The sequence below is a fragment of the Lewinella cohaerens DSM 23179 genome (assembly GCF_000379805.1).
GTDB classification, from domain to species: Bacteria; Bacteroidota; Bacteroidia; order Chitinophagales; family Saprospiraceae; genus Lewinella; species Lewinella cohaerens.
In genome coordinates, this window is the sequence record NZ_KB903550.1 from 57,672 (window position 1) to 99,534 (window position 41,863).

40 protein-coding genes (1 of these 40 running past the window's edge) are annotated in these 41,863 nt (G+C 45.9%); 21 read left to right on the top strand and 19 right to left on the bottom strand.

From position 1 onward, the window contains the following. The 6 genes in view from hisD to hisF are tightly spaced (at most 4 nt apart) and all read left to right on the top strand, a layout consistent with a single transcriptional unit that may run on beyond the window. A protein-coding gene (gene hisD, locus A3EU_RS0116785) for a histidinol dehydrogenase (RefSeq protein WP_020537351.1) crosses the window boundary here: on the top strand, positions 1-1,093 show its 3' portion. 194 nt of this gene lie to the left of the window's left edge; 1,093 of the gene's 1,287 nt are visible here — the last part of the coding sequence; its start codon lies beyond the left edge, outside the window; the stop codon is at positions 1,091-1,093. 4 nt (positions 1,094-1,097) lie between these two features. Next, complete coding sequence (gene hisC / locus A3EU_RS0116790; protein ID WP_020537352.1) at positions 1,098-2,150, top strand: histidinol-phosphate transaminase; 1,053 nt, start codon at positions 1,098-1,100, stop codon at positions 2,148-2,150. Positions 2,151-2,152: 2 nt separating this feature from the next. Continuing rightward, positions 2,153-3,289 (top strand): bifunctional histidinol-phosphatase/imidazoleglycerol-phosphate dehydratase HisB, encoded by a 1,137-nt coding sequence (hisB, locus tag A3EU_RS0116795; RefSeq protein ID WP_020537353.1) that lies wholly within the window; start codon positions 2,153-2,155, stop codon positions 3,287-3,289. A gap of 1 nt (position 3,290) precedes the next feature. Then, positions 3,291-3,881, top strand: a complete 591-nt coding sequence (gene hisH / locus A3EU_RS0116800; protein ID WP_020537354.1) for an imidazole glycerol phosphate synthase subunit HisH — start codon at positions 3,291-3,293, stop codon at positions 3,879-3,881. Positions 3,882-3,884: 3 nt separating this feature from the next. Then, entirely contained in the window at positions 3,885-4,604 is a 720-nt protein-coding gene (gene hisA / locus A3EU_RS0116805) for a 1-(5-phosphoribosyl)-5-[(5-phosphoribosylamino)methylideneamino]imidazole-4-carboxamide isomerase (protein WP_020537355.1), read from the top strand. Next, positions 4,598-5,353, top strand: a complete 756-nt coding sequence (gene hisF / locus A3EU_RS0116810; RefSeq protein WP_020537356.1) for an imidazole glycerol phosphate synthase subunit HisF — start codon at positions 4,598-4,600, stop codon at positions 5,351-5,353. Before hisA ends, hisF begins: the two co-directional genes overlap by 7 nt. Here hisF and A3EU_RS30840 read toward each other — a convergent pair. Further along, positions 5,350-5,796, bottom strand: coding sequence for a hypothetical protein (locus A3EU_RS30840; protein WP_020537357.1), 447 nt, complete (start codon positions 5,794-5,796; stop codon positions 5,350-5,352). The two genes, hisF and A3EU_RS30840, sit on opposite strands and share 4 nt — an antisense overlap. Before the next feature lie 151 nt (positions 5,797-5,947). On the opposite strand from A3EU_RS30840, the gene hisIE reads away from it, so the two are divergent. The 5 genes from hisIE to A3EU_RS0116840 all read left to right on the top strand — a co-directional run bounded on the left by hisIE (position 5,948) and on the right by A3EU_RS0116840 (position 11,619). Then, positions 5,948-6,553 (top strand): bifunctional phosphoribosyl-AMP cyclohydrolase/phosphoribosyl-ATP diphosphatase HisIE, encoded by a 606-nt coding sequence (hisIE, locus tag A3EU_RS0116820; RefSeq protein ID WP_020537358.1) that lies wholly within the window; start codon positions 5,948-5,950, stop codon positions 6,551-6,553. Between the two features lie 67 nt (positions 6,554-6,620). Next, positions 6,621-7,142 carry a methylated-DNA--[protein]-cysteine S-methyltransferase gene (locus A3EU_RS0116825; protein WP_020537359.1) on the top strand — a complete coding sequence of 174 codons (522 nt, stop codon included), beginning with the start codon at positions 6,621-6,623 and terminating at the stop codon, positions 7,140-7,142. Continuing rightward, positions 7,117-8,598, top strand: a complete 1,482-nt coding sequence (locus tag A3EU_RS0116830; protein ID WP_020537360.1) for an oligosaccharide flippase family protein — start codon at positions 7,117-7,119, stop codon at positions 8,596-8,598. The genes A3EU_RS0116825 and A3EU_RS0116830 overlap by 26 nt, the downstream gene beginning before the upstream one ends. A 97-nt stretch (positions 8,599-8,695) precedes the next feature. Continuing rightward, a complete protein-coding gene (locus tag A3EU_RS0116835; RefSeq protein ID WP_169433366.1) occupies positions 8,696-9,838 on the top strand; it encodes a Wzz/FepE/Etk N-terminal domain-containing protein in 1,143 nt (380 codons plus the stop codon). Between the two features lie 317 nt (positions 9,839-10,155). Continuing rightward, a complete protein-coding gene (locus tag A3EU_RS0116840) occupies positions 10,156-11,619 on the top strand; it encodes an O-antigen ligase family protein (protein WP_020537362.1) in 1,464 nt (487 codons plus the stop codon). 256 nt (positions 11,620-11,875) lie between these two features. Here A3EU_RS0116840 and A3EU_RS0116845 read toward each other — a convergent pair whose 3' ends face one another. Continuing rightward, complete coding sequence (locus A3EU_RS0116845; RefSeq protein WP_044086134.1) at positions 11,876-12,595, bottom strand: hypothetical protein; 720 nt, start codon at positions 12,593-12,595, stop codon at positions 11,876-11,878. 265 nt (positions 12,596-12,860) lie between these two features. On the opposite strand from A3EU_RS0116845, the gene A3EU_RS32995 reads away from it, so the two are divergent. Beyond that, positions 12,861-14,501, top strand: coding sequence for an adenylate/guanylate cyclase domain-containing protein (locus A3EU_RS32995; RefSeq protein WP_020537364.1), 1,641 nt, complete (start codon positions 12,861-12,863; stop codon positions 14,499-14,501). A gap of 1 nt (position 14,502) precedes the next feature. Here the strand turns inward: A3EU_RS32995 and A3EU_RS0116855 are convergent, their stop codons facing one another. The 11 genes from A3EU_RS0116855 to A3EU_RS0116910 all read right to left on the bottom strand — a co-directional run bounded on the left by A3EU_RS0116855 (position 14,503) and on the right by A3EU_RS0116910 (position 25,073). Next, entirely contained in the window at positions 14,503-15,276 is a 774-nt protein-coding gene (locus tag A3EU_RS0116855; protein ID WP_020537365.1) for a crotonase/enoyl-CoA hydratase family protein, read from the bottom strand. 11 nt (positions 15,277-15,287) lie between these two features. After that, a complete protein-coding gene (locus A3EU_RS0116860; protein ID WP_020537366.1) occupies positions 15,288-16,001 on the bottom strand; it encodes a DUF434 domain-containing protein in 714 nt (237 codons plus the stop codon). Between the two features lie 17 nt (positions 16,002-16,018). After that, complete coding sequence (gene dapB, locus A3EU_RS0116865; RefSeq protein WP_020537367.1) at positions 16,019-16,744, bottom strand: 4-hydroxy-tetrahydrodipicolinate reductase; 726 nt, start codon at positions 16,742-16,744, stop codon at positions 16,019-16,021. A 2-nt stretch (positions 16,745-16,746) separates the two neighbouring features. Beyond that, positions 16,747-17,634 (bottom strand): 4-hydroxy-tetrahydrodipicolinate synthase, encoded by an 888-nt coding sequence (dapA, locus tag A3EU_RS0116870; protein ID WP_020537368.1) that lies wholly within the window; start codon positions 17,632-17,634, stop codon positions 16,747-16,749. Positions 17,635-17,722: 88 nt separating this feature from the next. Next, the gene (locus tag A3EU_RS0116875; RefSeq protein ID WP_020537369.1) at positions 17,723-18,787 is read right to left on the bottom strand and encodes a proline iminopeptidase-family hydrolase; all 1,065 of its coding nucleotides are present in this window, start codon (positions 18,785-18,787) and stop codon (positions 17,723-17,725) included. A gap of 4 nt (positions 18,788-18,791) precedes the next feature. Then, positions 18,792-19,289, bottom strand: coding sequence for a dihydrofolate reductase (locus tag A3EU_RS0116880; RefSeq protein ID WP_020537370.1), 498 nt, complete (start codon positions 19,287-19,289; stop codon positions 18,792-18,794). Positions 19,290-19,299: 10 nt separating this feature from the next. Next, positions 19,300-21,180 carry a penicillin-binding protein 2 gene (gene mrdA / locus A3EU_RS0116885; RefSeq protein WP_020537371.1) on the bottom strand — a complete coding sequence of 627 codons (1,881 nt, stop codon included), beginning with the start codon at positions 21,178-21,180 and terminating at the stop codon, positions 19,300-19,302. An 18-nt stretch (positions 21,181-21,198) separates the two neighbouring features. After that, the gene (locus A3EU_RS0116890; protein WP_020537372.1) at positions 21,199-21,720 is read right to left on the bottom strand and encodes a hypothetical protein; all 522 of its coding nucleotides are present in this window, start codon (positions 21,718-21,720) and stop codon (positions 21,199-21,201) included. After that, positions 21,721-22,542, bottom strand: a complete 822-nt coding sequence (gene mreC / locus A3EU_RS0116895; protein WP_020537373.1) for a rod shape-determining protein MreC — start codon at positions 22,540-22,542, stop codon at positions 21,721-21,723. 50 nt (positions 22,543-22,592) lie between these two features. Continuing rightward, a complete protein-coding gene (locus A3EU_RS0116900; protein ID WP_020537374.1) occupies positions 22,593-23,627 on the bottom strand; it encodes a rod shape-determining protein in 1,035 nt (344 codons plus the stop codon). 183 nt (positions 23,628-23,810) lie between these two features. Continuing rightward, positions 23,811-25,073, bottom strand: coding sequence for a M16 family metallopeptidase (locus A3EU_RS0116910; RefSeq protein ID WP_020537376.1), 1,263 nt, complete (start codon positions 25,071-25,073; stop codon positions 23,811-23,813). 152 nt (positions 25,074-25,225) lie between these two features. On the opposite strand from A3EU_RS0116910, the gene dnaN reads away from it, so the two are divergent. From dnaN to nadD, 3 genes are read left to right on the top strand one after another with little or no spacing between them, the layout of a single operon-like run. Then, the gene (gene dnaN / locus A3EU_RS0116915) at positions 25,226-26,341 is read left to right on the top strand and encodes a DNA polymerase III subunit beta (RefSeq protein WP_020537377.1); all 1,116 of its coding nucleotides are present in this window, start codon (positions 25,226-25,228) and stop codon (positions 26,339-26,341) included. A gap of 5 nt (positions 26,342-26,346) precedes the next feature. Then, positions 26,347-26,787, top strand: coding sequence for a hypothetical protein (locus A3EU_RS0116920; protein WP_156825799.1), 441 nt, complete (start codon positions 26,347-26,349; stop codon positions 26,785-26,787). A 4-nt stretch (positions 26,788-26,791) separates the two neighbouring features. Next, positions 26,792-27,367, top strand: coding sequence for a nicotinate (nicotinamide) nucleotide adenylyltransferase (gene nadD / locus A3EU_RS0116925; protein WP_020537379.1), 576 nt, complete (start codon positions 26,792-26,794; stop codon positions 27,365-27,367). A gap of 9 nt (positions 27,368-27,376) precedes the next feature. Here nadD and A3EU_RS0116930 read toward each other — a convergent pair whose 3' ends face one another. The 3 genes from A3EU_RS0116930 to A3EU_RS0116940 all read right to left on the bottom strand — a co-directional run bounded on the left by A3EU_RS0116930 (position 27,377) and on the right by A3EU_RS0116940 (position 32,064). Beyond that, on the bottom strand, positions 27,377-30,175 hold the full coding sequence (locus A3EU_RS0116930; protein WP_020537380.1) for a TonB-dependent receptor: 2,799 nt from the start codon (positions 30,173-30,175) through the stop codon (positions 27,377-27,379). Between the two features lie 97 nt (positions 30,176-30,272). Next, on the bottom strand, positions 30,273-31,013 hold the full coding sequence (locus tag A3EU_RS0116935) for a LytR/AlgR family response regulator transcription factor (RefSeq protein ID WP_020537381.1): 741 nt from the start codon (positions 31,011-31,013) through the stop codon (positions 30,273-30,275). Beyond that, positions 30,991-32,064: a sensor histidine kinase gene (locus tag A3EU_RS0116940; RefSeq protein ID WP_020537382.1), complete on the bottom strand. Its 1,074-nt coding sequence runs from the start codon at positions 32,062-32,064 to the stop codon at positions 30,991-30,993. Before A3EU_RS0116940 ends, A3EU_RS0116935 begins: the two co-directional genes overlap by 23 nt. Positions 32,065-32,331: 267 nt before the next feature. On the opposite strand from A3EU_RS0116940, the gene A3EU_RS0116945 reads away from it, so the two are divergent. Beyond that, complete coding sequence (locus tag A3EU_RS0116945) at positions 32,332-33,156, top strand: helix-turn-helix domain-containing protein (RefSeq protein WP_020537383.1); 825 nt, start codon at positions 32,332-32,334, stop codon at positions 33,154-33,156. A gap of 110 nt (positions 33,157-33,266) precedes the next feature. Further along, a complete protein-coding gene (locus A3EU_RS0116950) occupies positions 33,267-34,550 on the top strand; it encodes a S41 family peptidase (protein ID WP_020537384.1) in 1,284 nt (427 codons plus the stop codon). A gap of 15 nt (positions 34,551-34,565) precedes the next feature. Here A3EU_RS0116950 and A3EU_RS0116955 read toward each other — a convergent pair whose 3' ends face one another. Then, on the bottom strand, positions 34,566-35,903 hold the full coding sequence (locus A3EU_RS0116955; RefSeq protein WP_020537385.1) for an NAD(P)/FAD-dependent oxidoreductase: 1,338 nt from the start codon (positions 35,901-35,903) through the stop codon (positions 34,566-34,568). A gap of 231 nt (positions 35,904-36,134) precedes the next feature. Between A3EU_RS0116955 and A3EU_RS0116960 the strand changes: the two genes are divergently transcribed. The 4 genes from A3EU_RS0116960 to A3EU_RS0116975 all read left to right on the top strand — a co-directional run bounded on the left by A3EU_RS0116960 (position 36,135) and on the right by A3EU_RS0116975 (position 40,236). Beyond that, positions 36,135-37,946, top strand: coding sequence for an Omp28-related outer membrane protein (locus tag A3EU_RS0116960; protein WP_020537386.1), 1,812 nt, complete (start codon positions 36,135-36,137; stop codon positions 37,944-37,946). Positions 37,947-38,054: 108 nt separating this feature from the next. Next, the gene (locus A3EU_RS34300) at positions 38,055-38,330 is read left to right on the top strand and encodes a hypothetical protein (RefSeq protein ID WP_020537387.1); all 276 of its coding nucleotides are present in this window, start codon (positions 38,055-38,057) and stop codon (positions 38,328-38,330) included. 22 nt (positions 38,331-38,352) lie between these two features. Next, positions 38,353-38,793, top strand: a complete 441-nt coding sequence (locus A3EU_RS0116970; RefSeq protein ID WP_020537388.1) for a T9SS type A sorting domain-containing protein — start codon at positions 38,353-38,355, stop codon at positions 38,791-38,793. Between the two features lie 204 nt (positions 38,794-38,997). Further along, the gene (locus A3EU_RS0116975; protein WP_020537389.1) at positions 38,998-40,236 is read left to right on the top strand and encodes an ABC transporter permease; all 1,239 of its coding nucleotides are present in this window, start codon (positions 38,998-39,000) and stop codon (positions 40,234-40,236) included. Between the two features lie 35 nt (positions 40,237-40,271). On the opposite strand, the gene A3EU_RS0116980 is transcribed toward A3EU_RS0116975, so the two are convergent. Together A3EU_RS0116980 and A3EU_RS0116985 are read right to left on the bottom strand one after the other, a co-directional pair. Continuing rightward, positions 40,272-40,889, bottom strand: a complete 618-nt coding sequence (locus A3EU_RS0116980) for a hypothetical protein (protein ID WP_020537390.1) — start codon at positions 40,887-40,889, stop codon at positions 40,272-40,274. Beyond that, positions 40,876-41,391 carry an RNA polymerase sigma factor gene (locus A3EU_RS0116985; RefSeq protein ID WP_020537391.1) on the bottom strand — a complete coding sequence of 172 codons (516 nt, stop codon included), beginning with the start codon at positions 41,389-41,391 and terminating at the stop codon, positions 40,876-40,878. The genes A3EU_RS0116980 and A3EU_RS0116985 overlap by 14 nt, the downstream gene beginning before the upstream one ends. Between the last annotated feature and the right edge of the window lie 472 nt (positions 41,392-41,863).

The window sequence follows — 41,863 nt, forward strand, 5'->3', positions numbered from 1 at the left end:
GGAAATAGCACTGGCCGCAGAACAATTACCGGAAGCGTTACGGACTGCGATCCAAACGGCAAAAAGCAATATTTCACAATTTCATGCGGCCCAGCAGGAAACGCCTCTGGTGATAGAAACCATGCCGGGCGTTCGCTGCTGGCGCAAGAGTGTAGGTATTGAACGGGTGGGCTTGTACATTCCTGGCGGTACGGCGCCTTTGTTTTCAACGGTTCTTATGCTTGCGGTACCCGCTCAGTTGGCAGGGTGCAAAGAAATTGTTTTGTGTACGCCGCCGCAAAAGGATGGTACGGTACATCCCGCCATTCTTTACGCTGCCCAATTAGCGGGTGTGGAACGTATCTTTCGGGTAGGCGGCGCCCAAGCCATTGCAGCGATGGCTTATGGCACGGAAAGTATTCCGGCGACTTACAAGATATTCGGCCCTGGAAATGCCTACGTGACTGTTGCCAAGCAATTGGTAAGCAGGTTGGGAGTAGCCATCGATATGCCAGCCGGCCCCTCCGAAGTGATGGTTGTCGCCGATGAAACAGCAGATCCCGATTTCGTGGCGGCAGACCTCTTGAGTCAGGCCGAACACGGTGCCGATAGTCAAGTCGTATTGGCCACTTATTCAGAGCAGATGGCTAAACGTGTGATAAAGGCGACGGAGGAACAACTCGCGAGCTTACCTCGGCGTGAATTTGCTACAGCCAGTTTGGCAAACAGTTCGGTACTGGTGGTCTCTACACCAGCGGAAGCTATAAAGTTGATCAACGCTTATGCCCCGGAACACTTGATCTTATCGGTAGATAACCCAGAGGAATTGGCTGCGGGCGTTATCAACGCTGGCTCTGTATTTATGGGGCACTACACACCGGAGTCGGTTGGCGATTACGCCAGTGGTACAAATCACACTTTACCCACCAATGGCTTTGCGCGGGCATACAGCGGAGTATCCTTGGATGCTTTTGTAAGGAAAATTACTTACCAGCAATTGACCAAAGAGGGTTTACAAAATATTGGCCCTACCGTAGAAACGATGGCAACGGCAGAATCCTTAGTAGCCCACCAACGCGCAGTGAGTATTCGTTTAGCAAAGTTAAATTCTTGACCCCATGCCTCAGATTTTTGATCTTAAACAATGGGTGCGTCCTAATATCGCGGCGCTAAAACCCTACTCTTCGGCGCGTGACGAGTTTAAAGGCACTGCCGATGTTTACCTGGATGCCAATGAGAACCCCTACGAAACAGGCCTCAATCGCTACCCTGATCCAGGTGCAGCAGCAGTAAAGGCAAAGCTGGAAAAACTAAAGGGTATACCAACCAACCAAATTATGCTGGGCAATGGCAGCGACGAAGTCATTGATCTTTTATTTCGCATTTTTTGTGAACCTGGGCAAGATGAAGTCATCATCCTGCCACCGACTTACGGCATGTACCAAGTGAGCGCAGACATTAATAACGTAGGTGTGGTAACGGTACCCCTGAAGAAGCGTTTTGTGCCAGATGTACCCGCTATTTTGGCAGCAGCCAACGAAAAAACAAAGATGCTTTGGCTCTGTACTCCGAACAACCCCAGCGGCAACGACTTCCCCGCCAGCGATATCGAACTATTGTTAAAGGAGTTTCCCGGCATCGTGGTCATTGATGAAGCCTACGTCGATTTTGCCGGGCGAGATGCTTACATCAGTTGGTTGGAACGCTACCCTAACCTGGTTGTCATGCAGACCTTCTCTAAAGCCTGGGGGTTAGCAGGCATTCGCCTCGGAATGGCCTTTGCCTCGCCGGAAATTATAGCCTTACTCAATGCCGTGAAGCCGCCCTATAATGTGAATCGACTTACGCAACAAGCTGCCCTCGCCGCCTTGGAAAAGCAGGAGGAACAGGCACAACAGGTTATCGTTTTACTAGGCCAGCGTACCTTGTTGCAACAATACCTCAGCGGCTTGGAATTTGTCGAACGTATCTACCCTTCCAGCGCCAACTTTATCCTGGCCAAAGTGACCGATCCACAAGGGATCTACAATTACCTGATGAACAAAGGCATTATCGTTCGCGATCGTTCACGGCAGTACCTCTGCGAAGGATGCTTGCGTTTTACGGTAGGTACACCAGAAGAAAATGAAAAATTATTCCGGGCCTTATTGGCATATCCGAAAACAACGTAACCATGCAAAAAATACTCTTTCTTGATCGCGACGGCACCCTCAATTTGGAACCAGAAGATTACCAGGTAGACGCCTTGTCAAAAGTTGTCTTTTATCCAGAGATATTTCAATACCTGGGGCGCATCGCTCGGGAGCTGGATTACGAACTCGTAATGGTTACCAACCAGGATGGTTTGGGTACGGACAGCTTTCCGGAAGACACCTTTTGGCCTGCTCAGAATATGATTGTTGATACGCTGGCAGGAGAGGGCATTACCTTCTCCGAGATCATTATTGACCGCACCTTTGCGAAAGACAACCAACCTACCCGTAAACCTGGTACCGCACTCCTTACAAAGTATCTGGAAGGCGATTATGATTTGGCGAATAGCTATGTTGTAGGAGATCGCCTGACCGATATGCAGCTAGCGAAAAACCTGGGTGCTAAAGGCATTTGGATGAACAATGCGCCAGCCTTAGGAGCCGATGAATTACAGAGCGAGCAACTACAGGAATTGGAAAGCACCATTGCACTCACCTCCACCAGCTGGGCCGACATCTACGCCTTGCTGAAACTTGGTGGCCGTGAAGCCCGGGTACACCGCCAAACCAAGGAGACGGATATTTTGATAGAACTCCGTTTGGATGGTACCGGCCAGGGAAAAATGGATACAGGCCTCGGGTTTTTCGATCACATGCTGGATCAACTGTCCCGTCATTCTGGTTGCGATCTTAATGTGACAGTAAAGGGAGACCTGCACATCGATGAGCACCACACCATCGAAGATACCGCCCTCGCACTTGGGGAAGCTTTCGCACAAGCATTAGGTAACAAGATAGGCATAGAACGTTACGGTTTTTACCTCCCCATGGATGATGTGTTGGCTCAGGTTGCCATAGATTTTGGTGGCCGGCCCTGGATCGTTTGGGATGCAGAATACAAGCGTGAGAAGATTGGCGACATGCCAACGGAAATGTTTTTCCACTTTTTTAAATCCTTCTCGGATGCTGCCCGTTGTAATTTGAACATTAAGGTAGAAGGAGACAACGAGCACCACAAAATCGAAGCGACATTTAAAGCTTTGGCGAAAGCCATAAAAATGGCCAAACGTCGCGATGCGCGTGATGCCCAATTGCCAAGCACCAAAGGAATACTGTAAGATGAAAATTGCAATCATTGACTACAACGCCGGAAATGTACGCTCGGTACTTTATGCCATGGAGCGCATTGGCCATGAGGCACAGTTGACCTCCGACCATGAAGTAATCCGTGCTGCCGATAAGGTGATCTTTCCAGGGGTTGGCGCAGCAGGAACAACGATGGCCTTTCTTCGGGAAAAAGGCCTAGACAAACTGATACCCAGCTTAACACAACCTGTATTGGGCGTATGTTTGGGGATGCAGTTGCTTTGCGATTATTCGGAAGAAGACGGTCATACCCCTTGTTTAGGAATCATACCTCAGGCGGTGAAGCGTTTCCTGCCACAGCAGGGAGAGAAAGTACCTCATATGGGGTGGAATACATTACGTTTGCACGAAAATAGCTGGTTGAACGCCGAACTGGAAGGCCAGCATGCTTATTTCGTACATAGTTATTATGTAGAACTGGGCCCTTACACGGTAGCCGAAACCGACCATGTTCATCCTTTCAGTGCAGTGTTGCAAAAGGATAATTTTTATGCCACCCAGTTTCACCCAGAGAAATCGGGAAGCGTGGGCGAACGGATTTTACTTGATTTTTTAGACAGATAAGATATGTATATTATTCCTGCAATCGACATTATTGATGGCAAATGTGTTCGCCTCACCCAGGGCGACTATAACCAGAAAAAAGTCTATAACGAAGACCCATTGGAGGTCGCAAAAGCCTTTGCTGACGCCGGGGTGACTCGCCTTCATTTGGTAGACCTAGATGGTGCCCGAGCCAAGCATATCGTTAACTATAAGGTATTGGAACGCATCGCTACCAAAACCAATCTGCACATCGATTTTGGTGGTGGCCTCAAGAAAGATGATGACCTGTGGATTGCTTTTGAATGTGGTGCTCAGCAGATTACAGGAGGAACTGTAGCGGTAAAAGCCCCTGATCTGTTTCTATCGTGGCTGGAACGCTTTGGGCCTGAACGTATCATCTTGGGAGCTGATGTTAAGAACGGAAAAATAGCCGTTAGCGGTTGGCAAGAAGAAAGCCAGGAAGAGTTACTTCCTTTTCTTGAGCGTTACCTGGCGGCAGGGGTGCGCTATGCTGTTTGTACCGATGTCTCCAAAGATGGCCTTTTGGCCGGTTCCGCCAAGGAACTTTACGCACAAATCAGGACAGAATTTCCAGATTTGCAACTAATCGCCAGCGGCGGTGTGACGGCTACAGACGAAGTAGAGGAATTGCGAGAAATGGGATGCTTTGGGGCCATTATCGGGAAAGCGATTTACGAGGGGAAGATTTCTTTGAAAGATTTAATGAGAGACCAATGTTAGCAAAACGAATCATACCCTGCCTAGATATTAAAGATGGGCGTACCGTGAAAGGGGTCAACTTTGTCCAATTACGCGATGCTGGTGACCCGGTAGAGCTGGGCGCCCGCTACAGCGAAGAAGGAGCCGATGAATTGGTGTTTCTGGACATCACGGCTACCCATGAAAAGCGTAAAACACTGGCCGCACTGGCGCGAAAAATTGCCCGGCACCTCAAGATACCTTTTACGGTTGGTGGAGGTATTCGGTCGGTTGATGATGTAGGAATGCTACTGGATGCCGGCGCTGATAAAGTCTCTATTAACTCAGCAGCCGTGCGCCGGCCGGAACTCATCAGCGAACTGGCGAGGGACTTTGGTAGCCAATTTGTCGTACTAGCCGTAGATGCAAAGCTAGTAGGCGACGAATGGTATGTACACCTCAATGGTGGCCGGATTGCAACGGAGATGAAACTCTTTGATTGGGTAAAAGAAGCGGAGAATCGTGGCGCTGGAGAAATTATGTTTACCAGTATGGACCATGACGGCACCAAGGCGGGGTTTGCCAATGAAGCTACAGCAAAGATTGCTGAACTGGTACAAATTCCCGTAATTGCTTCGGGAGGAGCAGGAAGCATGGAGCACTTTGCAGAAGTGTTTACTAGCGGCCAGGCCGATGCCGGGCTAGCCGCCAGTATTTTTCACTTTGGGGAAATACCTATTCCGCAGCTAAAAAGTTACCTGCAAGGAAAACGTATTCCGGTAAGGGTCTAGAAAGACGCAAGTCCGCCAATGATACCGATGAGGAACATCAAGGCATAAATTCCTAACATAATTGCCATGAGGATGCCGTAGAATTTGAACATTGATTTGTGGTTCTCAAAAGCATCACGGAGAAATACTTGGTTGTCGTCGCGAAGTGCAACTTGCATTTTCGTAGCGAAATTGTACAAGTAGTAAATCGGAACAAGGCTAATACCAAGTGCAATAACGTATACCAAAATCATAATTCCTCCCATGCCAGCCATGCCGCCGGCAATCATTGCACCACCGCCAAAGAGCATCATGAGAACGCCCAAGCCAATAAAAACAAAGCCAATAATGGCAATAAATTTACCCCAACGGGCAGATTCTGCAAGGAAACCGCGAATAGCGTCTGTAATAATTAATTCTGACCCCGGGTTGCCGGTGTCGTCAAGAATGTTGTCAATATCCATTGTTAAAGTTTAGGTGAAAAAGTGGTTTTTCGTTTGTGTCAGAGACAGCACAAAAAATAAATTTAAAAACCTAAAAGAAGGCTTAATTTGTTTTTTGCGCAATCGTTATTGACACTCTTCTATTGTTTAATACTTTTAAAGGTAACAAGTAATGCGTGAATTTTCGAGTTCAGACATAGATTTCCAGAAAGGAGAGGGTTTAGTGCCTGTTATTGTACAGGATGCTAATACCCAGGTTGTGTTGATGTTAGGTTATATGGACGAGGCCGCTGTTGATAAAACACTTATTGAAAAACGAGTGACCTTTTTTAGCCGCAGCAAAAATCGCTTATGGACAAAGGGCGAAAGCTCCGGCAACTTCCTTGAATTGGTTGATCTACAGCTCGACTGCGATCAAGATACGCTGTTGGCACTCGTTGTACCCAAAGGGCCTACTTGCCATAAAGGAACCGATACCTGCTTTGGCACAGAAAACAAGGGCTCATTTATTCCTTACCTGGAAAAAGTGATTCAAAATCGTCGGGATAACCCCAATGACGAATCCTATACCAGTTCTCTTTTTAAAAAAGGAATCAATAAGGTTGCCCAAAAGGTAGGGGAAGAAGCGGTAGAGTTGGTCATCGAAGCCAAAGACGACGACAAGAACCTTTTCCTCAACGAAGCAGCAGACCTGATGTACCACTATCTGGTACTATTGGCAGCAAAAGGCTACACATGGGAGGAGGTAATGGCCATTTTGCGAGAGCGGCATAAGTAGAGGAGCGTGTGTCCTATTTGATAATCCCCCAATAAGCTCTAAATTAGCGAGATACAAAATGTAGTTAATGGGTAAGGAAAAGAAAGAAATAGCAGTGCCAGGGCAGGTAGAGGCGCACTATCTCTCGCCCTTTGGCTGTTTTCGCTTGGTCGGAAGCCCTAAAGGGCTGCGGTCTGTGAGTTTGGTGAGCACCAAGCCTTGCCCTGCCGGACCAATTCCCCGTGAATTGAAAGAAGCAGTAAAGCAACTGGATCAATATTTCAAGCAGCAGCGAGAGGTGTTTGATTTGCCCCTTGATTTTTCCGGACATACGGACTTTCATCAAGCCGTTTGGCAGCAATTGGTGAAAATTCCCTACGGGCGTACCACCTCTTATTTGTCGATAGCCGAACGAATGGGCGACCCCAAAGCCATTCGGGCCGTAGGCCAAGCCAACCGCAACAACCCCATCGCCATCATCGTGCCTTGCCATCGGGTAATTGCCAAAAACGGACAATTACAGGGCTATTTTTATGGCCTCGACTTCAAGCGGAGACTTTTGGAATTAGAAAATCCCCTTAGCTTTGCTCGCCAAGGAAGCCTCTTTTAATGTCATTATGAATCGAGAATTTGCCGGTAATGCCGTATTGATTGTTGTGCTGAACTTGGTAGTAAAATCTTTCTACCTTTTTGGCATCGACCGTACGGTACAGAATCTTCTGCCGGAAGGGGAATACGGCTTGTACTTTACCTTGTTCAACTTCGCGTTTATCTTTCAGATTATCTCTGATTTTGGGCTTCAAAACTTTAATGCCCGCAACCTCTCACAATCACGACATTTACTGCAAAAATATTTTCCACACCTTTTAACGATCAAACTGTTGCTAGGTGCCGCTTTTACTGTTGTTACCGTTCTTCTGGGCTACTGGTGGGGTTTTCGATCAACAGGCGTATGGGTTTTATTGCTCATCATCTGTGTCAATCAGTTTTTACAAACGCTGGTCCTTTTTCTGCGTTCAAACCTGGCAGGTTTGGGGCTTTACCGTTTAGATAGCTGGGCCTCTGTGTTAGACAAAAGTCTGTTAGTCATCATTGCCGGGGTATTGCTTTGGGGCCCTGGCTTGCGCACTCATTTTACGATCATTTGGTTTGTGCTGGCGCAAACAGGGGCTTACGTAATCACAATCTTTCTATTGCTGTGGTATTTGCGTCCTCGGTTGGGGCAGTTGCGACTCCGTTGGCGTGGGGCACAGGTGCAAAGCCTGCTGCGGCAGAGTGCCCCGTATGCCCTGGTGGTGTTTTTGATGACTGCTTATACCCGATTAGATGCAGTTATGATCGAGAAACTGTTACCCAATGGCGCTGTTGAGGCAGATCGTTATGCATCAGCATTCCGGCTTTTAGACGCGAGTAATATTGCAGGTTATCTTTTGGCAGGCTTACTCTTGCCCATGTTTGCCCGTCAGTTAAAGACCACAACCAGTATTGTACCGCTTACGCGCTTGGCCATCAGTACCATGTGGACGGGCGCGATCAGTTTGTCCATTAGTGTTATTTGGTTTGCCGTTCCGATTATGACGAGCCTGTATACCAATGGTGATAGTTATTCAGGAGCCATTTTACAATGGCTCATGCTTACGTTTATCCCCATGAGTGGTGGCTACGTTTATGGCACCTTACTGACAGCCAATGCCAGTTTGCGCCCTATGAATTGGGTGTTTGTCGCTGGGATATTCATAAACGTCATACTCAACCTGTTGCTCATTCCCCGTTATGGGGCGCTGGGCGCTGCGCAAGCTACCTTTATTACCCAGTCGCTGACCTTTTTGGCCCAATTGGCTTTGGCCAAACATCTTTTGCAGTTACCCTTCGCTCCTGCCTTATTACTGAGGTTGATGCTGCTGTCTGGTTTGCTGGTAGCGCTGGGTTATTACCTAAACACTCACTTGCTATCAGTACCTTTGTTCGTTAAATTCAGTGCCTGTATATGTGCAGGTATACTAGGAGCGTTCGCCTTAAAGCTTCTTGATTTAAAAAGTTGGTGGTCGTGGTTGCGGCCTCAGTAAGCGCTAAGCGTACGTCGCAAAGCTTGAAAGATGAGCTTCCATGCACCAAAGCCCAAGGCTTTTTCTACTTTTGCAAAAAAATCGCAAGTCTTTGCCTATGACTGCTCAAAAAGACAAGGTTCCTAATAACCTGCCGGTAACGCCGAAAACCGATTTGGTGGACGTTATCCGGACGCTTTTTCGTTGGAAAAAAGTGATTGTAACTGCTTGCCTGCTTGCTGGTATTGGTAGTGCTGTTATCGTATTGCTACTGCCGGTCTATTACCAGGCAAATACGGTTTTCTTTGCCACTAGCCCAGACCAAGCTACGCCAGAGTTGTTGTTCGGTGAGGGAGCGGTCGCTCCAGAACTATATGGCAATGAAAGCGATATCGACCGTATGCTGACCATCAGTGAGTCGAACGAACTGATCGACTACTTGGTGGATACGTTTCGCTTGTATGAGCATTACGATATCGACGAGGATAGCCCCAAAGGGCAGTTCTACGTAAGGCGCCATTTTCTGGGGCTTTATGATATCACAAAAACCAAGCGCGACGCGATTCAACTGAGTATAGAGGATCAGGACCCTGAACTGGCCGCTACAATAGCTCGGACAGCTCGCGATAAGATCAATCAGCTGGGGCAATCGCTCATTAAGTCGACCCAGCAACGTGCGATTACTACGTTTTTGAATAATGTTACGCGCAAAGAAGAACAGCTAGGCGTGCTCAGTGATACATTGCAATCACTTCGCAAACGTTACGGTATTTACAATACAGAGGCGCAGTCAGAAAGCCTTACCGCATTAGCATCAACAACGGAAAATAAACTCAATAGTACCCGCGCCAAATTAGTGGCGTTTCAGGAACGTGGCGGCCGATACCGTGATTCTATCAGTGTTTACGAAATAAAAGCAGCAGGTTTAGAAGAGGAATTTTCTAAGTTAAACCTCAAACTCGACCAGTTCAATGACGGTTTGGCACAAGTATTACTGTATACCCGCCAATACCAGGAGGCAAATACCAGCCTCAGTGAAGACAAAGAAAAGCTGAAGCAGTACCAAGCGACCTATAGCTCCGATATTCCCGCCATGATCGTAGTAGAAGATGCTGCGCGGCCACAGGTCAAGTCTCGGCCTTTCCGTACGCTGATCGTCCTTGGAGCGGTGTTTGTTACCTTCCTTTTCACCCTGATCGGTATCCTCCTTTTCGAAGCATACAGCGATGTCGATTGGAAAGCAGTTTACCAAGGAGAGTAAGAGGCAGCACAAGAAAATCGTGTTTTATTTTCTGCGCAATAAAAGGAACAGCACGAAAATAGAAACCGATTTCGCTCCGCGTCTACTACGTGGTTGTTTTTCATAATAGTTGAATAAACGCTTCATTTTAAGTGTTTCAACTATTTGGAAAACTTAAAGAAAATCGTGTTTTATTTTCTGCGCAATACAAGAACAGCACGAAAATGAAAACCGATTTTGTTTTTCACAATAGTTGAATAAACGTTTCATTTCAAGAGTTTTAACTATTTGGAAAACTTAAAGAAAATCGTGTTTTATTTTCTGCGCAATAAAAAGTAATGTATACCAAATTCAGACAACAGATTGCCAATTTACCCACCGGCCATAGCATAGTGCTGGGCTTTGTGGTATTGGTGCTGTTATCTGTATTTGTAGCTGCGGCTAGTGGTTATTACGTGCTGGCGGGCATTCCCGCAGTATTGTTGGTGATCTATCTGGCCATTGTCGACTTCAAGCCACTTTATTGGCTGCTCATTGCTTGCATTCCCATCTCTACCGAAATTCAGCTCCCCAATGGCTTGGGCACCGACCTGCCAACAGAACCACTGATTGTAGGCCTCATGCTGCTCTTTGGCCTATTTATGCTCCGCAACCTCAAGCAGCTCTCTACCGATTTGCTCAGGCATCCGCTTACCTTATTGTTGCTGTTGCACTTGGCTTGGCTAGCTACGACTACAATAACTTCCGACTTGTTTATCGTGTCGCTCAAGTTCCTATTGGCCAAGCTATGGTACGTAGTCACCTTTTTCTTACTCAGTGCCTATTTGCTCAGAAATGATGCAGATTTCCGAAAATTCTTCTGGATTTTCTTCTGGCCATTCATCATGATGGTTTCCATCATTGTTGTTCGTCACGCGCTCTTAGGCTTCTCTTTTCAGGGCATCCACAGTATCATGCACCCTTTTCAGCGCAATCATGTCAACTACGCTGCGGCGCTTACCCTTTTCTTTCCCTTTATGGTCTTGATGCTAATGCGCTATCGCCAATGGAGCTGGCAGTGGGTTGTGCTTGCAGGGTCAAGCTTGCTGGTATTGGCGGCTATTTATCTTTCGTTTACGCGCGCTGCTTACGTTGCACTGGTCATTGCCGGAGGCACCTACTTTATCGTCCGCTGGCGCCTGATGAAGTATGCACTCATTGGCGCAGGTATCGCCGCCTTGGTTGGTGTCGTGTATATCGTTCAAGACAACACCTACCTCGATTTCGCCCCCAATTACGACCGTACCATTTCCCACGAGCGCTTTGACAACCTGATTGAGGCCACCTATAAGATGGAAGACATTTCAACCATGGAGCGGGTCTATCGTTGGGTAGCAGCTGGCCACATGGCACCAGAACGGCCCCTTTTGGGCTGGGGGCCTGGTAATTTTATCAATTTCTACAAACCCTTCGCAGTCACCAGTTTCCAGACCTACGTCAGCGACAACCCCGAGCAATCAGGTATCCATAGCTACTTTTTTATGACCCTGGTAGAGCAGGGCTTGCCCGGCCTACTGATCTTTCTCGCATTATTGGTGGCCTTCTTTCTTCGTGCCGAAAAGCTCTACCACGCATTAGCCGCATATCCCGAACGGCAAAGTATCGCCCTGACGGCTTTATTGTCGATGACCGTCATCACAGCCTTCCTCTTGATCAATGATTTGATAGAAACCGACAAAGTAGGCTCTTTCTTCTTTATCAACCTGGCTTTACTGATAAACCAGGATTTGTTCCTGCAAAGGCAAAAGAAGAACTTTTCTTAAAAAGCAAATTTCTTATTTTAGGAAAATTTTTCGGAGCCTCCCTTCGGGCGCTACGTTACGTAGTTCACTATTCGTTCAGCCCTCACGGGCCTGCCCCTGCGGGGGCAGCTACTGCACATCGCTAGGCCTAATGGGCACTGAAACACTAGTATTCGCCGATCCCTAAGTAAAGAAAATCAAGGGAGTATTTTCTCCAATTTTTTCATAGACATATTATCATGTGGAGCTAGATGAAAAGTACAATCCCCCTTATAGTTCAAAACCCCCTTGGTGCCTTTAGTGGTCCAAATTTCCCCCAAGCCCCCTCCATCTTATACGGCAAAAAACGAGCAAACAACTCCTCTTTATACCAACCTAATTCGCGGGTTTTCTGGATCACTTCTTTATGGAAGGGGTTTTGGTAGGCATAGTCCATCATCGCCTGCGAGCTTTCCCAAATGCTGAACGTTGCCTGCATAAACAGCGGCCACTCGCCCACGCCGATACTTAATTGCTGACCGGGACGCCCCTTGACGTGGGCACTCACACTCGGCACATAGCGCCAAAAACCGATCAAGTGCCGTGTTTTGATCGTCGCTCTGGTGATGACGGCCACTGGCGCTTTGATATCATAGTCGGTAGTGATGGTAAAAGGCTGCTGCCCACCCCATTCGCCATGCACTACGGCGGGTTTTAGATAAAACGTACAGCGCTCTGTAGATTTTTTCAAGGCACGCAGCCACCAGGGGTGTTGGGTAAAGAAAGTTTGTGCGGCCTTTTCGTCTTCCCAAATGGCAAGTACCCCGTAAACACCAAAGTTGGGGCGAATACTGAAACCATTGCCAGCACCACTGCCTAGAAGCTTGAGCAGCTTCAGACCCGGAATATCTTTCAGGTACCAGCCTCCAATACCCATCTGCGAAAAAGCCCACCAGCGCGAGGCTAAACTTTCATAACGCAGCAAACTCATTGTTACAACTTCGGAAGAGACAGACATAAGCGGCCAGATAAATGATTCAAAAGCCTCAACAAGCATAAAAGAAAATGGTTGCTGTATCTTTTTTGCAATTCGCCCGTTATTAGTACAAAGTCATCCCTATCCACAAGAAGTACAGTAAGAGATCATGCCCATCTTCAGTAATGAACGGGTTGATCCTGCTGTGCTATCGAATTTTACGCTTATCTTTGAATTCGGTGTAATACCGGTTTAAGACTAAGTATTTGGGCTGTAATGTGCCCCCTAACAACTTCTGAAGCGGATAATGAAATATTTTTTGTTACTGGTTTTGACCCTCAGCATGAGTACGCTCGCCTGGAGTCAGAACAATGAAATTGATGAAATAAAAGAAGCGCTCGGGGAAGCAGAAAATGCCCACGAACGGATGATCCTGCGCTACGAATTGGCAGAGGCTTACTTGCGCGTCGATGCGGAAGAGGCCGAAGATATCGGCAAGCAAGCCTACAACGCGGCCAATGATCAAAACAACAATGGTATGGCAGCACGGGCAGCGTTCCTGGTAGCCAAAGCTTTTGAGCGTCAGCGTGATGATCGCAATACCGAAGTATGGCTACGTACCACCCTTAACCACGCTAAGCGTGCAGGCGATTCGGACTTGATTATGAGCTCGGTAGAAAAGCGGTCTAGTCTTGCAGTGAAAGACCGTAATTACCGCCGGGCCTACGAAATCAATCAAGAAGCGTTTACTTATTTTAGTCAAAATGGTAATAGCATTAGTGATCTCGAAGCCAAGTTTGAAACCCTCCGACGCCAAATCGATAGAGACAAAAAAAACCTTGCCCAAGAGAAAGACCAGTTGGAGTTCCAGGTGCGTAACCTACGCATGGAAACCGATCAGCTGAGTACGGATAAAACGGTGTTAGAACAGCGTACCAGCCAGCTTAGTGAAGCTAATAAAGCGAAGACAGAAGAGATTCAGAGTAAAGAAGAGGAGTTAGCGAGTGTTTCCGAGCAGAAAGAAAGGGCAGAAAGAGAAGCGAAGCAGCGAACCCGAGAGGTAAATGCACTGAGTGAAGAAGTTGCAAAGGAACAATTGATCGCTGAAAAAGCAGAAAACGCTAAAATTGGTGCAGAACTCAAAGCTAAAACCCAAGAGATTTATCTCTTTGCTGCTGCAGGTATTGCGGGTATTCTCTTACTCTTGGCGCTTTTACTTTACAGCCGATTTGCCGCAAAAAAGCGTACCGCAAAATCATTAGAAGAAAAAAATCAGCAGATCGAGGAAGAACGCGAGCGTTCGGATGAGCTTCTGCTCAATATTCTTCCAGCACCGATTGCAGAGGAATTAAAAACCAAGGGCAAAGCCCAGGCACGGCAATACAAAGAAGCAACGGTCTTCTTTTCTGATTTTATCAACTTTACCGGTATCGCCGAAAAGCTTACTCCGGAAGAGCTTGTACAAGAATTAGATAAGTGCTTCAAAGGTTTTGACTTCATTATTGGCCAGTACGACGATATTGAGAAAATCAAGACCATCGGTGATGCGTACATGTGCGCTAGTGGCTTGAATGACCGTAAAGCGATGCCCAACAGTATGGTGAAAGCCGCACTGGAGATGCAAGAGTTTCTCGATGAACAGAAACAGGAACGTATCCGTATGGGCAAGCCCTATTTCGAAGCGCGGATCGGCATTCATACCGGCCCTGTAGTTGCTGGAGTTGTTGGTGTGAAAAAATTCGCCTACGATATTTGGGGCGATACTGTAAACACTGCCGCCCGAGTAGAAGCCAACAGCGAAGCCGGGAAAGTAAATATTTCAGAAACCACCTATGGTCTAATCAAATACAATTTTGAGTGTACCCACAGAGGTAAGGTGCAAGCCAAAAATAAAGGCTTGCTGGATATGTACTACGTAGAACGTGAATTGGTGGCTGCGGCTGTTTAAGTTACTTTCCTTTAAACTGCGCTTCCCGCCGTTCTAAGAAAGAGTTCAATCCCTCCGCTGCATCTTCTGTTTGCATGAGTTTACGGGCTACAGGGAGCAGGTTTGCCATAGCTTTTTTCTCTCCATCGACAATGGATTCACGTACGCTCGCAATAGTAGCCTGTACCGCTAGTGGTGCTTGGCTGGCGATCGTTTCCGCAATGGAGAGCGCCCGATCAAAAGGATCTTCTGTTGTCATTTCCTGAATCATACCAATTCGCAGGGCTTCCCTGGCCGAAAATAAATCACCGGTGAGGAGGTAACGCATGGCATTACCATAACCACAGCGTTGTACCATCCGTACTGTAGCCCCGCCAAAAGGAATAAAGCCGCGTTTGATTTCTATTTGGCCAAAACGGGTATTCTCAGCGGCAACAGCAATATCTGCGGCAAGCAAAGTTTCGATACCAATCGTGAGGCAGTAGCCTTTGACAGCAAACACCAGTGGTTTTGTGCGCAAGCGCCCTCCTGTTTGAGCAGGATCGACAAGGTGCTCACCAAATAAATCGCCTCCTTTCATAACGGCAGGGCCTACATCTCCCAAATCAAGGCCAGAGGTAAAGTGCTCACCTTCGGCGTAAACAAGCCCGCACCAAATTTCAGGATCATCTTCCATTTGGGTATAAGCTTCGGCTAACTCTCGGAGCATCTGCCGGTTGAAGGCATTCATCTTCTCGGGACGATTGAGTTTGATGAGCAGCAAGTGGCCGCGGATTTCAGTTACGACTAAAGACATAGTTGATTTTTTTAAACCCGAAAAATATTTGCATCCGGTAAATAATGCTCCACAAGATAAGCACCCATATTAAACCAGCGCTCGGCTTGGTCGATGACCCAACCATCGGCACTTACAACGATGTGTGGGCTTACTGCGAGTACTTTATCTGGATCAAAACAGAGTTCTACTTCCCAAGGAAAATTATTTTGAGTACTTATTTCTTCAAGAAAAGCGCGCAAGCGGCCGCTGTTTGAAATGGGCTGATCTAAAAACCATTTTACGTGAGCAACCTCCAATGTTTGGAAAACGTCCCCAATCAGTTTTATTGCTTCTCCCGTTTGTTTGATGTGTTTATAACTACCGTGTACACTTGAAATATCACGAAAGCAGCCGTCAAGAGAATAAAAAATGTAGGCGCCGGAAAAGACATTCTCTAGTAGAATAAGCAAGTTAAAACCATCAACAGCAACGGTTTCTCCTTTCATGGCTGGCAGGCTGCAAGCTTTGGCTTGCCGCTGTTCTACATCCGAGGGGGCTACACTCATTCTCCGTAAGGCTTGCCGCTGCCGTTTATTTAAGCGGTAGCGATTACCCACAATCTCAAGGCTGGAGGTTGTGCCGTAACCACGCTCCAATAAAAAGGAATGATCATCAAGAGCTTCTTTGAAAATTGGTGGCCATTTTGCACCAAAGAGCTTGTCATCATTGGGGTGTTTACCGCGTTGGCGCTGGGTAGGGTTCATAAATTTGATTGCTCTTACTATTTCAGCCCCAATACATCTTGCATATTGTAAAGTCCAGCAGCTTGCTTCAATGCCCAGCGAGCAGCTACGATTGCACCTTGGGCAAATATCCGTCGGTCACTGGCTTGGTGCTTTAACTCCAGGCGTTCGCCAGGGCCCGCAAAAATAACGGCATGTTCTCCAACGACTTCTCCGCCGCGTAGGGAATGGACGCCGATTTCTTCGTCGGGCCGTTCGCCAGTGATGCCGGAGCGGCCATTTCTTACTTTATCTGCCGACCATTCTCGGCCGCGGAGGATGGCTTCCACGAGGTTCTCTGCGGTGCCACTAGGCGCATCTTTTTTCATGCAATGGTGCATCTCCACCACTTCTGGATGGAAATCATTGGTGAGGGTGGCGGCTACTTTTTCCGTAAGGTAAAACAGCAAATTCACGCCCACAGCGTAGTTCCCCGCCCAAACTATAGGAATCTGGGTTTGGTATTCTAAAATGGCAGCTTTTTCTTCTTCGGTGTGCCCGGTAGTACCGATAATGATTGGTTTTCCTGCTTTGGCTGCAGCTGCGACAATCGCTAAAGTAGCTTCATGGGTGCTAAAGTCAAGGACGACGTCACAAGTGTCGATGGTTTCCAACTGTGGCTGTTCACGGGTAGCAGCTATTTGGATAACTGCTTTTTCGTTGGGCGCAATGGCTGAGATCGCTTTTCCCATACGACCCTGTGCTCCGTTTAAAAATACTTTCATGATCAAAAATCTTGCAGAAGTAAATCCAGTTTACCCTGATTCTCTAAAGTAGGATAGGTCAATGGCAATCGAACCTGTGCGGTTTCAATCTTACCTGCTTTTTGCAACGCGTATTTGATACAAACAGGGTTGGGCTCTAGCGAAAGCATTTGGGCAAACAATGGGAAAAACCTTTTGTGGTAGGTTTGTGCTGTCGCAAAATCATTAGCCAAAGCCGCCTCTACCATCTTTACCATACCAACAGGCATGAGGTTAGAGGTGACGCTAACAACTCCTTTAGCACCAACGGACATAAAAGGCAACGTGAGGGCATCATCACCGGAAAGAACGGTAACGCTATCTCCCAGTTCCTGAACCAATTCCGATACTTTGTCACATGAACCACCAGCTTCTTTAATACAGTTGACATGGTCAAAGCGAGCTCTTAAGCGGGCTACGGTAGGGGTGTCAATAGCAATCCCACTCCGGCCTGGAATGGAATACAGCATAATCGGCTTGTCTGTGCTATCGGCAATCCGCGAAAAGTGTTGAAAAAGGCCTTCTTGGCTGGGTTTGTTGTAGTAAGGCCCCACTTGCAGAAAACCATCAACACCCAGTTTGTGGGCGCTTGCTGTCGTATTGAGTGCTGATCGGGTATCATTGGAGCCCGTACCTGCAATTATTTGAACGCGTCCTGCAACTTCATCAACAGCGACCTCTACTACTTTGAGGTGCTCATGAATATTGAGGGTAGGCGATTCTCCGGTTGTACCCACAACGACAATTCCCTTTACCCCCGCAGCGATCTGTTCTCGGATCAATTTCCGAAACCCTTCGTAATCGACCTCTTCGTCTTTGTCAAAAGGAGTAACAATAGCAGTATAAACGCCTTCCCAGAAATGTTGATCCATGATAATTCAGTAACTAAAGATTGTTAATATCGCCCGCAAGGTAAGGGGAATAGCCAGGGGAAGCAATGGAAGTTGTCTAATACCTGGCTTAGAATGTTTCGTTATCTACATCTTTTAAAAACTGGATTACACCGGGAAAGTAGTGCTCTGGATCATCGTATTGCGCGAGATGACTACCGTTGGGGCAGTGCAGGTAGCGGCCGTTTTTCACTTCTCCAGCCATCCATTCCATGTGCTTAGGGTCCATCGTGTCATGGGCGGCTCCGATAACCAAGGTAGGAATAGTGATTTCTTTGAGTCGATCCTTTACGTCCCAATCAGCGAGTAAACCTCGGATACCAAACTCGCTAGGCCCTTGCATCGGTACATATACAGCGGGGTTGATATGGGCAAAAAGACGATTGACAGGGTCTGGCCATTCTGCCACAGGAAAGCGGATGACGTGCTCTGTGTAATGGTGATTAATCAGGATGTCCATATAGCGAGGGTTACCAAAGTCCTCGGCATTTTCAAAGGCTTTTATTTCTTCAAATAGCGCAGGGTCCATTGCTGGCCCTAGCACTTCCATGGCGTAGGCACCATATTCCGGACAGCTGGCCATCATATTGGAGATAATGAGCCCTTTCATATTTTGCTGGTACTTCAGCGCGTATTCCATCCCAAGGATACCTCCCCAGGATTGTCCCATAAGGTAAAAATTGTCGGGGCCTAAGCCTAGGGCTTTTCGTACTTGTTCTACTTCCTCTACGAAGCGTTCCGTACGCCAGAGCGTGCTGTCTTCGGGTTGGTCGCTGTAGTAGGAGCCTAGTTGGTCGTAATAATAATACTCAATGGCTTCGCCAGGGAAATAGCTATCACAAGCTAGCCACTCTTCGTGAGTGCCGCCAGGTCCACCGTGAAGGAGGAGTACTTTAATAGTCGGGTTGTTGCCTGTACGCTTGGTCCAGACATTAAAGGTCCCGCTGGCCGTAGTGATCGGAATCAGTTTAATGCCACCACTAATGACGTCGTCGCGCCCGCTATTGTCAAAGTATGCTGTCAAAGAAGTTGTAGAGGGGGCTTCGGTAGTTTCTGTGTTTGCCGGAGTTGACTCGCAGGCAAGCGTTAATACGACTAAGCCAAGGATAAATAAAGGAAGGAATGATTTTTTCATAAACCTAGTTTTTTCTTCTGGTATAAACTTCAAAGACGAAATCATGTTCATCACGCTCACCAGCCTGGTGGGGTTCACTGCTGATCAGTTCCCATTCCGCTTCGGGCAAATCAGGGAAAACGACTTCTCCTTCGGGGGCAGCGGATACGCGGGTCAGATACACTTTGTCGACATAGTGCATACTTTGCTTGTAAATTTCGCCACCGCCGATGATGAAAACTTCTGTTTCATCATTATCGTAAGCAATGGTAAGTGCTTCTTCTATAGAATGTGCCACCAGAATACCCGTAGCCGTAAACATGAGGTCACGAGTGAGGACAACATTGGTGCGCTTTGGTAATGGGCGCCCCATGCTAGCAAAGGTTTTTCTGCCCATAATGACATGATGGTCGAGGGTCGTCCGTTTAAAATACTTGAGGTCGGAAGATATCCGCCAGGGAATATCATTTCCATCACCAATTACGTTATTCTGTGCAGCTGCTACAATAGCTGATACAATCATAGAAATAAATTTATGGTTGGCGACCAATGAGGTCAGCAGTCTTCATACGATCTTCCAGCCACTGCCGGTTGGGCGTAATTTCACCACGTAGGTATTTTTCAATCATCAGGCTTACAATCGGTGCTGCGTAGCTTCCGCCCCATCCACCGTTTTCAATGTAAACAGCGATGGCAATTTTGGGGTTTTCTTTTGGTGCAAAAGCAAAAAAGATGGAATGGTCTTTACCACCCCGCTGCGAATTTTCTGCAGTACCTGTTTTTCCGCAAATAGGAATGTCTGGAATGTAGGCAATGCGAGCAGTACCTGCTTGTACTACCATTTCCATACCATCAATCACCGGAGGGAAATGCTTGGCATCAATACCCGTTTCCCGCCTTTGTAAACTCAAAGGAGAGGTGATTGGGTTGCCTTCTGAATCTCTTAGCGCCCGAGTAAGGTGGGGGGTAATGAAGTGACCATGATTGGCGATAGCTGCCGCAAGGTTAGCCAGTTGTAGGTTGGTTGTTAGTAATTCACCTTGACCAATACCCAGTGACCGAAGCCAGATAGACTTCCACCCTGTTTCATTGGCGTATACCTTGTCAAAGAAGGCAGAGGAAGGCACATTGCCGCCTTGCTCACCGGGGAAGTCTAGCCCCAGTTGTTGCCCCATGCCAAAGTTTTCCAAATAATTATTGAAATCGGTCAATCCTTCGCGTGGCGTATTTTCTTTAGGGAATCGGTCGATAACTTCTCGAAAGGCCGTCACAAAGTAGGCGTTGCAGGAATGCTGAATAGCGGTTGCAACATCTTTGCAGTAAGGGTGGTTATGGCACCCCGTCAGGCGCATCCCATTGAGGTAGTAGGCACCTTGGCAACCGATTCCGCGATCTGGCACAAGGGTACCATTCTGCATAGCAATCAAGGCAACAATAGGTTTAAACAAGGAACCCGGAGGATACTGTGCCTGGATGCTACGGTTGAAAAAAGGCTGTAAAGAATCGTTTAGTAATTCCGCATAATGCTTGCCACGCCCAGTTCCAATTGCCAACAGTGTAGGGTCATAAGTAGGCGTGCTGATCATGGCGAGAATTTCTCCGGTAGCAGGTTCAATGGCCACAATACTACCGATTTTGTTTTTCATCAACTCTTCTCCATAAGTCTGAAGATTGAGGTCAATCGTGGAAAACAAATCATCGCCGGCCTGGGGGCTAACATCAAGCTCACCATCTTTCACGCTGCCGATGATCCGGCCGTAGATGTCTTTTTCTACCCTGCGAATCCCCTTGGTACCACGCAGGTAATATTCATATTCCTTTTCCAACCCGGTAATCCCCATATAGTCACCCCTATTGTAGATGTCGGTAGAGTCTTCCAGTACACTGGGACTAACTTCTCCGATGTATCCCAGAAGGTGGGCACTACTATGGTGAGGGTATGCCCTAGCATTGCGTTCCTGGATAAAAAAGCCGGGAAATTGATACAGGCTTTCTTGTAAGGTAGCGTATTGTTCCTGTGAAATACGAGTAAGAAAGGGCTCCATTTTAGCTTTGGAGTAGCGAGGGTCACGCCAGTTTTTATCCAAAGCTGCTATAAAATAATCTTTGGTGACCCCCAATAATTGGCAAAGCTTGGTGGTGTCAAAGGTCGTTTTGTAATCTTCGAACTGATTGTAGATAAACATCAGGTCGTAAATAGGTTTATTAACGACCAATAGTTGTCCGTTGCGGTCGAAAATTAAGCCTCTGGAGGGATATTCCAGTTGCTTGCTTGAGCCCGCGGCCTCTGCCCGGTTACGGAAATTCTTATTGAGCACTTGTAAATTGAGCAATTGCCCGATTATCACCAGTATGATGATGATAAAGAAAACCTGTATTATGCTTCCACGGTTTTTGTGATGATCAACGGCCACAGTACCAGGTTTATAAAATTATGCTTCAGGATTGATAGCGTAGATGCTTGCCAGTAAGAAAAACATAGAGGCTAACCAACTAAACAATACCTTCAGTAGGATAGATTTGAAATATACAAAAGTAAATGCTTCTAAGGAAAAGTAGACAAATAAATGAATTAGAATAAGCGTAGCAGCATATTGAAAAAACCAAGTTTGCCCAAGAGACTTCTTAGTAGGGGAATCCTTGATGCTGTACCCTTCTCTAGGGGTAAGAATACCCAGAACAACAGCTCGCATATAAGCGGTGAAAACCAAAGCGCCAGCATGCAAGCCGGGGCTTTCGTAAAGCCAGTCGATGGCCAAACCCAAAACAAATCCAAGGAAAACAGTAAGGCTACGAGGGGTATTCAAAGGAAGTAACAGGATAAAGAGAGGGTACAAGAAGACCTGTAAGTAGACAATACCGTCCCAGCCCCAAATGACCTGCCTTAAAACAAAGACCTGGACGACCCATAGGAGAAAAAAACGAATGATGCTATTGGTGATTGCTTTATTCATTTATTCCTGGTTGTCGAGTTGATTCAAATCGTCTTTCATCAAGTCACGGACGATATAAGCATCCTTCACGCCATAAAGGTTGTTGAATAGTTCAACCTCCAGCTCTAGCGTATTGTCCCCCTCATTAATTTCTTTGCTTAGTACACTGCCGATAGGAACACCTGTAGGAAAAATATTGGAATAACCAGTTGTTTCAATTGTGTCCCCAATGATGACATCAGCATATTCCGGGATAGCGTAGAGCTTTGCTTTTCGGGTATCTCCGCCGTTCCAACGCAAGGTTCCAAAAAAGTCTTTGTTGCGAAGTCCTGCACTGATACGTACACTATGGTGTGTAATACTCATTACCCGGCAATGTCGTTGAGCAACCTGGGTAACAATACCAACCACTCCCTCTCCATTGATAACCCCCAGGTGAGGTTCGACACCATGGATATGGCCTCTGTTTACGACATAAGTGATATTAGCACTAGGCGCAGATTTATTGATGATCTCACCAGCGATATAATTGTACCGCTGCCGGAGGGAATCATCCTGAATGGTATCATTGCTTAATGCTTCTATATAAAAGGCATTGGGTAGCTTGGATAAGAGGTTGGCATTCTCTTCCCGCAATTGATCATTGAGCTGTTGAAGGTGGAAATAATCCTGGGCTTTGCTCGCCCGGTTCATAAATTCACCAGAATACATCTTCCAGGTAGAAGCGGCAACTTCCTGCTGCGGAGTATTGTAGGTAATAATAAGGTAGAGGCATACCACTTCCAGCGCAGCAAACAGAAAGAATGCTCCTTGACGCGTAAAGAGTTGGAGTAAACTACTCATACCTGATTAATTTCAGACCCTGCTAATGGTATTTAGTATTGTGCTGTTTCTTAAACGCTACCCCGAGGAATCAAGATCGGCCGATAGCGATCCGTGTCTGCCAATGCCGCACTGGTGCCACGAACAACGGCTCTTAGTGGGTCTTCGGCAACGTGTACCGGGAGCTTGGTTTTAGAACTAATTCTTTTGTCAAGCCCTCTGAGCAAAGCACCACCACCCGTAAGGTAAAGGCCAGTACGGTAAATGTCACTTGCCAATTCCGGTGGTGTCGCCTCCAGTGCCCGCAATACGGCTTCTTCAATCGCTGTGATTGATTCGTCAATTGCGTGGGCAATCTCCTGATAGGTAACGAGGATTTGCTTGGGAATACCAGTCATCAAATCTCGTCCGTTTACAGCAAAATCGTCCGGTGGTGTCTCCAAAACAGGTAATGCGGAACCTACGTGGATTTTAATTTGCTCAGCCGTACGTTCTCCAATCAGAATGTTGTGCTGCCGCTTCATGTAATTCATGATGTCGGTCGTAAGCTCATCCCCCGCAGTGCGGATAGATTGGTCGGTAACAATACCCGAGAGTGCGATAACTGCAATCTCAGTTGTACCTCCACCTATATCGATGATCATATTTCCAATAGGCTCTTCTACATCGAGCCCGATACCAAGGGCAGCAGCCATTGGTTCGTAAATGAGGTAAGTCTCTTTAGAGTCGACGTGGTCGGCAGAATCGAATACGGCACGTTTTTCCACTTCGGTAATCCCTGAAGGAATACAGATAACCATTTTGAGATGCGTAAAAAACCGGCGTTTACGGCCGATCATCCGTATCATCCCTTCGATCATATTTTCCGCAGCTTTAAAATCGGCAATAACACCATCTTTCAAAGGGCGAATAGTTCTTATTTCTTCGTGTGTTTTCTCGTGCATCTGCATAGCCTTACGGCCAACAGCGATAGTCTCTTCTGAGCGTCGGTTGTAAGCAACGATAGATGGTTCGTCGACAACAACTTCTCCGTCTTGGATGATTAATGTATTGGCCGTTCCCAAGTCAATGGCCAGTTCTTGCTTGAATAAGCTAAATAGCTTCATTAATTGTTTATTCTCCTTAGTTTCAATAAGAGGGATGAATGATGTACTTCACCGCTTTAAAAAGTTGAAATTACATAAAATAGTGTATAGCCTCGGCTATTTTCTACGCTTAATTTACACTTTCTGCAAAGCAAAGCAAAAAATAGGTGTTTTTTCACCTAAAGTAGCCGTTTTATTAGCAAACTAAGGCCCAACAACAACGGTCCATAGGTCTTCATCTTGAAGATAGCGTTGAGCTAGGCGCTGAATTTCTTCAGGGCTAATATCCTGTACCGTTCTTATCAGAGCTGCAAGGTCCGTTTTTCCGAGTTGCTCGGTGAGCAGCGTACGTACGGTTTCTGCCCAATTGAAAGGCCCATCGACCATAGTGAGGAAAGAACCCATAAGGTAATTTCGCAGCATTTGAAGCTCCTCTTCTTCGATCAATTCGTCTCGTAGACGAGCTATTTCGTGCCGAATTTCCTGAAGGGTTTCTTGTACGTATTCAGGGCTTACCTCGGTATCAATCTGGAAAGTTCCGCCCCAGCGAAAACTGTCATAACCAGCGGAAATATTATAAGTATAACCTTTATCTTCCCGAATGTTTTCCATCAAGCGGCTACCAAAATAGCCACCCAAAAGATTAGCCAAAACATAGCAACCATTAGCATCGGGATGAGTACGAGAGAAAAGGCGTCGACCAATACGAATAGCTGCTTGCCCTCCCTGTACATGCGGGATGACTATTTTGCCCGGTGTTTGCTCGGCAATGGTCAATGTATTAATGGGAACAGCTGCGCGATTAGGGATACGCGCCAGCTCACCGTGAATGTAGCTGCTAGTAGCCTCGTCAAACCGACCGCTGACAATCGCAAAGCCATTTCCGGCATGAAAGCATCGATAGTGGTGCTCAACCAGCCACTCCTGTTGTAGGTCAGCGTAAGCCTCTGGAGAAGAGTTATACCCGTAAGGGTGATCTGCTCCGAAAAAGTGCTCGGTAATATTGCGATAAGCAACAACCTCTGCTTTACTCAAATCTTCTTTAAGGCTCTGCTGCTTGCGCTTGAGGTAAGCTTGCAAATCTGTCTGCCGCAAAGCAGGTTCACACAGTATTTCAATAAAAAATGGCAATATCTCCGGTAGCTGCTTGTTCAGGCAGTGCATGGCCAAATTGCCGGTGTCCATTTGAAAGGGAACACTCAGGTGAGCACCATAATAGTCGAACTGCTCTGCAATAGCACTACCTGTATGCCTACGGGTACCTTCCTTGAGCAACGCGGCAGTCGTACGGGCCACCAAAGGGTGCTTCTCGTAGGGGCGGCCACCCCAACAGATGAATTCAATGCGGACCAAATCCTGAGTGCCCCGATTGATATGATAGCACGGCAAGCCATTGGCTAGTAAGTGCTGCTCAAAATCGGGCAACTCAATATGGGAGACCGGAAAGATCGGCGGGGGTGCTGGCATAAAATTTCACTGATGAATTTAGAGCAAAAACTGCCCTGTAGTAAAATGCAAAGCTATAAAAACATACTTATCCACATATTGTTAACATCTTAGTCTGCTTTATCGCTCATTTAATTGTATTTTTGCTATTCGACTCACCATTACATTTATCTATGAAGTTTAGTGTATCCTCTAACGATTTACTCAAGCGCCTGCAAGTAGCAGGTGGAGCTATCAGTTCCAATCCGGTACTCCCTATTCTCGAAGATTTTCTCTTCCGGATAGAGAACAACCAATTGTCGATCACCGCGACGGATTTGGAGACTTCCATCATTACCTCAATTGAAGTAATGGCCGATAAAGATGGTATGGTAGCTGTTCCTGCAAAAATCTTGTTGGAAACCCTCAAAGCACTGCCTCAACAGCCAATTACCTTTACGGTAAATGACGATAATTTTGGTATTGAAATCACCTCGGCTTATGGTAAGTACAAGCTAGCTGGTGAGAATGGCGAGGATTTTCCTAATATTCCGGAAGCCGATACTGTAGACACGGTAACTGTACCTTCTCGTTCTTTATTACAAGGGATCAATAACACCCTTTTTGCCACCAGTTCAGATGAATTGCGCCCTGCGATGACAGGAGTGTATTTCCAGGTAGATTTTAATAAAGTAATTTTGGTAGCCACAGATGCTCACAAATTAGTGAAATATGCTTTCAGCGATGTTGTTAGCGAAGTATCTACCACCTTTATTGTACCTAAAAAAGCCCTCAACTTGCTCAAAGGAGCCCTCCCTGACGGAGAAGAGGTGACTTTATCTTTCAATAAAGCCAATGCGTTCTTTAGCTTCGCAAACACCAGCATGGTGTGCCGCTTGATTGATGCACGATACCCCGATTACAACGCTGTTATTCCGGTGGACAATCCAAATGTGTTGAGTGTGTCGCGAACGGATTTTCAAAACTCCCTGAAACGGATTGCAATTTACGCTAACAAGACCACCAATCAGGTGATCCTCAGTATCAGCGACGGTAGCCTGACGGTTTCTGCTCAAGACCTTGATTTCTCTAACGAAGCGACAGAACAGCTCACTTGTACCTACGACGGCGATCCGATGACAATAGGGTTCAATGCTCGCTTTCTGGTAGAAATGTTGGGAATCCTTGAGTCTGATGAGGTTAAAATTGAAATGAGCTCGGCGACACGCGCCGGAATTCTGCTACCAACAGAGGAAACAGAAGGAGAAGAAATTCTGATGCTCGTCATGCCTGTGATGCTGAGTAACTAATGCTAATGCTCCGTTTATTTATTTATGGTAGTTCCCTGCTTCTATTAGCGGGTGCTTGCGCGAATAATGCTTCTCCGAAGCCGGAAGAGGTCGTTACAGCATACATTAATAAGTTGCATCAAAGTGATTTTGATGGTGCTGCAGCATTTTGCACCCCTGCCGGCGTAGCTTATGTAGAGGCACTGAGAGCCATTATGACCGACCCGGAAGCATTGCCGGACACCTCGTCCGTGGTGATTAACCAAATTCTTTGCCAGCCGCTAAGTGGCGATTCAATAATACGTTGCGAAGTCATGATTGACGATGGCTTTGAAGTTTATCCAGAGCAATATTTACTTCGCCAAAGTGATAAAGGCTGGCTAATAGATCATCAACCACAAGACGGAGAAACAAGCACCTCAGAGGAAGTCATTTCTACGGAAGAAAAGCCCGCTGTTGAAAACTGATCTTATGCGCAAAACTGGTCTCTTCTTTGGTTCTTTCAACCCGGTACACACCGGGCACATGGTGATTGCCAACTTTATGGCGACCCAAACTGATCTCGATGAGGTTTGGATGATTGTCAGCCCGCAAAATCCCCTGAAAAATAAAAAAAGCCTGGCACGGGATCACGACAGACTACACCTTGTGCGACTAGCCATCGGCGAAAACACCAACCTCCGAGCTTCCGATGTGGAGTTCTCCCTGCCACAACCGTCTTATACCGTTGACACCCTCGTTTATCTTCGAGAGAAATACCCTGACCGCGAGTTTGCCCTCATCATGGGCGGCGACAACCTGGGGACTTTGCACAAGTGGAAAAACTATGAAATTCTGCTGCGCGACTACCAAATTTACGTTTACCAACGCCCCCAGTATGACCTGGGCGAGCTGGCCGATCATCCCAGTATTAAAATATGGGAAGCTCCATTGATGCAGATTTCGGCATCTTACATCCGCCGTTGTTTGCGCGAGGGATTGTCGGTACAGTACCTAGTGCCTGATGCTGTTTATGAATACTTGGAGGGGAGTGGACTTTATCGGTAACCGAGTTTCCTAACTCGTTTTAAACTTCCTCAAATCATACTTAAAGCTCAGCATAAAATACTGCTGTAAAGTATTGGTTTGCTGATCTTCAGTATAGGTCTCCGTTATATTCCTCGACAAACTGTTGTTTTGCTTTAGCAGATCAAAAACGGAAAGCGCAATCTCTCCTCGTTGACTTTCAAAAAATTTCTTTCCCACACTCATATTCCAAAGGAGGTAATTTTGGTCAAAATCATCTGAGAGGCCTCGATAGAATTGGTGGTTGAGGTCTGTTCTGAAGACTAGACCACTCCCTGATACCCAACCGAGTTTAATGCGAGTATTTTGGTTGAGGTAATTCGTATTACTCTGCGTCTGTAAGGAATTGGTGACCGTACTGTATTTGCTGCGCGATGAGATGGTAAAATCTACGTGTTCGCTAATGTTGCTGCTAAGGGTAATGCCTATACCATAACCGGTATTGTTCGAGTAGTTTAATGCTTCGTTGACCAGCCCCGGCGTCTTCAGGTAGTCCGCTGAGAAATCAAGATTAAGATTCGACTTTAGGAAAGTTAGCGGAAAGCCATAGGTGATCAAGGAGCGTAAATTCCAGTATCCATCTATGTTTACCGTTTGGGTGAGCTGTGCTCCTGCGGCCACATTGTTTTCATCAAGAATAGGGAAATTACCGCCGCCAGCACCCAAGTAGGTGCTTTGCCCCAAGTAGTTGTTCGTGTAGTTACCTCTAAGTAAGACGAAAAAGACAGATGATTTTTCCGTATTTGTTTTAGAGTACCGAGCATTGATACTATGCTGAAAAGCCTGTACCAGGTCGGCGTTTCCAATGGTTAATTGCAGCGGGTTATTGTTGTTGAGTACCTCTTGCAACTGTTCAGTGGAGGGAAGTTGAGTATTTGCACGATAAGATAAATTGAAGCTTTCTGATTGAGAAATTTTATAACGAAGCCTAAGCAAAGGCAGTATGTTTGTAAACGTATGCTTACTGGTATTGTCAAAAGGGAAGGTTTGTTCCCCTATCAAATTAGCCTGTTGGACGCTTGCTCTGGTCGTTATAGATAAGTCTCTTTTGCGATAATTGTAACCTGTACCCAATTGCTGGGTATAGTAGTCATTGGAAAACAAGTTACTTAGGCTCGAATTGAATACATCGTAATCTTGTGATCCTTCGTCAAAATCGAGGGTTTCTTTGTCGCTTTCTTCTTGTTGATAGCTCGCTCCGTAGTTGAATGTGAGCATACTGTTTTGTCCGATGGGTTCAGTGTACTGGACGTTAGCGGCGATATTCCAACTGTTTAAATCTAGTGTAGACTTTTGCTGTAAGAAGGTGGAATCCGTAGAAAGCGAAGAGAAAACACTTTCGGAGAAGAGAAAATTTTCTCCTTCTTTAGGTGCATAACCCGAATTGAGGTTTACAGAAAATGTGCGGCGTCTCTTTTCAAATTTGTGTCTCCATAAAAGCTTGTTGCTTAGGTTTAAAGCGGCTAGGTCGGCGTTGAAACCAAGATCGGTTTGGCTGAGTAGATTGTCATTTAGCAGCGTTTGTCCTAACAAGTCTTCAGCTCCTTCGTTGCCTTGCCAACTCAATGTTGGTTGCCAGGTCAGTGAGTTGTTAGGATTGATTTCGTAATTCAGGCGACCCGAAAAGCGATGATTGGTGTTGATGCTGTTGGTATAGCTTTCTTCGGTATAAAACTCATCTATTCCTTCGGTGTCAAAAAACTGCTGCCGGACCAATTGCTCTGTGGTGTTATCAGCAGTATTGAAAAAGTAGCTTGCGGAGAGTTCGATTTTTTCTCCCCATTTATCCGAAAAATTTAGGCCAAAGGCATTAGAGTTGGTGATTCCTCCCTGTTGAGAAACGAGAAAGTCATTGGCATTGCCGCCATTATTGCTACCCCGGCCACCTCTTCCGCCGCCGCCTCTTCCTCCTCGACGCCCACCGCCAGAAGAACTAACGACGCCAAGTAGATCTTCCGAAGAGAAATTTTGCTGATTGATGTTATTTGACAAACCAAGAATGGAGATACGCTGGTCACCACTAAAAAAGTTGATATTCCCTCCGGCTTGATACTTGTCTTCGTAGCCGTAGCCAGCATAAATTTTCCCGAAAGTGCCATTACGCATAGTCTGCTTGGTAATGATATTGATGGTTTTGGAGGCTTCTCCGTCATCAAAACCGGTAAACTGAGCTTGCTCACTTTGCTGGTCAAAGATTTGGATCTTATCAATCACCTCAGCCGGAAGATTACGGAGTGCTGCTGTTGGATCACTTCCAAAGAAGGGCTTCCCGTCTACCAACACTTGTTTTACATCTTCTCCCTGTGCCTGTATTTTACCATCTTCAAGGTTGACGGTGGGCATTTTTTCGACCAAGTCTTCAGCGCTCGCATCGGAGAGTGTTTTATATGCATCGGCATTAAATTGGGTGGTGTCTCCCATTTGTAATACGGGGAGAACCTTTTCTGTTACTTGCACCTCTTCGAGTTCCACTCCTTCGCTAAGTTGTAACGCCCCCAAGTCAAACGCTTGGCCATTTACGATAACTTCTCTACGGGTTTCTTGAAAACCTATAAAGGAAACTGACAACTGGTAGGCACCATTTTGCACCGCATCAAAACGAAAAACACCTTTGTCATCGCTTATAGTGGCAATGGTTGTGTTGTCTATTTTATTGGCAAGTACCACATGAGCGCCGGGGAGAACCCCTCCATTTGTAGCATCTACAATTTTGCCTTGTACGGGAAAGGTTTGTGCGAAAGCAGTTATCGTAAGAAGAAGGCAGCAAAAGGCTAGTAGGATAGGCTTCATAAGGAATTGTTTTGAGCGCCAATAGTTCGCATTTTACAAATTACGATACTTGGACAAATGCCAGCTCATTATTTTTCCTGAAGCGATATTTTTGATTTTAAAAAATAATCTCTTTCACCTTCTGCGCATAGCTACGACTCACCCTTACGGTATTACCATTTTGCATACGTACGTCGTAGATATGCCCCTCGCGAAAGACTTCTTTTACATAATTTATGTTGATGATGGTAGAGCGATGGATGCGTAAGAAAAATTGAGGGTCCAGCTTCGTTTCAATTTGCCCAATACCGTGTTGACTAAGGAGGCGTTGCCCGGAGGTGATTAAGCTACTATAATCTCCTTCCGCGCTTATATATTGAATGTCTGCCACATTTACGGCTACGAGTTTGTTGCCTTTTGCAACCAGAATCTTACCTGGATATGCATTCTTCTCTTTTTCATCCATCATCGCCTGAGTGAGCTGCAAAACGGCCTCTTGTGGTTGGTGAAGTCGTTTGTTCAGATGAGATATCGCCGCATCAAAACGCTCGCGGGTGTAAGGCTTCAGGAGGTAGTCTACAGCGTGCAATTCAAAAGCTTTGAGTGCATACTGATCGAAGGCTGTAGCGAAGATGATAAGTGGTAGTTCATCCAGATGGGTAAGGACTTCCAGTCCCGTCAGGCCAGGCATCTGTACGTCTAAGAAAATCAATTCGGGCCGCAGTTCTTTGATCAGGCGCACAGCATCTACCCCATTATTGGCCTCCCCTACGACAACTAACTCAGGGTGACGGGTAAGGTATTCTCGTAATAATTGCCGGGCTGGGGCTTCGTCGTCAATGAGGATTACTTTCTGCATGGTAAATTTCTCTGGGGATGATAATGTTTATGGAGGAGCCTTGGGGATGGATAGGACTAACAACAAGTTCACTACCGTATCTCAGTTGGAGCCTCCTACGGGTATTACTTAAGCCAATACCTTGTCCACTCGTTTTAGCATTAGCGGTAAATCCGACACCGGTATCGCTAATATTGATATGGATTTGCCCTCCTATTTCTTCAATAATTATCGCAATAGAGCCACCGTCCACCAACGGACTGATTCCATGACGAATAGCATTCTCCACTAAGGGTTGGAGGAGCATAGGTATCACTGGGGCATCCTCGGCACGCGGATCAAGTTGAATTTTGATCTGTAGGCGATCTCCGAAGCGGGCCTGCTCTAGTTGAAGGTATTTTTTAACAAAATCAACTTCCACTTTCAATGGAACAACTTCTTGGTTGCTGGCCCAGAGCTGGTATCGAAATAAATCGGCCAGGTCGGCGATCAATTCGCGGGTGTACTCCTGTTCCGGGGGGACCGAAGCACTAATAGTATTAAAGGTGTTATACAAAAAATGAGGATTAAGTTGAGCTTTTAGGGCTGTCAACTCACTTTGTAAGGCCGTTTGTTTGAGCATCGCTTCCCGCTGTTGACTTTCCTGTACTTTTTGATAATAATCATAGGTGTGGAAAATACCGAATTGTAAAACATAGAACAGTGCGGGGATATAGATATCCCACCATTCGCCTGGCCCTCTCAGATAACCGAGTCCGAGTGCGGTGCACAATGCATAATAAAGTTGCTGCCACCCTTTTACAAAAATGGGTAGCAGCAGCAAATGCAACAGTATTTTTGAACTTAACTGCCAATTAACTAAGCGTCGAAACATTAACCACCAAATAGGAAGGGTAAGCAAGCCTTTGAGTGGGTAATCCATAAAGACCTGATATTGATAGTAACCGTTTCCCGAGGTTATTCCACTCGACCAATTGATCGCCAGGAAATAAAAAACGGCAAAGGCAGCATAAAATCCTGCTACCAATAACATTTCTCGAGACCAGATGATATGGCGAAAACTCTTTTGCATACGCTAAGCTCCGGTTTTTTTCTTGTATCTCTATTCTCTAATCGATGAATAGCCAATAGCGCCGATGAATAGACAAAGGTAATGGTCGCTCTTTATCGAATAGGTAGTGCGCTCTCTGATACGGGAATTAAAATCCCTCATTGATTGGTGTCTAGATACCGCAGGTGATAGCGAACAGCCTGGTGCCGAGGAACGATGGCACGGCCCCAAGAAAGCAACTATTTGTAAAATGAAATAGACCTTAATGGTGGGAAAAACGCTATCATTTTGGAAAGTTCTGTTTATCATATTCAATCTCTGGCGCTGCGGCCTTTTGTGCAGTATGTATTGTTTAATTACGCGAAAAAAAGTACGTCAAAACAGCGCGTAACCTCGTTGCCTAATAGCAATTTTTGTTTGGGAATTACCAAGGGCAAGGAGCTCTTCAAGACGGAGGAAGGATTGGCTTTTCGCCCGAAACAGGGCTTAGGCACTTATCTCTCTGGCTTGTATACAGAGCCTCATGTTTTTTGCTGTACCGAGGAATTAGATGAAATTTGTATTGATTTTACCTTAGCAGGATATCATCGGTTTTTTGCTACGCCCCCCGCGATTTATCTTTTTTCGGAAGATTTGTTGTCACCTAATTTCGGGCCTCAGGCGGAGGCTTTTTTTGATCACCTTTTCGGTATTGAAGATCACTATGTGAGAGGTCTGGGTATTGAGCAATTTCTGTTGTTTAGGATGCGGGCTAATGTGAGGGAAGTACCAGCTTATTTGCATGTTTTTACTAGTTGTGCGCCCTTGAGTACGGTGTCGTCATTAGCAGGGAAACTGCAATATTCGGAAAGAAAACTGCAACGACTATGTGCTAAAGAACTGGCGGTGTCTCCTAAGCAATTGCTGCGAATATTACGATTCAGGAATTTGTTGGACGTGTTGGGTAACAGTGTGGGAGGAAACATTAATTGGGAGGTGCTTGCCTATGATAATGGGTATTTTGACTATAGTCATTTGCATAGAGACTTCCAGCAGCTTACGGGGAGGTCGCCGGTAATGTTTTCAAAGGATAGTAGGAAAATAGATGCAACTGTGACGGTTTGTCTGGAGTGAATTAACAGCTGATGTCGGTTTTTTACTTGTTATCAAAATGGTTTTGTCATTATCATTGTCATGGTATTTTATACAAGCCTCGTGTTGGAGGTCTTAAAACCAGATGAACAATGAAAAACACTTATTTCACTTTACTTTGTATGTTCTTGATTCACCTGCTATCCGCACAAGAAGAGGCGCGACTGACGGAGCAGGATAAGCTTTACGGCCTTGCCCAGCTATGGAAAGGCGTGGATAAAAATTTTGCATTCTTTGATCAGGTGCCAGAGCTGGATTGGGATAGTATGTATTACGCGAACATTCCACTGGTACAAGCCACAGGTAATGATTATGAATATGTGCGCTTATTGCAGCGGATATGCCACGAGTTGCAAGATGGGCACACCAGGGTTTATCTTCCACAATACCTAAATCAGAAGCGTAATCGGCCAGCGATTTATACAGATATAATCGAGGGGCGCGTATTTGTAACGGATGTCATCAATGACACCATTGCGGCTTTGGGAGTAGCCCCTAAAATGGAGATACTTAAAATTGATGGCGTGCCGGTAAAGGAATATGCGGAAGCAAATGTAAAGCCGTACGCCTTCTCCTCGACTGCGCAGGATATGGACGTTCGCTTGTATGCTTACCAATTGTTGGAAGGGTGGAGTGATGATCCTGCTACATTGACGCTCAAAACACCCGTCGGGACAATCATTGAGCGCGATTTGCCGCGCAACCTACAGCGCAACCACCCTCAAAGTGGGATCATGTCTTTTGAACGACTGGACAATGGTATGGGAGTGCTTACGATCCGTCGTTTTTGGGGAGATGATTTTCAAACGGTCTTTGATAGTATTTTCCCATTGTTGAAAGATACCAAAGGACTGATTGTGGATGTGAGAAAAAACGATGGCGGTAACTCTGATAATGCGGTTTACGTTATGAGCCATTTGTCTTCAAAGTCGTTCTATACCTCCAATTGGTCTACGCCTGTGTATAATGCGGCTTATGATTCGTGGGGGCGTGACCAGGAATGGTACGGTGAGCCGGGGGAATTGGTAGAACCTGATGGTAGCATTACGCCTTATCAGCAGCCGATTGCGATGTTGATAGGCGCGCGGACTTATTCGGCTGGTGAGGATTTTTGTTCTTATTATCAACAAGCGGACATTGGACCAATGATTGGCTCGTTAACTGCCGGAAGTACGGGGAACCCAACGGGGATTAACCTGGTAAAGGATGTGTGGGCGCAGGTTTGTACAAAACGAGATGTGTTTTACGACGGTACTGAGTTTGTAGGGATAGGCGTTAAGCCAGATATCGCGGTGGCATCTACGGCAGAGGATTACCTGAGTGGGAAGGACACGGTGTTGGCAGCAGCCATTGCTTATTTGTTAGAGAAGCAATGAAAAAACTAGCCTGTCCTATGATTTTAAGAAAGCAAGTGCCCGGGCTAACCCCCGGCGCTTTTTTAGCGTAAGCTGTTTGCCACTTTTCTGATTGTAAATCTTCACCAGTTCTGTTTCGTACTGGTCATAGAATTCTGGATCGAAATTGGCGAGGCCTAGGTTTTGCAGAACTTCTTCGATGTCCGTTTTTTGTGCCAGCCACTTTTCGCAGACTTCATGGCGGTAGCGAACGCCCATGAGGTTGAAGCCGCGAATATGGCCATCGTTGGCGTCGTAATTGATACGCACTGCTTTTTCGCCGTCTTCGTGTTCCCAGTAAAGGGTGTCCATATCGTCGGGCATCTTGGCGGGAACGTCACCGTAGACCTGGTATTCAATGTCTACGAATTTAGCAGAGTTAAACCAGATGCCAGGATCATAAGCAGTTGGTTGCCCGCAGATGTTATAGGCAGCAACTTCTCCCATCATCCGGCCAGTGTACCATATTGCTTCGATGGGGCGCCGACCTGGTCGAGCTTCCCTGAGTTGGGCACAGTCACCGATAGCATATACATTCGGGAGGTTCGTTTCCAGATTTTCATTGATTAAAATTCCTCGGCCTATTTCCAGGTCGGTGTCTTTTAGGAAGGCTACGTTGGGGCTGACCCCAGCTGTAAGGCCTACGTAGCCGCAATCAATCCGTTCTCCAGTATTGGTGATGACCGCAGTGGCCCTGCCCTGCCCGTCATCAATGATTTCTTTTAATTCTGTTTCCAGGCGCAGGTCAATGCCGCTTTTTTTGATGTGGCGATTGATCATGTCTGATTCTTCCGGTGGGAGGACGTTGCTCCAGTAGCTTTTTTCCCGAACCAAAAAAGTGACAGGAATATGGCGAGAGTGAAACATTTCAGCCATCTCAATTCCAATCAAGCCTCCACCAACAATCACGGCTTGCTTTAGTCCCTCGCTATGCGCTTCCATGTTTTCGAGGTCTTGATAGCTATATAGCCCGCCCACGCCTTCGAGGTCCTGACCCGGCCAACCAAATTTGTTGGGCTTGCTACCCAGTGCGAGGACTAATTTGTCGTAAGGCATGTTTTCGCCACTTTTAAAATGTAGCAACTGATTGGTGAAATCAATATTTTCAACGTAGCCTTTCTTGAGGTCTATATTATTTTTTTTCCAAAAATGAGGCTCATAGGGTTGGGTGTCAGAAAACCGCATATGTCCCATGTAGATATACATGAGTGCCGTACGAGAGAAAAAATAGTCAGTTTCTCCGGAAATCAAGGTAATTTCGTGATCACTTTGCTTTCGCAAAAAACGAGCAGCAGTAACCCCGCTAATTCCATTTCCGATAATCGCAATATGCATGAAAGGTGGTTTTGTAGTTCTGACAAGGTAATGTTTTCCATTAAAAACTGTATTGTGATATCGATGATAATCAAGCGGAAGGGTCCGGTTGTGGACAATCTTTCTTATTTTCGTTATTAGTACATCAATTATGTTCTTGCCGCCCTTTATTATTTCGTTTTTCCCTTAATCTTTACAAACTTTGTCGGAAAGGTGTCATACCCTTGCTTCAGAATGAATTAGCTTTGGCCTATGTTTAGTTGGATCGAACGCGCATTGGTGGTTTTCATAGCTGGCCTATTCTTGTCTTCAGGAATTAGTGCCCAAACCATTGTTAGTACTAGTCCACAGAATAAACGTGCTATTGTCGAAGAATTTGGGGGTATTTACTGTGTTTATTGCCCTCATGGTCACCAGGTTTTACAAAACCTTGATGAAGACTTAGGAGATAATCTGGTGCTTGTCAATTATCAAACCGGTCCTTATGCTATCCCCATTGGCGATGACCTCGATTTAGGGAATGACTACAGTTTCTTGTTAGAAGAACAATCCCAGCTCAGTGGTTACCCTGCTGCAACGGTTAATCGCCACGTTTTTCCAGGATTAGAGCAAAGTGTACCTGGTGCTACTGCACTTGGACGAGGAGAATGGCCGGAAGCTATAGGTGAAATTCTTGCTCAAACTGCACCCGTGAATATTGCAGCCACTGCAACCTTGAATATCTCTACCCGGCAACTTGAACTTTACATAGAGTATTACTATACGGCCAATGTTCCACTTAATACGAATCGTTTACATGTAGCGATTTTACAAAACAATGTTCTAGCTCCGCAGCATGGAGGAAATGCGGGAGATTTTTACACACATCAGCACCTTTTTCGAGAGTTTTTGACAGGGCAAGAAGGCCATATTATTACAACTACTTCGGAAGGTACATTCGGTAGCCTAACTTATAATCTTGATCTTCCTATTTATTATCGAGATGTTTGGATGGACCCTGTAAATATTGAATTGGCAGTCTTTATCAGCGAGGACGAACAAGAAGTGCTTAACGCCATAGAAGTCGCTCCGGTTTTGGTCTCAGATTATGCTACAGACGCTAATTTGATTGCAATTATTGCTACAGATGATACCTGCGATCCATTTCTTCCAGCAGAAATTATTTTCCGAAACGACGGGCAAGATATGCTGACGGCGTGTACTATTCATTACGGCATTACGGATGGCGTATCTAATACGGTTGAGTGGACAGGAGAGGTAGCTCCCTTGGAAGAGCTTACATTGGAGTTGCCCCCCATTGAAACATTGTCAGGTTTGCCCAATAATACCTTTTATGTAATCTTGGAAAACCCTAATGACAGTGTTGACCCTACCAGCTTTAATAATACGCGTGAGCATTACTTTTCACTAGCACCACAAGCAGAAGACCCATTTTTCGAACTGGCAATACGTACCGATGAGTTTGGATACGAATTGTACTGGGAGGTGATAAATGAATTTGGGGAGATATTAGTGAACGGAGGGAATCAGGTCGTTGGTGAAACCAATGGCGGGTCTCAAATTGCAACGCCGTCTGACCCCGGAGCTTACAATAGCAATGCTTTTATTATTGAAGAATTTTACCTTCCCTCCTCCGGTTGCTACGAGTTGCGACTACTAGATGACTACGGCGATGGCCTTTGTTGTTTCTATGGCAATGGCTTTTATAGGCTGCGCCAGCCCGATGGCAGCATACTCCTGCAAGGAGGTGAGTTCGGCTCCTTTGAAGAAAAGCATTTTACCGTAGGGGCAATTACAAGCACTAGCTCAGTATTGAAGGAGAAAGAAACAGGCCCTGCCTTATTTCCCAACCCATTACAACAAGGGCAGGCAGTACAGCTCCTATGGCCGGAAATACCACCTGCTCGCTTTGAATGGCAGCTTTTTTCTGCCAATGGAACTGTATTGTTACAAGGGGATCAATCTCAGTTGCCACAGAATAACCAACAACCGGCAGGTTATTATTTGTTACAAATCCGTTACGACGAACAATTACACACCCTACCCTTTATTGTGCAACCTTAGTCTCAATAATTCCTTTTGCCTTTGCTTTTTTGTACTAACTTTGTTGAATATGCCCAAACCACTTAGTACCGGGTATAACTTCAATACTTCACGCTGTATTAAGTCATTATGAAGGCAAGCTTACTTTTTATTTTGGTGCTGGGTTTGGGTTTTTCTTTGACTGGGCAACAAGCCTTGAGCATTGAACCCGCTAATATCCGTAAACAGATCAGTATCACCGCTAATGATGTCAACCATGAAGAGGTATTTAAAGTGGAGATCAAGAACCTTTCTAGTCGCCGTTTGCGGCTGCGGTGGGATAAAATAGTCGCCTACCAACCTTATGCCTGGGAGAGTCAGATTTGTGATAAAGAAGCCAGCTACCCCCCCCTCTGTTACAAGTAACTATGATCCATTCCAAGGTGTCTTGGCACCTGTAGTCTTAGAAGCTGGGGAGTCCTTTGATCTGTTTTTCACCATCTCACCCTACAATACCACTGGCCAAAGTAAAGTGGAAATTGTATTCAGAGACATTGACCGACCTGACAATATCTTGGGCACAGCTTCTTTTCAAGTAAGCCTTACCGACGCTGAAGACACAGCAAAATTGGCAGAGTTGGGTGGCCGGATTAAGGTATACCCTAATCCAGTACACGATCGCTTTTTTCTAACCAATACTCCCGAGCTCGGGCGAATTGATATTTACAACACCTTGGGGCGCAAGGTGCGTTCTTTCGACAATCCCCAACCTGGGGATAGTTTTTTAGCGGGTGACCTTCCTCAGGGGGTCTATTTGCTTCATCTAGTGGATAGAAATGGTAAAGTCGTCCGTACGTTGCGTTTGCTACGCCGGGATTTCCGCCCTTAGCAGGAAGAAGGATATTCATCTAAAGACAAGTACCGTTGATCGAACTATTGCGTGCATTTTGCGCAGGTTTGCTAACTTTGATTAGTTCGTATAGCTGTACCTGGCATTAAATGGGCTAAAAGCAAAAGGGGGACACCCTATCCATTTAGTGCGAGGTATGTGAATTGGAAGTGCCGGGTCGGTACCTCGAAAGCCCACTGTGTCATGAATACCTTAGAAAACATAAGCATTGCATTTGGTTCAGTGCGTGATAATTGGCTTCGCGCCATTCTTACATTAGTCATCATAGCTTTTGGGATAATGGCGTTGGTAGGTATTCTGACCGCTATTGATACTGCTATCTTTTCCCTTAATGATAACCTGTCTTACTTGGGTGCGAATACCTTTGATATAGACCCCGCAGGGCGAGGAGTGAGTGGCCGCCGTGGTGGTCGCCAGCAAAAACAAGGAGATCCATTTAGTTACCACCAAGCGACCGAATTTAAAGAACGTTATGATTTTCCTTCCGATGTGTCTCTTTCCTTGTACTGCACAGGCTTGGCGACGATCAAATATGACAACGAAGAGAGCAACCCCAATGTAACCGTTTTTGGAATTGATGAAAACTACCTTGAAGCACGTGCTTTTAACCTAAAACATGGCCGGAATTTTACCAATAGGGAAGCTCGTAATGGGGGGATGGTTACCATTATTGGTTCTGAAATGATTGATATGCTTTTTGCGGGTAACAGTGAGCGGGCGATGGGGAAATATGTTACGACGCCCAATGGCAAGTACCTTGTTATTGGCGTATTGGAAGAGAAAGGATCGTCGATGAACCAGAGTGAAGATCGGCGTATTCTCATCCCGCTTCAAACAGCAAAGCGTTATTATGGGGCAGAACGTACAAACTACAGTATAATGGTGTCTGTAGCAGACGCCAGCCGGATTGATGCAGCCATCGGCGAAGCCACAACAACTTTACGCAATGTAAGGGGCCTCTCTGCCGGCGACGAAAACGATTTTGATATCTCGAAAAGTGATGGCTTGTTGGATATTATCAAAGAGAATACCGTTTATCTACGATTGGCGGCTATTAGTATTGGTTTTATTACCCTCCTGGGGGCTGCTATTGGCCTGATGAACATCATGCTCGTATCTGTGACGGAGCGAACTCGCGAAATTGGTATTCGTAAAGCACTGGGAGCAACCAGTAAAAATATTCTTATCCAGTTTTTAACAGAAGCAGTGGTTATCTGTCAGATTGGAGGAATCCTGGGTATTATCCTTGGCGTAATGATTGGCAACATTGTCAGCTTCCTCTTCGGGAGTGCTTTCCTTTTTCCATGGCTCTGGATTACGGTTGCGCTGATTACCTGTACGGCAGTAGGTTTACTATCGGGGCTCTATCCCGCATTACGGGCTGCTGCATTAGACCCTATTGAGTCGTTACGGTATGAATAAAGTGGTCATTTTTGGCTATGCTACAATGATTTTTTTCACTCCTCTTGCCGTAATCTTTCCAGTACAGCTGCTAGTTCTTTTTCTTTAGAACCAATAAAAAAGCGGTAATACCATAGGGTGAAGTAGTAGGTAGGGATGGCTATTGCTATTAGCGCGGGAATGGTCGTTAGCCAAAATTTAGAGCTTGAAAAAGCGGAGAAATCATTTTTATTGCCTAATCCAAATCCGGCCATGAAGCCGATAATTAGCCCCACAGGCATCAAGAATATAGAAAGTCGTACCAATCTTGTTTTATAGGTGTTGAGAATATTCAGGTAAGCTTCCGTAGAAGCTACAATATTCATGGCAGGTACCGCCTCAATGTCGCTGGTAAAGCGCCGATAGTAACGGTAAGCGATAATCATTACCAAGAGGATGGTGCTTTCCATTAATATCAGAAAAAGTGGATGAAAATCCTGCCAGTAGAAAAGTAAACCTACGAAGGCTGCTGTACTAAACAACAACTCTCCCTGTACTAAGCGGCGGATACGCTGTAGTACACTGTCGTTCTTTTGGCGGGCCGTTGCCACCAAATCTGGGCGAAGGCGATCATACCAAGCTTCAGCCCGGTCATTCGCCTGACCCCAAAGTTCCTGTAGATCAAACTCTTGCATACCCCTTTGCTATTAAACTTTTTTGTAATCGTTTTTTTACTCGTAGTAATCGTACACCTATATTATTGACTGTTATTCCAAGAATATCTGCCATTTCTTCATAAGAGTTTCCCTCTAGGTGCAACAGGATTACCGCTCGATCTTCCTTCTTTAATTCGTTAATACATTGATATAAAAGATTGATGCGTTCTTCTCGCTGCCTATTTGTTTCTGTTTCGCCTCCCGAGTTGTCGGGCAAATGATAGAAGTGTTCGTCTATCCCTGGCCGGTCTACCCTTCTTTTGGCTTTCCGTTGGTGAGTAAGGGCAGTGTTCAAGGCCACTCTATAGATAAAGGTCGATAGTTTTGAGTTCCCCTTAAAACGAGCGTATGATTGCCATAGCTGAATCAGCATTTCCTGATACAGGTCATCGAAGTCAGCTTGGTCCTGGGTGTAAGCCCGCCCAATCTTATACAGAATACCATAATGCTGGTCAATAATATGTTGAAACTCCTTTTTCAATTTGGTATCGTCTGCTGGCTTGTTGAATAAGTATACAAGAAAACGAATTTCTTACAGATTGGGAGAGATCATTTTTAACGAAGGACCATTTGTTTAAAGTGGAGTGCTTCAATTGAGGTACAAAACATGAGTCATCCCGAATTTTGGCTTAGGCCAAAACCCAAGCTGACTACAACTAAGAATTAGTCATTAGGCATCTGAAAAGAGTGATTTATCTGACTATTTGTACGAAACCCCATGATTTCACTAGTAGAAATCATGGGGTTTCGTCTTTAACGATAGGTTTTGCAGTTGGTCAGCACGGATTTTGATGACAATCAAAATTCGGGATGACTCATAATTAGAGAAACTTAAAAAATGATACCAGCAGTAAGTGCGAGACCGCGGTGCTGCAATTTCTTGAACCCATTGTCATTGTTATTATTGGCATCATCGTCAAGAATGTTATTGATGCCGTGGTTGTAACGCAGAT

What these genes read in the sequence shown, in the direction of transcription:
- A3EU_RS0116950 (WP_020537384.1), top strand. Translation starts at nt 33,267, where the DNA reads ATGAAAAACACTTATTTCACTTTACTTTGTATGTTCTTGATTCACCTG.
- A3EU_RS0116880 (WP_020537370.1), bottom strand. Translation starts at nt 19,289, where the DNA reads ATGATTGTATCAGCTATTGTAGCAGCTGCACAGAATAACGTAATTGGT.
- hisH (WP_020537354.1), top strand. Translation starts at nt 3,291, where the DNA reads ATGAAAATTGCAATCATTGACTACAACGCCGGAAATGTACGCTCGGTA.
- dnaN (WP_020537377.1), top strand. Translation starts at nt 25,226, where the DNA reads ATGAAGTTTAGTGTATCCTCTAACGATTTACTCAAGCGCCTGCAAGTA.
- A3EU_RS34300 (WP_020537387.1), top strand. Translation starts at nt 38,055, where the DNA reads ATGAAGGCAAGCTTACTTTTTATTTTGGTGCTGGGTTTGGGTTTTTCT.
- A3EU_RS32995 (WP_020537364.1), top strand. Translation starts at nt 12,861, where the DNA reads ATGAAATATTTTTTGTTACTGGTTTTGACCCTCAGCATGAGTACGCTC.
- A3EU_RS0116960 (WP_020537386.1), top strand. Translation starts at nt 36,135, where the DNA reads ATGTTTAGTTGGATCGAACGCGCATTGGTGGTTTTCATAGCTGGCCTA.
- A3EU_RS0116910 (WP_020537376.1), bottom strand. Translation starts at nt 25,073, where the DNA reads ATGCCAGCACCCCCGCCGATCTTTCCGGTCTCCCATATTGAGTTGCCC.
- A3EU_RS0116875 (WP_020537369.1), bottom strand. Translation starts at nt 18,787, where the DNA reads ATGAAAAAATCATTCCTTCCTTTATTTATCCTTGGCTTAGTCGTATTA.
- A3EU_RS0116840 (WP_020537362.1), top strand. Translation starts at nt 10,156, where the DNA reads ATGTATACCAAATTCAGACAACAGATTGCCAATTTACCCACCGGCCAT.
- A3EU_RS0116835 (WP_169433366.1), top strand. Translation starts at nt 8,696, where the DNA reads ATGACTGCTCAAAAAGACAAGGTTCCTAATAACCTGCCGGTAACGCCG.
- hisF (WP_020537356.1), top strand. Translation starts at nt 4,598, where the DNA reads ATGTTAGCAAAACGAATCATACCCTGCCTAGATATTAAAGATGGGCGT.
- A3EU_RS0116920 (WP_156825799.1), top strand. Translation starts at nt 26,347, where the DNA reads ATGCTCCGTTTATTTATTTATGGTAGTTCCCTGCTTCTATTAGCGGGT.
- A3EU_RS0116825 (WP_020537359.1), top strand. Translation starts at nt 6,621, where the DNA reads ATGGGTAAGGAAAAGAAAGAAATAGCAGTGCCAGGGCAGGTAGAGGCG.
- hisC (WP_020537352.1), top strand. Translation starts at nt 1,098, where the DNA reads ATGCCTCAGATTTTTGATCTTAAACAATGGGTGCGTCCTAATATCGCG.
- hisB (WP_020537353.1), top strand. Translation starts at nt 2,153, where the DNA reads ATGCAAAAAATACTCTTTCTTGATCGCGACGGCACCCTCAATTTGGAA.
- A3EU_RS0116975 (WP_020537389.1), top strand. Translation starts at nt 38,998, where the DNA reads ATGAATACCTTAGAAAACATAAGCATTGCATTTGGTTCAGTGCGTGAT.
- dapA (WP_020537368.1), bottom strand. Translation starts at nt 17,634, where the DNA reads ATGGATCAACATTTCTGGGAAGGCGTTTATACTGCTATTGTTACTCCT.
- A3EU_RS0116980 (WP_020537390.1), bottom strand. Translation starts at nt 40,889, where the DNA reads ATGCAAGAGTTTGATCTACAGGAACTTTGGGGTCAGGCGAATGACCGG.
- A3EU_RS0116935 (WP_020537381.1), bottom strand. Translation starts at nt 31,013, where the DNA reads ATGCAGAAAGTAATCCTCATTGACGACGAAGCCCCAGCCCGGCAATTA.
- hisA (WP_020537355.1), top strand. Translation starts at nt 3,885, where the DNA reads ATGTATATTATTCCTGCAATCGACATTATTGATGGCAAATGTGTTCGC.
- A3EU_RS0116860 (WP_020537366.1), bottom strand. Translation starts at nt 16,001, where the DNA reads ATGAACCCTACCCAGCGCCAACGCGGTAAACACCCCAATGATGACAAG.
- A3EU_RS0116855 (WP_020537365.1), bottom strand. Translation starts at nt 15,276, where the DNA reads ATGTCTTTAGTCGTAACTGAAATCCGCGGCCACTTGCTGCTCATCAAA.
- A3EU_RS0116900 (WP_020537374.1), bottom strand. Translation starts at nt 23,627, where the DNA reads ATGAAGCTATTTAGCTTATTCAAGCAAGAACTGGCCATTGACTTGGGA.
- nadD (WP_020537379.1), top strand. Translation starts at nt 26,792, where the DNA reads ATGCGCAAAACTGGTCTCTTCTTTGGTTCTTTCAACCCGGTACACACC.
- hisIE (WP_020537358.1), top strand. Translation starts at nt 5,948, where the DNA reads ATGCGTGAATTTTCGAGTTCAGACATAGATTTCCAGAAAGGAGAGGGT.
- mreC (WP_020537373.1), bottom strand. Translation starts at nt 22,542, where the DNA reads ATGAGTAGTTTACTCCAACTCTTTACGCGTCAAGGAGCATTCTTTCTG.
- A3EU_RS0116890 (WP_020537372.1), bottom strand. Translation starts at nt 21,720, where the DNA reads ATGAATAAAGCAATCACCAATAGCATCATTCGTTTTTTTCTCCTATGG.
- dapB (WP_020537367.1), bottom strand. Translation starts at nt 16,744, where the DNA reads ATGAAAGTATTTTTAAACGGAGCACAGGGTCGTATGGGAAAAGCGATC.
- A3EU_RS0116930 (WP_020537380.1), bottom strand. Translation starts at nt 30,175, where the DNA reads ATGAAGCCTATCCTACTAGCCTTTTGCTGCCTTCTTCTTACGATAACT.
- A3EU_RS0116845 (WP_044086134.1), bottom strand. Translation starts at nt 12,595, where the DNA reads ATGTCTGTCTCTTCCGAAGTTGTAACAATGAGTTTGCTGCGTTATGAA.
- A3EU_RS30840 (WP_020537357.1), bottom strand. Translation starts at nt 5,796, where the DNA reads ATGGATATTGACAACATTCTTGACGACACCGGCAACCCGGGGTCAGAA.
- A3EU_RS0116955 (WP_020537385.1), bottom strand. Translation starts at nt 35,903, where the DNA reads ATGCATATTGCGATTATCGGAAATGGAATTAGCGGGGTTACTGCTGCT.
- A3EU_RS0116940 (WP_020537382.1), bottom strand. Translation starts at nt 32,064, where the DNA reads ATGCAAAAGAGTTTTCGCCATATCATCTGGTCTCGAGAAATGTTATTG.